The sequence below is a fragment of the Pseudomonas sp. GD04091 genome, assembly GCF_029836165.1.
Lineage (GTDB): Bacteria > Pseudomonadota > Gammaproteobacteria > Pseudomonadales > Pseudomonadaceae > Aquipseudomonas.
This window is the reverse complement of record NZ_JAOEBG010000003.1, coordinates 55,928-112,308: the sequence shown is the minus strand read 5'-3', so window position 1 is coordinate 112,308 and position 56,381 is coordinate 55,928. Positions and strand designations below refer to the sequence as shown.

The window sequence follows — 56,381 nt, the reverse complement described above, 5'->3', positions numbered from 1 at the left end:
GCGCCTGAACAAGGGCAAGCCGACCGCCCAGCACATCAAGCTGGATGTGAGCCACGAGGCGCTGCAGCAAGGCCGGCTGTGCGAGGACAAGATCTGGCGCCAGATCGTGACCATCCACGATGCCGAGGCGCGTGGATGCGACCTGTTCGACCTGGACGACCTGCGCATCGAGTACGACGCTGCGTCGTTCCAGAACCTGCTGATGTGTGAGTTCGTCGACGACGGGGCGAGCATTTTCCCGCTGGCGATGCTGCAGCCGTGCATGGTGGACAGCTGGACGGTGTGGGACGACTACAAGCCCTTCGCGGCCAGGCCGTTCGCCGACCGGCAGGTGTGGGTCGGTTATGACCCGGCTGAGACCACCGACAGCGCAGGTCTGGTCGTGGTGGCGCCACCGCTGGTACCGGGCGGCAAGTTCCGCATTCTCGAACGGCACCAGTTCCGCGGGATGGACTTCGACGCCCAGGCCGAGACCATCCGCAAGGTGACCCAGCGCTATTGGGTGACCTATATCGGCATCGATACCACTGGCATGGGGGCGGCCGTGGCGCAGCTGGTGCGCCAGTTTTTCCCCGGTCTGCGGACGTTCTCCTACAGCCCCGAGGTCAAGACGCGTCTGGTGATGAAGGCCGTGGACGTGATCAGCAAGGGCCGGCTGGAGTTCGACGCCGGTTGGACGGACGTTGCCCAGTCGCTCATGGCCATTCGCAAGACCATCACCGCAGGTGGGCGGCAATTCACCTACACCGCCGGCCGCAACGAGGCCACCGGCCATGCCGACCTGGCGTGGGCGCTCTTTCACGCACTGCAAAACGAGCCGCTGGAGGGCCAGACCATGGCCAACACCGGCTTCATGGAGATCTACTCATGAGCAAGCCGAGCAAGCGCCGCCAGCGCGACGGCGAACTGGCGCAGCCAACCCACGAGGGCGAGCTGCTGGGCAAAGGGGCCGGCGGGGAGTCGATGGCGTTCACATTCGGCGAGCCGGTACCGGTGCTGGATGGCCGCGAGATCCTGGACTACCTGGAGTGCTGGTCGAACGGGCGGTGGTATGAGCCGCCGGTCAATCTGGATGGGCTGGCCCGTTCGACAAAGGCCAGTGTCTACCTGCAGTCGGGGCTGACGTTCAAGCGCAACATGCTGGTGCGCAGCTTCATCCCCCATCGGTTGCTGAGCCGGCAGGCGTTCGAGCAGATCGTCATGGACTGGGGGTGGTGCGGGAACCTGTACCTGGAGAAGCGCGACAACATGCTGGGCCAGGCCATGGGCCTGCAGCCCTGCTTGGCCAAGTACATGCGGCGCGGGATCGACCAGGAGACCTACTACCAGGTGCGGGGCTGGAAGGACGAGCATGCCTTCAAGACCGGCAGCATCTGTCACCTGCGTGAGGCCGACATCAACCAGGAAATCTACGGGCTGCCCGAGTGGCTGCCTGCGCTGCAGAGTGCGCTGTTGAACGAAAGCGCCACGCTGTTCCGGCGCAAGTACTACCAGAACGGTAGCCACGCCGGCTTCATCCTGTACATGACCGATCCGGCCCACAGCGAGAAGTTCGTCGACGACCTGCGGGACGCGATGAAGAACAGCAAGGGGCCGGGCAATTTCCGCAACCTGTTCATGTACGCGCCGAATGGGAAGAAGGACGGTATCCAGTTGCTGCCGATCAGCGAGGTAGCGGCGAAGGATGACTTCGGGGCGATCAAGAATATCAGCCGGGATGACCTGCTCGCGGCCTTGCGCATTCCGCCGCAGCTGATGGGCATCGTGCCCCAGAACGCGGGCGGGTTCGGCTCGATCAAGGAGGCGGCGGAGATATGGACGATGAACGAACTGGAGCCGGTCCAGACACGTCTGGCCCAGGTCAATGACTGGTTAGGTGAGGAGGTGGTGCGTTTCGCACCCTTCGAGATACCCGCGCGGGGGTAGCTCAAAGGGTGCAGAGATTTTGCCAGATTACAGAAGCCAGCGAATATCGTTGGAGTAGCTGTGAAGGCACTCCAAACAGTGTTCTTGGCTTCTGCCAATTCCAAACGCAGCGCGAAGCACCTGATCAAATTTGGAATTGACTACCTGCGTTTTTGCAGCACTGACTTTTTGATTGATATCATCGAAACCGTAAGTGCTCACCAAACCGATCATGCAAGATTCTAGGCAGGTAACTTTCGCTCTTAGAAACTCGAAATGCTCGGGCTGATCGTAATTGCAAATGGCGCGTAAGGCACGTTTGTCGCCAGTGAGAATTCGGTAGTCAATTACCCTTGCATGATGATCTTTTGCATGCATGAACAACGCCTGCTCTCCCGGATCAATCTCTGGGATTTCGTTTAAGTGTTCAAGCAAATCAAAATCGATCGGAGCCTCAGGAAGCACCTGGCAAGAGTCAAGCAGTTCGTTGATGCGCTCAAATGCCTGAACGCTGCCCACGTATCGGGCAATTGCCTTCTCAGGATCATTCAGCCGAAGGCTATACCTTAGGGTGTTCAAGACAGAGCAGTCTTTTGCACTGGACTGCAGGATTTCCAGCGCTTCTCCGATAAGGTCGCATTGAGCAAGTTTTACAACAAGATCATTGTCCGACAGTAGAATCATTATAGACCAACTAAAGTCCCTAGCAATGAAAGGCTGTCTTCCTTGAGTTCGTCTTTTACGTTTTCTAGTAATAGCCGGTTAACTAGATCTTGATCTTTTCTGTCTCCGCTTAGCACTTTTAGTGTTGCAGTGCATAGTGGCCAGAAATTGCCGTTGTGCGCGCTATTCAACACCACGTGGGTAGGATCAATCGAGTGCTGTTGACCATACTCGATTGCCATTCTAGCAAGTACCGGCGCTTTATAGAAACCAGTGAGAGTAAGCCGAGGCTGCTTACCTGTGAGTAGCTCTAGTGCATAGTCGTCTGCAGCGCGCTCCGCATCGTCTTTGCCGTTGGCATCTTCCTGGATGCTGTTGTCAACGATGGCTCCATTGGGGTCCAGATGGCCTAGAGCGATATGACCCAGTTCGTGTGCCAGGTGGAACAGCAGGTAGCCGCATGCCTTACGCGAAGACAAGACGATTGTCGGGCGACCACGAGTGGCCATGGCGATACCGTCCATCTTGCGTTTCATCAAAGAAGACGCCAGATGAATAACTGGAATGCCTGCTTGCCAGCAATAATTGAGTAGACCCTCGAGATCTACCCAATGCTTGCCGCTCGCTAAGATCTGCTGACGCACTTCAGCAGCAGAACCCGGACGTACGAATTCACGGTCATAGGCTGCGAGAACGAGCTTGCTGGCACTACGGGCTAAGGCAACGGCAAGCTGCACGTCGTCCTCTGTCGTTCCTTTCACGAGTTTGAAGCGACGCATCTCAGGCAGATCGAACTCGACGCGAGGCGGATCCTCGACCAGAGGTCGTATCTTGAGGTTGAGCGCTTTGGCCACAATCAGCTTGGCTTGTTGAAGCCCCGCAGGGGTATCAGCGATAGCATCTTCCCACCAGGACGGTAGAACAGCTTGCACGTCCTTCTTTGGGAGACCATGTGCTCTGAGGGCACTGTAAAGATTCTGGATAGTATCAGTCATGTCCCCTCCTATATCTGCGGGTGATCCTTCGACCTCGCGATGATAGCAAAATCACACGTTATTGCACGTTTTTTGCCCCTCTGGCACCTACCCAGAACTCCCCCCCAGACCTGCCCTAGCCCCGGCGCGCGCAATCGTCCCCCCGCCACGCCTGCGGGCTAAACGTGTCGGAATTTCTGCGCCCCTTCACAGGCGTACAAGAGGCCTGGCCGTTGGGCTGCCGGGGGGAGTTGGTCGTCCGGGAGTTCTGCGAATCCCTGCGGCCAGGGGTAAATCGACGGCGCCGGACTGCTCATGCCCCGTACTTGGGCAGGAATAGGGGGTGGCCTCGAAAAAAGAGTAACAAGCGTAACGGTAGGCATGGACCGGTGCTGGAGGCCCCGTATTTGCTGGGCTTCGCCGGTTACAAAGAGAGGTAATGGGAAGGTAATGGGAAAAGTAATTTTTTGCTAAGCCATTGATTTTAAAGGCTTTCATGTCTGGCAAATATCACTCAAAGAAAGAGTAATCTGATTACTTATAGGTTACTAAAAAATTACTTTCTGGAATTGAGCTGAGGCCGCGAATCTCAAGGGCTGCGAGAGAGAAAACGGTCAGGATTACTGATGTTACTCTTTTTTCTAGGCCTGCCACTACATTGAAAGGTGAGGTCTAGACGCGGGTGCAGGCGCACGCGTTAACAAGGTGTTGCACGCGTTGATGCTACTGGGTGCTGAGGGGGATGAAGCGGGGAGGCTTGGTACGTGCGTTGGTACGTGGAGGCTAGATTTCACCTCACCAACAGCACGTAAGCCCTTGAAAAATATGGTGCCGGCACCAGGAATCGAACCCGGGACCTACTGATTACAAGTCAGTTGCTCTACCATCTGAGCTATACCGGCACAGGGGCGTCATTATAACGATGGATTTGCGGCTGTAAACCACTTCGTTGCATCCATCGCACATTCCCCTAAGTCACCGAGCACAAAGGAGAATTTTCCTACCAGCCACGGTGGATGGTGTTGACGCTCGGCTCGGGCTGGCCGGGGTTGAAGAACAGCTTGCCATTGTCGCAGCCGCGCTTGCGGCAGCTGCCGTCGGCGTTGTGCAGGGGCAGGCCGCGGTCGCCGCCCAGTTGCATGCCGGGCATGTTCCAGTCCAGCGGGGTGGGCTTGCTCGAAGGCAGGTTGCTGGCGCAGCCGGTCAGGGCCAGGGCGACGGTCAGCAGGGCGAAGGATTTCACGTGTTTCACGATGTTCGAGTCCGTTCCGGGATCAGTCTTTGTTCAGGATGCGCTGGATGGTGCCGCCGCAGGCCATGTAGCAGGAGTCGTAATCAGCGCCGCAACTGTAGCTGCTCCCCATGTGGAAGGGGTAGCTCGGGTAGTGGCAACTGTGACGTGCTTCCTTCTTGCTCTTGCCGTTCTGGCAGTACTGATAAACCCTCATCTCGGCCTGGTACAGCGCGCGTTCGCTGTTTTCCTGCAGGCGGGTCATCTGCTGGCAGTGGTTGCGTTCCATCGAGCAGCTGTTGATGCAATTGATGCCATGCGCGCTGGGCGGTGGCGAGTATCTATAGGTATAACTCGGGCCGCAGCCGCTCAGCGGCAGGCAGGCCAATACGAGGGCCGCGAGGCCCTTGCGGGAAAATGCCATGGGTGTTGCAGTCCTTGATCATTCGTCGCTGAACTCCAGCAGGTCGCCTGGCTGGCAGTTCAGGGCGCGACACAGCTTCTCCAGGGTCTCGATCTTGAAACCCTTGATCTTGCCGTTCTTCAGCAGCGACAGGTTCGCTTCCGTGATACCGATGATTTCCGCCAGGTCCTTGGAACGCATCTTGTTCCGGGCCATGACGACGTCGAGGCGGATGATTATCGGCATAGGAGGCGGTCAGACATAACAGTTGTGTTCATCGCTGATGGTCTTGGCGTCACGCATGAGCAGCGAGAAGGCACACAGCAGGATGCCTTTCATGATCTCGTAGACAGCCTGCGATGATACACCGATCGAGAAGCTGAAGCTCCTTTCGCCGGCCGGCAGGTCGATGGCCAGGGCCAGCCCCTGCAGGGTGTAGGTAACCGGCCACAGCAAGGGCGTGCCGATACACAACAGGCCGACCCACCACAGCAGCTTGATGTTGGCCGAGGTCCAGGTCTGGCCGCGGGAGAGCCGGTGGAAGAACAGGCCGGTCAGGCCCAGGGCAATCACGGAAATGAGCGTCGGGATCATGTCCACCGCCAGCACCAGGCCGATGGCCAGGGGCGACGCCAGGTAACCGGGCTCGAGCAGCAGGGGCATCTGGTCGCCGTAGGCCTGCAGGTAGCCGTTGTGCATCTCGGGGAAATCGAAGATGAAGAGCAAGGGTGTGATGACCAGCTCGACCGCCGCGGTGGTCCAGGCCAGCCAGGCGGCGAATGCGCCGATGGTGCGTAGGCGCGAACGCGCATAGGCCACGGATCTACTGTTCATGGGGTGCCTCCGTACAGTGATGAACGGAGCGGATTATTCTTGATAAATTATCGTAAAACAATAATTAATTTGTTTATTGTGGCAATGGCGACGGTTTGTCGCAGGCGCCTTGCCGGTAGGGAGGCGGTGCCATGCAACGCGGTGGCTGTTTCGCGGGCAAGCCCGCTCCCACAGGCCTGCGGAGGAATCATGAAAACAGCAGTGGGGAATATAATTTACGAAGCTTTCAGCAGGCTTTAAGGGACTTTTTCTGAAAGACGCGATTTAAATGCGAGAAATTATTAGTCTGTATCTATCGTTTTGACTTAATTGATCGCCTGAGTTAATCTTGTGTTCATTATGTTGAACAGTAAAGCTTTCAAGCTCCTCTCTTCCTCCCGCCTGGTTTCCCGTGAACGTCACTGGACCGGCGATCTCTAGCGCCACCCTCCCTTCACAGCCTTAAACGTCTCTGTCCGGCGCCGATGCCTGTGCGCTCGACTGCTGTCGCCCATGGGAGGGCACCATGCGTTCCTGGATCTATCTGATCGTCGCCATCACCTTCGAGGTGATCGGCACGGCGTCGATGAAACTCGCCGCCACTCATTTCCCCGTCATGGGGCATGCCGTCATGTACGTCATGATCTGTCTGTCGTATTTCTTCCTGGCCCTGGCGGTCAAGCGGGTGCCGGTGGGTGTGGCCTACGCGCTGTGGGAAGGTTTCGGTATCGTGCTGATCACCTTGATCAGCGTGCTCTGGCTCGGCGAGAGCCTGGGCTGGACCAAGGCCCTGGGCCTGGCGGTGATGATCGCCGGCATCCTGCTGGTCAAGGCCGGCACCCGGGCCAAGGCCGTCGAGCGTGAAGGGGAGGCGCTGCCATGCTGATTCCATTTGCCTGGCTGGGCCTAGCCATCGTGCTGGAAGTGCTGGCCAACCTGCTGCTCAAGTACTCCGACGGTTTCCGTCGCAAGGGCCTGGGCGTGGCCTCGATCCTCTGCGTGCTGGCGGCATTCACCGCGCTGGCCCAGGCGGTGAAGGACATCGACCTGTCGCTGGCCTACGCCATCTGGGGTGGCTTTGGCATCCTGGCCACCGTGGCCATGGGCTGGGCCTTGTTCGGCCAGCGCCTGGCCGGGCGTGGCTGGCTGGGGCTCGCATTGCTGCTGGTCGGCATGGGCCTGCTGAAACTGGCCTGAAAACACGGCCCTGCGAAATGTTTATGCACAACGGGCATGTGCTGCTTGCGCGAAAGGCATGCCGAGCGGCACTACCACCGGTCTTTGCGCAAAGGCCTGTTTTTGCTGGTTTTCGAGCAACGCGCGGAATAAGCAAAGCGCCGCAAATAGCGCCCGGTCCCAAGATTTCGTGATTTTCATCACAAGCTTGTTCACAGACTTATCCACAGGCTGTCAACCGTGCTGCGGCGTTCCGTCACGTTCGCCCAGCACCAGCAGATTGCGAGGCGTGAGGGGGTAGTCGCAGAACGTTCCGACACTGACCGCATACCCCTGTTCCTGAAGGAACAGGGCGCGGTCGAGCACCAGCCACATTTCCAGCGGGCGGCGGAACAGGTTGCGCACCAGTTCCAGGTTGCGCACCTGGGCCAGCCGTTGCCAGCCGGCGTTCTCCAGCCCGACCCAGTGGGGCTCGCCGTGGAGCTCGACGTCACGGAGCCTGGCGAGGTCGCGGCAGTACTGTTCGAACGGTTTCTCCAGCCAATCGATCGCCAGTGAAGGGGTGGGCAGATACTCGTCCCTCCCTCGCTGCTCGCGCTGCAGCAGGTCGAAGCCCAGGCGTCGGGCCATGGACGCGTCGCGCTGGCGACGTATCCGGGCGCTGGCGGTGACGGCTTCGTTCAACGGCAGGCCCAGGTCCGCTTGCGAGAGCTGTAGCGATGATTTCCGGGCGGCTGTGGATAACGGCTGATAGCCCTGGCCCTGGATGCGGTTGTAGCAGCACGGCGCGACCGCGATCTGCCGGCAGCCGCGTTCACTGGCCAGTTGCAGCAGGCGCACATGCAGATCGCCGCAGGCGTGCAGGGCGACGGCGCTCTTGTCGGCGCCCAGGTGCAAGGCGCTGTCTTGGGCCATGACATCCTGGCGCAGGTGGCGGGCTGGCAGGTGATGGTGGTCACTCAAGGCCTGGCCGGCGGCGACCAGTTCGGCGTCATATTCGAGGCAGGTCAGTTGTTGGCCGGGCTGCAACAGGCGCCGGCCCAGATGGCCTTTGCCGGAGCACCAGTCCAGCCAGTGGCGGGCCGGTTGGCTGAAGGCCAGGCGGCGGGTGAAGGCTTCGATCTGCTGCCATTTGCGGCCCGGCACGTTGACGTCCAGGCGATGCCCGGCCGGGTGCAGGCCGGCGTCGGGCAGTTCACCGATGGCGGAAAGCTGCTGGGCCTGGGCGGCCAGTTGCGGGAAAGGCGTCGGCGCCGGGAGCCGTTCAGGGTTGTGCTGGACGGCTTCGGCTTGCTCCAGGGTGCGTTGACGCAGCCAGGTGGCGAGCGCGGGGTATTGGGCTTCCCAATCCAGTCGCAGCTCGGTGAAGGGGCGCGGGCGCCATAGATGCTGGTGCTGGAGCAGGAAGTGGTCGAGGGCCTGGAAGCGTTCGAGCAGGTCTTGGGCGTGAAGGTGGCTGGGCGTTGGCATTCGAGCACCGTGGCGCTGTCGAGGGGGCCGCTTCGCGCTCCGTCGCGGCCCCGGGTTGTTACGGTCTTATCGCCCCTGGCAGGCATCCACGCGCAGCCAGCGCTCCAGCAGCTTGAAGCCCTGGACCAGGACAAACGAGATCACCAGGTAGAACACCCCGGCGGCGAAGAAGATCTCCACCGGCAGGTAGGTCCGCGCGATGATCGTCCGCGCCATGCCGGTCAGTTCCAGCAGCGTCACGGTACTGGCCAGGGCACTGGCCTTGAGCATCAGGATCACTTCGTTGCTGTAGGCCGGCAGGCCGATGCGCGCGGCGCGCGGCAGCATGATGTAGAAAAGCGTCTTGCCGCGTGACATGCCCAGCGCCCGGGCCGCTTCGATCTCGCCCTTGGGGATCGCCTGCAGCGCGCCACGCAGGATCTCGGCGATGTAGGCGGCGGTGTGCAGGGTCATGGTCAGTACCGTGCACCAGAACGGATCGCGCAGGTACGGCCACAGCGAACTGCTGCGCACCAGTTCGAACTGGGCCAGCCCGTAGTACACCAGGAACAGCTGCACCAGCAGCGGCGTGCCGCGGAAGAAGAAGATGTAGCCGTAGGGCAGGGCGCGCACGTACCAGTGCCGCGAGGAGCGGGCGATGCCCAGCGGGATGGCCAGGATCAGCCCGGCGATCACGGCGATGGCCACCAGCTCCAGGGTCAGGGTGGCACCCTGGGCCAGGCGTGGCAGCCACTTGATGATGACTTCCCAGTTCATTTATTCGGCCCTCATGAAGCCGCGAGCGGCGCGCTTTTCCAGGAAGTGCATGCCGGTCATGGCAATGATGGTCAGGCCCAGGTAGATGCAGGCGGCGACCGCGTAGAAGGTGAACGGCTCCTTGGTCACGGTCACGCCGATCTGCGCGTGGCGCATGATCTCTTCCAGGCCGATCACCGACACCAGCGCGGTGTCCTTCATCAGGATCATGAACAGGTTGCCCAGGCCCGGCAGGGCTACGCGCCACATCTGCGGCAGGATGATCCGCGACAGGATGCGGCCCTTGGACAGGCCCAGGGCCAGCCCCGCTTCACGGTGGCCCTTGGGGATGGCCAGGATCGCGCCGCGGAACACCTCCGTGGCGTAGGCGCCGAAGCACAGGCCCAGGGCGATGACGCCGGCGGCGAAGGCGCTCAGCTCCAGGCCTGGGATGTTCAAGGCGGCGCCAAGGCTGTTCATCAGCCCGACGGTGCCGAAATAGATGAGCAGCACCCAAAGCAGTTCAGGTACGCCGCGCACCAGCGTGGAATAGATGCCACCAAGCCATTGCAGCGGCTTGACCGACGAGGTCTTGGCCAGGGCGCCGAGCAGGCCCAGGACCAGCCCCAGCAGCAGGGCGCAGAGCGCCAGTTTTACGGTCATCAGGGTGCCGGCCATCATGGCCGGACCGAATCCGTGCAGGTCGATATTCATGGGTAAGTTTGTTCAAGGGACAGGCATCGCCATGGCGGCGATGCCTGTCGGGGCGAATCAATAGATGCTGAACGGGAAGTACTTGTCGTTGATCTTCTTGTAGGTACCGTCGGCGACGATTTCCTTCAGCGCGGCATTGAGCTTGTTACGCAGCTCGTTGTCGCCCTTGCGCACGGCAATCCCGACCTTGTCGCTCTCGTTGACCGGCTCGCCCTTGAACTCGTAGCCCTGGCCAGCCTTCGACTTGAGCCAGTCGTAGTTGGCGTACTTGTCGGCGAGGATGGCGTCGACGCGGCCGGAGGTCAGGTCCAGGTAGGCGTTTTCCTGGCCGTCATAGAGGTTGACCTTGAACTCGCCGTCCATGCCACCGTTATCGTCCAGCCAGGTCGCGGCCTGGGTGGCGCGCTGGGTGCCGATGGTCTTGCCCTTGAGCGAAGCGCGATCGGTCTTGAAGTCGACGTTCTTCGGCGCGATGAACTGCTGCTTGTTCGAGTAGTACGGGTCGGTGAAGTCCACCGCCTGCTTGCGCTCATCGGTGATCGACAGCGACGAGACGATGAAGTCGAACTTCTTGGCGTTCAGGGCTGGGATGATGCCGTCCCAGTCGGAGGTGACCACTTCGCACTCGACTTTCATCTTGGCGCACAGGGCATCGCCGATGTCCTTGTCGAAGCCGACCACTTGGCCGCTGGCATCTTTGTTGTTGAAGGGCGGGTAGGCCGCCTCGATGCCCATTTTCAGTTTCTCGGCTGCCATGGCATTGGCCGAGAACACCAGGGTGGCGGCAGCGGCCAGGAGGAATTTCTTGTAGGTCTGCATTCGTGTTGCTCCGTTAGCGGTGGCTGGACATGAATTGCTTGCAACGCGCCGAGGTCGGGTTCTCGAAGACCTGTTGCGGCGATCCCTGCTCTTCGACCAGGCCCTGGTGCAGGAACACCACTTCACTGGACACCTGGCGGGCAAAGTTCATCTCGTGCGTCACCAGCAGCATGGTACGGCCTTCTTCGGCCAGTGCGCGGATGACGTTAAGCACTTCCTGGACCATTTCCGGATCGAGCGCCGAAGTCGGCTCGTCGAACAGGATGACCTTGGGTTTCATGGCCAAGGTACGGGCGATGGCGGCGCGCTGTTGCTGGCCACCGGAAAGCTGGGCGGGGTAGCTGTGGCGCTTGTCGTAAATGCCGACCTTGTTCAGCAGCGCTTCGGCGTGCTCGATGGCCTCGGCCTTGCTCTGGCCGAGCACGCGGCGCGGCGCCTCGATGATGTTGTCGAGGATCGACATGTGCGGCCACAGGTTGAAGTTCTGGAAGACGAAGCCGATTTCGCTGCGCAGGCGGTTGATCTGGCGGTTGTCGGCGGCGATCAGGTCGCCGTTTTTCTGCGCCTTGAGCTTGAGCGCTTCGCCGGCGACGAGGATTTCGCCCTGGTGCGGGTTTTCCAGCAGGTTGATGCAGCGCAGCAGGGTGGATTTTCCGGAGCCGGATGAGCCGAGGATGGAGATCACGTCACCGTCGCGCGCGGTCAGCGAAATGCCCTTGAGAATTTCCTGCTCGCCATAGCGTTTGTGCAGGTTGCGGATTTCCAGCGCGGGCGTGGCCTGGGCCATGTGCGGTCCTCATGTATTCGGGTGCGTTCCCAGCTGTTGGCGGCCTTCCTGGCGAGCGCCACGCTAGCATAGCGGCACAACGGCGGCCAACCGGGTCGCGGGGGGCTCTGGTCGCTGGTGGGACAGTTTGTCGCATCGCTGCAGTGGACTGTCGCCAGGATGTCCGCAATGGCGTTTTGCCCAGCACCGGAGCCTTGATGAAAAAAGGCGCGATGGTGCCAGCTTTGGCCCGGTCTGGGAAGCCGTTTTTGGCCGGGTGGCGCTTTGGCGAGGCATGTACCGAGTTCGGGTTGCGCCTGATGGTTGCGCTTTTGTGTGCCCCCGGATCGTACGCAGGTGTTACCGAGAGGCACCTTTGGTGCGTTTGTAAGTGAGTATTTCAGTAATCCCGACTTGGCATGGGGATTTGGTGGCCTTTCGGTCAAAGCTTGGCAGAATGCCCTGCAGACCGCGTCATTATTGACGGGTGAAACATTTCAGACGAAAGCCATTCTCACCTGGCCCGCTTATTGCCCTTGCGAAACCACTGAATGCAGCGGCGCCTACCTACACCTCGGCACGCTGGCCAGTCATTCGTGTAGTCCACCTCCTTACAAAGGTAGTTTTATGAGCGGTAACAATTCCAATGACCTCGCTCAGGGGCTCAAGCAACGGCATGTGACCATGCTGTCCATTGCTGGCGTGATCGGCGCCGGCCTGTTCGTGGGCTCCGGCCACGCCATCGCGGCGGCCGGTCCGGCCGTGCTGCTGGCCTATGCCGCCGCCGGTACCCTGGTGGTGCTGGTCATGCGCATGCTCGGCGAGATGGCGGTGGCGTCGCCAGACACGGGTTCGTTCTCCACCTATGCCGACCGCGCCATCGGGCGCTGGGCCGGCTTCACCATCGGCTGGCTGTACTGGTGGTTCTGGGTCCTGGTGATTCCACTGGAGGCCAACGCCGCCGCGGCCATCCTGCATGCCTGGTTCCCGTCGGTGGACCTGTGGGCGTTCTCGCTGATCATCACCTTGGCACTGACCGTCACCAACCTGTTCAGCGTCAAGAACTACGGTGAGTTCGAATTCTGGTTCGCGCTGCTGAAAGTGCTGGCGATCATCGGCTTCATCGTCGTCGGCTGCGCCGCCATGTTCGGCATGGTCCCGAACAGCCAGGTCAGCGGTGTCAGTCACCTGTTCGATACCCAAGGCTTCATGCCCAACGGCCTGGGCGCCGTGCTGGCCGCCATGCTGACCACCATGTTCTCGTTCATGGGCACCGAGATCGTCACCATCGCCGCCGCCGAGTCGAAGGATCCGGGCAAGCAGATCAGCCGGGCCACCAACTCGGTGATCTGGCGGATCTGCCTGTTCTACCTGGTGTCGATCTTCCTGGTCGTGGCCATGGTGCCGTGGAACGATCCGACCCTGGCCGAGAAGGGCTCCTACCAGACCGTGCTCAGCCTGATCGGCGTGCCGAACGCCAAGCTGATCGTCGACATCGTCGTGCTGATCGCCGTGACCAGCTGCCTGAACTCGGCGCTGTACACCTCCTCGCGCATGCTGTTCTCGCTGAGCAAGCGCGGCGACGCCCCGGCCGTTGCCCAGCGCACCACCCGGGCCGGCACGCCGCACTGGGCGGTGCTGCTGTCCACCGCCGCAGCGTTCCTGTGCGTGTTCGCCAACTTCCTGGCCCCGGCCGAGGTGTTCGAGTTCCTGCTGGCCAGCTCCGGCGCCATCGCCCTGCTGGTGTACCTGGTGATTGCCGTGTCGCAGCTGCGCATGCGGGCCCAGCGTGAAGCCAAGGGCGAGAAGATCTCGTTCAAGATGTGGATGTTCCCGGGCCTGACCTGGGCGACCATCGCCTTCATCATCGCCGTGCTGGTGGTGATGGCCCTGCGCGAAGATCACCGTGCCGAGATCATCGCCACGGCGATCCTCAGCATTGGCGTGGTGGCGGCTGGCCTGCTGGTGCACCGCAAGCGTGGGGCTGCCGCGCGGGTGGCGCTGGATAGCTGATCCATTGGTGAAATGAAAAGGCCGCGCTCTGTGAAGGGCGCGGCCTTTTGTTTGCCGGTGCCTGCCCTTTCGCGGGCAAGCCCGCGCCTACAAGAGTCTCGCAAGTCTGCAAGGCAGTGGAGAATCTGTGGGAGCGGGTTTACCCGCGACGAGGCCGGCGCATGTCGAACGGCACTGTCAGCCGAACTGCTTCTGCTGTTGCTGCTGCTTGGCCACGACTTCCGATGCGGTGATATAGGCCTGCTGGAACTCGTCGCTCTCCAGCCAGGCCATGGTCGCGTCTTCGTCGGTGCCGTCGAGCCACGCGCGGTAGGCGGTGAACACCAAGACGATGTAGTCGGTGGCGTGTTCTTCCTTGTGGCCCTTGAGCACCAGAGCCAGCAGCGGGTCGACGAGGAATACCGAGATCATCGGCACCAGGCCGTCTTCCTGGGCTTGCTTCATCTTCTCGAACAGGCTGTCGTAGCTGCCCGATTCCATGGCCTTGTTGAACACCTGTTCGACGCTGGCGCTGTCGCCGGCACTGGCCTTGACCGCCTGGCCGCTGCGCACCATGCGGTTCTGCTTGGCCTTGGCGGCGGCGCGTTTGGCGCGTTTCTGTTGTTTGCTGTTGGTGGCCATGGAGGCAGGTCCTTGGGGTGTCTGGTAAAGGCGCGTATTGAAGCGCAGTTGCCAGGGAAACCCAAGGGGGTCTTCGAGATCGCCGGGGGCGCTTTGCGCCCTTTTCGCGACACAAGGCCGCTCCCACGGGAGTGATCAACCGGGCAATCCCAGGAACTGGCACAGCTCCCGCTTCTTGGCCAGCGCATCCTTGCGCCCCAGCTCGATCAGTTCGCTGCAATAGCTCGCCTCGAACAGCAGGTAGCTCAACACCCCTGCCCCGCTGGTCTTGGTCGCGCCAGGCCCGCGCAGAAACAACCTCAGCGCCGCCGGCAACTCGCGCCGATGACGGGCGGCGATCTCGTCCAGCGGCTGGCTGGGCGCGACCACCAGCACCTCGATCGGCGCCAGCCCCAGGCGCCGGGCATCCAGGTGCGCCGGCATCAGGTGGCTGAGGTGGTTGAGGCGCTGCAGCAGCTCGATGTCGTCCTCGAGACTGTCGATGAAGGTGCTGTTGAGCATGTGCCCGCCGATCTGCGCCAGGCTCGGCTGCTGGCCGCTGAACACGCGCTGGGTCGGCAGGGGCGGCGCCGGTCGCTGCGGGTTGCCACTGACCCCCACCACCAGCACGCGACTGGCGCCCAAGTGCAGCGCCGGGCTGATCGGTGCCGACTGGCGCACCGCGCCGTCGCCGAAGAACTCCTCGCCCAGCCGCACCGGCGCGAACAACAGCGGGATTGCCGAGCTGGCCAGCAGGTGATCGATGGTCAGTGGCGTGGGCATGCCGATGCGTCGATGGCGCAGCCAGGGCTCGATGGTGTCGCGGCCTTGATAGAAAGTCACCGCCTGGCCGGACTCGTAGCCGAAGGCGGTCACGGCGATGGCGCGCAACTGATTGGCGGCCAGCGAGTGGGCGATGCCGTCCAGGTCCAGGTGCTCGTGCAACAGGCGGCGCAACGGGCGGCTGTCGAGCAGCGCCACCGGCACCTGGCCACCGATCCCCAGCAGGCTGTGGCCGACGAAGCGACTGGCCTGGCGGATCACCCCGGGCCAGTCGCTGCGCAGCACCAGGTGGCTGCGAAAGTTCTGCCAGAAGGCGGTCAGGTGCTGCACCGCTTCGGCGAAGCGGGTGGCGCCGCTGGCGAGCTTGACCGCATTGATGGCACCGGCGGAGGTGCCGACGATCACCGGGAAGGGATTGGGCGCGCCGGGCGGCAGCAGTTCGGCGATGCCCGCGAGCACGCCGACCTGGTAGGCGGCGCGGGCGCCGCCGCCAGAGAGGATCAGGCCGGTGGTTGGGGTCATTGTTCCTCCCTGGATCTGTGTCTGCGGGACTGGCCTCTTACAGCATCAGGCTCGGGGCTTGCGCAGCCCCTGTGGAAGCGAATTTACCCGCGAAGAGGCCGAGCCTGCTCTGGCAACGGTCAGCGTTTCTTCTTGTCGTACAGTCGCGGTTCGCCCTCGGGCCGCGACTTGAAGCGCCGGTGCGCCCACAGGTACTGCTCGGGGCACTCGCGCAACACACCCTCGACCCACTGGTTGATGCGCAGGCAGTCGGCCTCTTCGCTCTCGCCGGGGAAGTCCTCGAGCGGCGGGTGCACCACCAGACGATAGCCGCTGCCATCCTCCAGGCGCTTCTGGGTGAACGGGATCACCCGCGCCTTGCCCAGGCGGGCGAACTTGGTGGTGGCGGTGACGGTGGCCGCGGGAATGCCGAACAGCGGCACGAAGATGCTCTGCTTGGTGCCGTAGTCCTGATCCGGCGCATACCAGATCGCCCGCCCCTTGCGCAGCAGCTTGAGCATGCCGCGCACGTCGTCGCGCTCCACCGCCAGCGAATCGAGGTTGTGGCGTTCGCGGCCACGGCGCTGGATGAAGTCGAACACCGGGTTGCCGTGCTCGCGGTACATGCCGTCGATGGTGTGGGCCTGGCCCAGCAGCGCGGCACCGATCTCCAGGGTGGTGAAGTGCACGGCCATGAGGATGGCGCCCTCGCCGTCACGCTGGGCAGCTTGCAAATGCTCGAGGCCCTCGATGTGTGCCAGGCGCGCCAGGCGCGCCTTTGGCCACCACCAGCTCATGGCCATCTCGAAGAAGGCGATGCCGGTGGAGGCGAAGTTTTCCTTGAGCAGGCGTTGCCGTTCGTCGCCGGACAGCTCCGGGAAACACAGCTCGAGGTTGCGCGCGGCGATACGCCGGCGCTCGCCGGCCACCCGGTACATCACCGCGCCCAGGGCGCGCCCCAGCCCGAGCAGGGCACGGTAAGGCAGCTGGACGACCAGCCACAGCAGGCCCAGGCCCAGCCACAGGCCCCAGAATCGCGGGTGAAGGAAAGAGGATCGAAAACGCGGGCGTTCCATTGAAGCTTCCGGCAAGACATGGGCCGGGCATTCTACATCGGTTGCGGGCAATCGGTCTTATCGCTATAAGTCAGGGCACTTTTCTCGCAACAAGCCGTCTATGCAGACCATGAGCCTCAACCAGACACCCGACAACGCCCCCGTGTTCCAGCTCAAGGGCAGCATGCTTGCCATCACCGTGCTGGAACTGGCGCGCAACGACCTCGAATCCCTTGACCGCCAGCTGGCGGCGAAGGTGGCGCAGGCGCCGAACTTCTTCAGCAACACCCCGCTGGTGCTGGCCCTCGACAAGCTGCCCGCCGACGAAGGCGCCATCGACCTGCCCGGGCTGATGCGCATCTGCCGGCACCATGGCCTGCGCACCCTGGCGATCCGCGCCAGCCGCATCGAGGACATCGCCGCGGCGATCGCCATCGACCTGCCAGTGCTGCCACCGTCCGGCGCCCGCGAACGCCCGCTCGAGCCCGAGCCGGAGGTGAGGAAACCCGAGCCTGCGCCAGCACCGCCACCTGCCGAACCAGAGGTGCGCCCGACGCGCATCATCACCTCGACAGTGCGCGGCGGTCAGCAAATCTACGCCCAGGGCAGTGACCTGGTGGTGACAGGCTCGGTCAGCCCGGGCGCGGAACTTCTCGCCGATGGCAACATCCATGTGTACGGCGCCATGCGCGGCCGTGCCCTGGCCGGTATCAAGGGTAATACCAAGGCGCGCATCTTCTGCCTGCAGATGACCGCGGAAATGGTCTCCATCGCCGGCCAGTACAAAGTGTGCGAAGACCTGCGCCGTGACCCGCTGTGGGGCTCGGGCGTACAGGTCAGCCTGTCCGGTGACGTGTTGAACATCACCCGTCTTTAACGGATACTTGCCGGCATTTTTAGCGCAACTTTTTCCAGTTGCCGTTTTTTGTATTTGCAGGGACGCCTGTCCCGATTATTTAGGGGTGAAACACCTTGGCCAAGATTCTCGTGGTTACTTCCGGCAAGGGGGGTGTGGGCAAGACCACCACCAGCGCCGCTATCGGTACCGGCCTCGCTCTGCGTGGGCACAAGACTGTCATCGTCGACTTCGACGTCGGCCTGCGTAACCTCGACCTGATCATGGGCTGCGAACGCCGCGTGGTCTACGACTTCGTCAACGTGGTCAACGGCGAAGCCAACCTGCAGCAGGCCCTGATCAAGGACAAGCGCCTGGAGAACCTGTTCGTGCTGGCCGCCAGCCAGACCCGCGACAAGGACGCGCTGACCAAGGAAGGCGTCGAAAAGGTACTGATGGAGCTCAAGGAGCAGTTCGACTTCGTGGTCTGCGACTCGCCTGCCGGTATCGAGAAAGGTGCTCACCTGGCGATGTACTTCGCCGACGAAGCCATTGTCGTGACCAACCCGGAAGTCTCTTCGGTACGCGACTCCGACCGCATGATCGGCCTGCTGTCCAGCAAGTCGCGTCGCGCGGAGCAAGGCGAAGACCCGATCAAGGAACACCTGCTGATCACCCGGTACCACCCGGAGCGCGTCGAAAAAGGCGAAATGCTTGGCGTCGAGGACGTCAAGGAAATCCTCTCGGTCGAACTGCTGGGTGTCATTCCCGAATCCCAAGCGGTGCTCAAGGCATCCAACCAGGGTATCCCGGTCATCCTCGACGACCAGAGCGATGCTGGCCAGGCCTACAGCGACACCGTCGACCGCCTGCTGGGCAAACCAAAACCACTACGGTTCATCGAAGTGCCGAAGCAAGGCTTCTTCGCGCGCCTGTTTGGAGGCAAATAAACCATGAACCTTTTTGACTTCTTTCGTGGCAGACAGAAACAGAGCAGCGCGTCGGTAGCGAAAGAGCGTCTACAGATCATCGTGGCGCACGAGCGTGGCCAGCGCAGTACCCCGGACTACCTGCCTGCCCTGCAGAAGGAGCTGGTCGAGGTGATTCGCAAGTACGTCAACATCGGCAACGACGACGTACAGATCGAGCTGGAAAATCAGGGCAGTTGCTCGATTCTGGAACTGAACATCACCTTGCCTGATCGCTGACCCAGCACCTTCGGGCCGATCCTGGGGCCGCCTTGCGGCCCCAGTGGTTTCCATACGCATAGAGAACCTGCAATGCCGCTGTCGAACATCCAGATCCTTCATGAAGACGCCGCCATCCTGGTGATCAACAAGCCGACCCTGCTGCTGTCGGTGCCAGGCCGCGCCGAGGACAACAAGGACTGCCTGATCACCCGCCTGCAGGAAAACGGCTACCCCGACGCCCTGATCGTCCACCGCCTGGACTGGGAAACCTCGGGGATCATCCTGCTCGCCCGCGACGCCGACAGCCATCGCGAACTGTCGCGCCAGTTCCACGACCGCGAGACGGAAAAGGCCTACACCGCGCTGTGCTGGGGCCAGCCCGCGCTGGGCAGCGGCAGCATCGACCTGCCGCTGCGCTACGACCCGCCGACCAAGCCACGTCATGTGGTCGATCACGAGCAAGGCAAGCACGCCCTGACCTTCTGGCGTATCGTCGAGCGTTGCGGCGATCACTGCCGGGTCGAGCTGACGCCGATCACGGGGCGCTCGCACCAGTTGCGCGTGCACATGCTGTCGATCGGTCATCCGCTGCTGGGCGACCGGCTGTACGCCAACCCCGAGGCGCTGGCGGCCCATGAACGGTTGTGCCTGCACGCGTCGATGCTGAGTTTCACCCATCCGGTGACGGGCGAACGCCTGAAGTTCGAGTGCCCGGCGCCGTTCTGATCTATCGGTGCTGGATCGTTCGCGGGTAAACCCGCTCCCACAAAGAGGGTGCCGAACCTGAAATCTGCGCGGCATCTGTGGGAGCGGGTTTACCCACGAAGAGGCCGACACAAATTTTCGAGCAATTACGCTAAACTCGCGCCACTGCTGTCTGGAGTGACTTATGCGCGATGCCCTGAACGCCGGCCTGATCGAATTCCTCAAGGCCTCCCCGACGCCCTTCCACGCCACCGCCAGCCTCGCGCAACGCCTCGAGGCCGCCGGTTACCAGCGCCTGGACGAACGCGACAGCTGGGCCACCGTGCCCGGTGGCCGCTACTACGTGACCCGCAACGACTCCTCGATCATCGCCATCAAGCTCGGCAAGCACTCGCCGCTGCTGGAGGGCATCCGCATGGTCGGCGCCCATACCGACAGCCCATGCCTGCGGGTCAAGCCGCAGCCCGAACTGCAACGCCAGGGCTTCCTGCAGCTGGGCGTGGAAGTGTACGGCGGCGCCCTGCTCGCCCCCTGGTTCGACCGTGACCTGTCGCTGGCCGGGCGGGTCACCTTCCGCCGTGACGGCAAGGTCGAGAGCCAACTGATCGACTTCAAGCTGCCGATCGCGGTGATCCCGAACCTGGCGATCCACCTCAATCGCACCGCCAACGAAGGCTGGGCGATCAACCCGCAGAACGAACTGCCGCCGATCCTCGCGCAGGTGGCCGGCGACGAGCGTGTCGACTTCCGCGCCCTGCTCACCGAACAGCTGGCCCGCGAGCACGAACTCAATGCCGACGTGGTGCTCGACTACGAGCTGAGCTTCTACGACACCCAGGACGCCGCGCTGATCGGCCTGAACGGTGATTTCATCGCCGGCGCCCGCCTGGACAACCTGCTGTCGTGCTACGCCGGCCTGCAGGCGCTGCTGGCCAGCGACAGTGAAGAAACCTGCGTGCTGGTGTGCAACGACCACGAGGAAGTCGGTTCCTGCTCGGCCTGCGGCGCCGACGGCCCGATGCTCGAACAGACCCTGCAACGCCTGCTGCCGGACGGCGACGACTACGTGCGCACCATCCAGCGCTCGCTGCTGGTCTCGGCCGACAACGCCCACGGCGTGCATCCCAACTATGCCGACAAGCATGACGGCAACCATGGGCCCAAGCTCAATGCCGGCCCGGTGATCAAGGTCAACAACAACCAGCGCTACGCCACCAACAGCGAAACCGCCGGTTTCTTCCGCCACCTGTGCATGGCCGAGGAAGTGCCGGTGCAGAGCTTCGTGGTGCGCAGCGACATGGGCTGTGGCTCGACCATCGGCCCGATCACCGCCAGCCACCTGGGCGTGCGCACAGTCGACATCGGCCTGCCGACCTTCGCCATGCACTCGATCCGCGAGCTGTGCGGCAGCCAGGACCTGGCGCACCTGGTGAAGGTGCTCACCGCGTTCTACCGCAGCCGCGAGCTGCCCTGAAATCAGGTCGCCGAATTCGCGGACAAACCCGCTCCCACAGGGAAACCACTGCGCTTGAGGCCAGTGACATCCCTGTGGGAGCGGGTTTACCCGCGAAGAGCCGGCACTGCAATCCAGCTGCCCAGGATCAATCCTCGCCGCCTGCAACCCGCTATGCTTAAGACATGCCCTCAAAGCAAAAGGATTGCTGTCCATGTCCCCGTTCCTGTCCCTGTTCGTGCCGGTCTTCCTGTTCCTGATGCTGCTGACCATCGGCTTCAGCATGCGTGAGCGCAATGTCGGCGTGCTGATGATGTGGATCGGCACCCTGGGCATTTTCGGCCTCACCTGCTGGAAGATCCTGGAGAAACTGCCGTCGTAAACCACTACACTCGGGCAATCGTTTGACCTGAGGTAGATTTTCCGGTGCCAGCCTTCCTGCGTTGCATCACGCTGCTGTTCCTCCTGTTCGTCACCCCGGTGCACGCCGCCGGCCTGCCAGGCCTGCTCGGTTCCAGCGCCCCTGCCCAACCCGAAGCCAGCGAGCCCCTGGGCAAGTCGCTGGACGAGGTGATCAAGAACCTTGAGAACGACCAGCAACGCGCCAAGCTACTGGCCGACCTGAAGAAGCTGCGCGACGCCAGCAAGCAATCGCAACCCACCGTCGAACAGGGCGTGCTCGGCCTGATCGGTGGCGCCCTGCACGACTTCGAAAAGCAGTTCAGCGGCGATGCCAGCCCGTTCCGGCGCTGGTCTCTGGAGATCGACCAGGCGCAGGGGGAACTCAACGCGCTGGTGGTGCCGGTGCACCAGTGGCCGGCGATCCTGTTCGGCTTTGCCGGTGTGATCGTGGTCTGGAGCCTGCTGGCCTATGCCTTCAACTGGGTCGGTCACCGGGTACGCGTGCGCTTCGGCCTGAGCGAGGAGCTACCCCAGCATCCGCGCACCTGGGACCTGGTGCGCTTCGCCCTGCGCAAGCTCGGGCCCTGGCTGGTGGCGCTGGTGTTCACCGTCTACCTGAGCTTCGCCCTGCCCTCCTCGCTGGGCAAGTCGATGGCCATGGTCCTGGCCTATGCGCTGGTGGTCGGCACCCTGTTCTCGGCGATCTGCGTGATCGCCTTCTCGCTGCTCGACGGCCCGCATCGCCACCGCGCCCTGCACATCCTGCGGCACCAGGCATTCCGCCCACTGTGGCTGATCGGCAGCTTCGCCGCCTTTGGCGAGGCGATGAGCGACCCACGCATGACCACTGCCCTGGGCGGCCACCTGGCCCACGCCCTGGCCACCCTGGCCAATGTCGTCGCCGCCCTGTGCACCGGGCTGTTCATCCTGCGCTTTCGCCGTCCCATCGCCCACCTCATCCGCAACCAGCCACTATCCCGGCGCCTGACCCGGCGCACCCTGAGCGACACCATCGAACTGCTCGGCAGCTTCTGGTACATCCCGGCGCTGATCCTGGTGGCGATCTCGCTGTTCGCCACTTTCGTCTCCGCCGGCGACACCAGCACCGCCCTGCGCCAATCGCTGATGTGCACGGTGCTGGTGGTGGTGTGCATGGTGCTCAATGGCCTGGTGCGCCGCCACGCCGCCAACCCCAAACGCGCCAACAAGCGCCAGGCGGTGTACACCGAGCGCCTGCGCAACTTCGGCTATGTGCTGGTGCACCTGCTCATCTGGCTGCTGTTCATCGAACTGGGCCTGCGCGTGTGGGGCCATTCGATGATCGGCTTCGCCGAGGGCGAGGGCCATGAAGTCAGCCTGCGCCTGCTGGGCCTGGCCGGCACGCTGATCGCCGCCTGGCTGGTGTGGATCCTCGCCGACACCGCGGTGCACCATGCCCTGGTGCGCTCACGCCGGGGCCTGGCCAATGCCCGGGCGCAGACCATGATGCCGTTGATCCGCAACGTGATGTTCGTGGTGATCTTCATCATCGCGGTGATCGTCGCCCTGGCCAACATGGGCATGAACGTCACCCCGCTGCTGGCCGGTGCCGGCGTCATCGGCCTGGCCATCGGCTTCGGCGCCCAGTCGCTGGTCGCCGACCTGATCACCGGCCTGTTCATCATCATCGAGGACTCGCTGGCCATCGACGACTACGTCGATGTCGGCGGCCACCTGGGCACGGTCGAGGGCCTGACCATCCGTACCGTGCGGCTGAGGGACATAGACGGCATCGTGCATACCATCCCGTTCAGCGAGATCAAGAGCATCAAGAACTACTCGCGGGAGTTCGGCTACGCGATCTTCCGGGTGGCCATTCCCCATAGCATGAACATCGACCAGGCCATCACGCTGATCCGCGAGGTCGGGCAGAAGCTGCGCAACGATCCGCTGATGCGGCGCAACATCTGGTCGCCGCTGGAGTTGCAGGGCGTGGAGAGTTTCGAGTCGGGCTCGGCGATCCTGCGGGCACGGTTCAAGACCGCGCCGATCAAGCAGTGGGAGGTGTCGCGGGCGTTCAACCTGGCGTTGAAACGGCAACTCGACGAGGCGGGGCTGGATCTGGCGACGCCAAGGTTGTCGGTACAGGTGGTGACGGCTGGCGGTGGCGGTTTGGCTGAGGCCGCAGGCGCTAGCAGTTAGGGCCGCTTCGCGCCCCTTTCGCCGGCAAGCCGGCTCCCACAGAAACCGTGCAGGCCTGCCCTTCGTGGGAGCCGGCTTGCCGGCGAAAGGGCTGCGCAGCAGCCCCTAACCCGCCTCGGCGCGAATGCGGATCGCATCGTGCCGCCAGTACTCCAGGTCACAATCGATCAGATGCCCATGCTGGTCACTGTTGACCCGGGTGATATGCAGCCCCGGACTGCCCGCCGAGACCTTCAGCGCCCCCGCCGCCGCCACCGGCAACGCGGTCGGCAGGATCTCGAAACACACCTGGCCATAGTGAATGGCGTATTCCCGCACATAGATTTCGGTCAGCGACTGGGCCAGGTCCAGGTCCAGAATCCCCGGGAAGTAGCGCGGGTTGAGGTAGTGCTCGGCGTACAGCACCGCCCGCCCATCGATGCGCCGCAACCGGCAGATCCGCACCACGCTGGACAACGCCGGCAGACACAGGCGCGCGCAGATCGCCGCCGAGGCCGGCTGCAGCCGCGCCGATAACAGCTCGGTACTCGGCACCCGCCCCTGGTCACGAACCATCGCGTGGAAATGGCTGCGCTCGATCAGATCGTAGGTCAGCCGTTCAGGTGCGACGAACCAGCCTCGCCGCTCTTCGCGGTAGATCAGCCCCAGGGCTTCCAGTTGCACCAGCGCCTCGCGCAGGGTGATACGGGTGGTGTCGAACACCTCGCTGAGCCTGCGCTCGGCCGGCAGCTTGCCGCCCGGTGCCAGCAGGCCGTGTTCGATCTGCTCCTGCAGGGCGTGGCAGATCGCTGTTACCGCGCGCGGTGGCATCGCTTGCATCAAAGGTTACCTATCTGGACTAGTCCAGCCCCAGAACAGGGCATGGAGAGATGAGCACAAGCCTAGGCACGGCTGATGAACATCCTGTGACAAACACCCGCAGAGGGGCTTGCCAGATCCGGGCCAGGCCTCACGATTCGGGGCTTTCGATCTGGTCTACGCTGTATTCCCAGGGCCTTCGGCCTGCCACCAATGCCCTCCCCTTACATCAAACTGTCACGCAACAGGCCTACCTTGGCGCAAGGTTTGCTGACCTAGACCAAGGGTTCGCAGGCACGGCTTCTGTTCATAACAACGAATGCAAGGCACCACCAAAAGGAGCTTCGGATGAAAAAGTTGTTCATGGCGTCACTGCTCGGTTCGGCCATCGCTTTTTGCACCTCGGCCATGGCCCAGGACCTCAAGGCCCTTGAAGACGCCGCCCGCAAGGAGGGCGCGGTCAACAGCGTGGGCATGCCCGATGCCTGGGCCAACTGGAAAGGCACCTGGGAAGACCTGGCGAAGAAGTACGGCCTCAAGCACAGCGACACCGACATGAGCTCGGCCCAGGAGATCGCCAAGTTCGACGCCGAGAAGGACAACGCCAGCGCCGACATCGGCGACGTCGGCGCCGCCTTCGGCCCGATCGCGGTGGCCAAGGGCGTGACGCAACCTTACAAGCCAAGCACCTGGGAGCAGATCCCGGACTGGGCCAAGGACAAGGACGGTCACTGGGCGCTGGCCTACACCGGAACCATCGCCTTCATCATCAACAAGGATCTGGTCAAGGAAGGCGAGCGCCCAACTACCTGGCACGACCTGGAAAAGGGCAAGTACAAGGTCGCCATCGGTGACGTCGGCACCGCCGCCCAGGCCGCCAACGGCGTGCTCGCCGCCGCCATCGCCTACAAGGGCGACGAAAGCAACATCGAGCCGGGCCTGCAGCTGTTCACCAAACTGGCCCAGCAGAAGCGCCTGTCGCTGGCCAACCCGACCATCCAGACCCTGGAGAAGGGCGAGGTGGAAGTCGGCGTGGTATGGGACTTCAACGGCCTGAGCTACCGCGACCAGATCGACCCGAAACGCTTCGAGGTACTGATCCCCTCGGACGGCTCGATCACCTCGGGCTACACCACCATCATCAACAAGTACGCCAAGCACCCGAACGCGGCCAAGCTGACCCGTGAATACATCTTCAGCGACGCCGGCCAGACCAACCTGGCCATCGGCCATGCCCGGCCGATCCGTGCCGAGCACCTGAAGCTGCCGGCCGACGTGCAGGCCAAGCTGCTGCCCAACGAGCAGTACAGGGCCGCCCAGCCGATCAAGAACGCCCAAGCCTGGGAAGCGACCTCCAAGGCCCTGCCGCAGAAGTGGCAGGAGCAGGTGATCATCGAGATGGAATAAGGCTGGCCAACCTGGGGCCGCTGTGCGGCCCATCGCGACGCAAGGCCGCTCCCACAGGGCCGGCGTCGTCCCAGAGGCTTTCGCTGTTCCTGTGGGAGCGGCCTTGTGTCGCGAAAGGAGGGCGCAGCCCTCCCCGGTTCCTTTGCGGAGTATTGAATGAACCACAACGTCATCCTGGTCCTGCTCGACGGCCTCAATTACCAGGTGGCCCACCACGCCATGGGCCACCTGCACGCCTACGTCGAGGCCGACCGCGCCGCGCTGTATCGGGTGGAATGCGAGCTGCCGTCGCTATCGCGACCGCTGTACGAATGCATCCTCACCGGCGTGCCGCCGATCGACAGCGGCATCGTGCACAACAACGTCAACCGCCTGTCCAACCAGCGCAGCGTGTTCCACTATGCCCGCGAAGCCGGCCTGGGCACGGCCGCCGCGGCCTATCACTGGATGAGCGAGCTGTACAACCGCTCGCCGTTCGACCCGCTGCGCGACCGCCACACCCACGCGCCGAAGCTGCCGATCCAGCACGGCCTGTTCTACTACGCCGATCACTACCCCGACTCGCACCTGCTCGCCGACGCCGAGTACCTGCGCCGGCGCCATGCGCCGAACTTCCTGCTGGTGCACCCGATGAACATCGACGACGCCGGCCACCGCCATGGCCTGGACAGCAGCCAGTACCGCAACGCCGCGCGCAGCGCCGACATCCTGCTGGCCGACTACCTGCCGCGCTGGCTGGAGGAGGGCTACCAGGTGCTGGTCACCGCCGACCACGGCATGAACAACGACCGTTCGCACAACGGTCTGCTGGCCGAGGAACGCGAGGTGCCGCTGTTCGTGTTCGGTGACGCGTTCAGCCTAGACCCGGCGGCCAAGCCGCTGCAGACCGAGCTGTGCGGCACGATCTGCGAACTGCTCGGCGCGGCCCACGACAAGACGGTCTGCCGGGAGCTGCTCAAGTGAATGCAAGCCATCGCGGCCGCTACCTGGCCCTGCTCTGCCTGCTGCCGTTCGCCGTGTTCTTCATCATCTTCCAGGTCGCGCCGCTGGCCTGGGTCGCCATCAACAGCCTGCAGAGCGAGAGCGGCTGGGGGCTGGCCAACTTCAGCAAGATCTTCGCCTCGAAGTTCTACCTGCAGGCGCTGCAGCGCAGCCTGGAGATCAGCTTCTGGTCGAGCCTGTTCGGCATCGTCATCGCCACCCTGGGCGCCTATTCGCTGCGCCGGGTCGATTCGAAGCTGCGCGACTTCGTCAGCGCCTTCGCCAACATGACCAGCAACTTCGCCGGTGTGCCGCTGGCGTTCGCCTTCATCATCCTGCTCGGTTTCAATGGCGCACTCACCTTGCTGCTCAAGCAGATGGGCCTGCTCGGCGATTTCAGCATCTACTCCAAGACCGGCCTGATCCTGGTCTACACCTACTTCCAGATCCCCCTGGGGGTGCTGTTGCTCTACCCGGCCTTCGACGCCCTGCGCGAGGACTGGCGCGAGTCCGCGGCCTTGCTCGGCGCCAGCCACTGGCAGTTCTGGCGGCATATCGGCCTGCCGGTGCTCACCCCGGCGCTGCTCGGCACCTTCGTCATCCTCCTGGCCAACGCCCTGGGTGCCTACGCCACCGTCTACGCCCTGACCACCGGCAACTTCAACGTGCTGCCGATCCGCATCGCCGGCCTGGTGGCCGGCGACATCAGCCTCGACCCGAACCTGGCCAGTGCCCTGGCGATGGTACTGGTGGGGCTGATGACCGTGGTCACGGTGGTTCATCAATGGCTGCTCAAGAGGAGCTACCATGCGCGCTGAAAAGACCACCGGCGGGCTCTACCACCGACTGGTGGTCTACCTGCTGTTCCTCATCCTGCTGCTGCCCCTGGGCGGCACCCTGCTCTACTCGCTGGCCACCAGCTGGTCGGCGACCCTGCTGCCCAGCGGCCTGACCTTCAAGTGGTACCTGGCGCTGTGGAGCGAACCGCGCTTTCTCGCCGCCTTCGCCCAGTCGCTGCTGGTGTGCGTCGGCGCGCTGCTGCTGTCGGTGGTGCTGATCCTGCCGCTGCTGTTCGTCGTGCACTACCACTTCCCCAAGCTCGACGCGCTGATGAACATCCTGATCCTGCTGCCGTTCGCGGTACCGCCGGTGGTGTCCGCGGTGGGCCTGCTGCAGCTCTACGGCAGCGGGCCGATGGCCATGGTCGGCACGCCGTGGATCCTGATCGGCTGCTACTTCACCATCGCCCTGCCGTTCATGTACCGGGCGATCACCAACAACCTGCAGGCCATCAACCTGCGCGACCTGATGGACGCCGCCCAGCTGCTCGGCGCGAGCCCCTGGCAGGCGGCCTTGCTGGTGGTGCTGCCGAACCTGCGCAAGGGCCTGATGGTGGCGCTGCTGCTGTCCTTCTCGTTCCTGTTCGGCGAGTTCGTGTTCGCCAACCTGCTGGTGGGCACCCGCTACGAGACCCTGCAGGTATACCTGAACAACATGCGCAACAGCAGCGGCCACTTCAACAGCGCGCTGGTCATCTCCTACTTCGCCTTCGTGCTGGTGCTGACCTGGGTCGCCAACCGTCTGAACAAGGACAAGACCTGACATGAGCTTCGTCAGCGTACAGAAACTGCAAAAGCGCTATGGCGCCAGCCCGGTGTTCGAGAATATCGACTGCCAGATCGAGCGCGGCGAGTTCGTCACCCTGCTCGGTCCCTCCGGCTGCGGCAAGTCCACCCTGCTGCGTTGCATCGCCGGGCTGACCCCGGTGGACAGCGGCCAGATCCTCCTCGACGGGCAGGACATCGTGCCGCTGAGCCCACAGAAGCGCGGGATCGGCATGGTGTTCCAGAGCTATGCGCTATTCCCCAACATGACCGTGGAACAGAACGTCGCCTTCGGCCTGCGCATGCAGAAGGTCAAGGCCGACGAAAGCCAGGCGCGGGTGCGCGAGGTGCTGGAGCTGGTGGAACTGGGCAGCTTCGCCGGGCGCTACCCGCACCAGCTGTCCGGCGGCCAGTGCCAGCGCGTGGCCCTGGCCCGTTCGCTGGTCACCCGCCCACGCCTGCTGCTGCTCGACGAGCCACTGTCGGCGCTGGATGCGCGCATCCGCAAGCACCTGCGCGAACAGATCCGCGCGATCCAGCGCGAGCTGGGGCTGACCACCATCTTCGTCACCCACGACCAGGAAGAGGCGCTGACCATGTCGGACCGCATCGTCCTGATGAACCAGGGGCGCATCGTCCAGAGCGGCGACGCCGAAACCCTCTATACCGCGCCGGTCGACCTGTTCGCCGCCGGCTTCATCGGCAACTACAACCTGCTCGACGCCGACAGCGCCAGCCGCCTGCTGCAACGCCCGGTCAGCGGTCGCCTGGCGATCCGTCCGGAGTCGATCACCCTGGGCCTGGACGGCGACCTGCAGGGCGAAGTGCGCAGCCACAGCCTGCTGGGCAACGTCATCCGCTACCGCGTGCAGGTGCGCGGCGTGGAACTGGTGGTGGACGTGCTCAATCGCTGCGCCGCCGACCTGCACGCGGACGGAAAGCAGGTATCCTTGTCGATCGACCCCACGGCGCTACGGGAAGTGGCCTAAGGAGATTCAACGCATGGCACTGGCAATTTTCGATCTGGACGAGACCCTGATCCACGGCGACTGCTCGTCGCTGTGGGGCGAGCAGATGGCCCGGCTGGGCTGGGTCGATGGCAAGGCATACCTCAGGCGCGACCATGAACTGATGGAGGCCTACGGCAAAGGTCACCTGCGAATGGAGGAGTACATGGCCTTCAGCCTGGAGCCGATTGCCGGGCGCACCCTGGAAGAAATCGCGCACCTGGTCGAGCCATGGGTGGAGGATGTGATCGAACCGATCATCTTCGGTGATGCCTGCCACTGCATCGCCGAGCACCGCAAGCGCGGGGATCGGATCCTGATCATCTCCGCCTCGGGCAGCCATCTGGTGGGACCGATCGCCGCGCGACTGGGCGTGGAGGAATACCTGGCCATCGAGCTGGAAGAGGTCAACGGGGTCTACACCGGCAAGACCCACGGCGTGCTGACCTACCGCGAAGGCAAGATCACCCGTTTGCTGGAGTGGCTGGATCAGGAGCAGGAGAACCTGGAGGGGGCGAGTTTCTATTCCGATTCGCGCAACGACTTGCCGTTGTTGCTGAAGGTGGATCACCCGCATGTGGTGAACCCGGACCCGGTGCTGCGCGAGCATGCCCAGACCAATGGCTGGCCGATCCTGAGCTGGAGTTGAAGGCCAATCACCGGGCAAGCCCGCTGCCACGCCATGAACTGCCCCCGATCAAGTGGGCACAACGTGGGAGCGGGTTTGCCCGGCGATGCGTTATCAAGCCAGGCTCGGGTCGATGATCATCACCAGCTTGCCCGACACCTGGTTGCTCTCCAGCTCGGCATAGGCCGCCTGGGCGAACTCGATCGGATAGGTATCGACCAACTGCGGCGACAACCGCCCCTCGCTGAACAACGGCCAGACCTGTTGCTGCAGCTCGCGCAACAACTCGGCCTTGAACCCGTCATCGCGATTGCGCAAGGTCGACCCGGTGATCTGCAGGCGCTTGCCCAGCACCAGCGCCAGGTCGAGCTCGACCTTGCGCCCGCCCATCAGGCCGATGATCACCCAGCGCCCGTCGCGGGCCAGCAGCTTGAGGTTCAGTTGCCCGTAGCTGGCGCCCACCGGGTCGAGGATCACATCGAACGGCCCCAGTTGCTCCAGCTCATCGAGGTTGGCGTTGCGCACCACGCCGCCTGCCGCGCCCAGGCCCTGGCAGTAGGCCAGGCGCTCGGCGGAGCCAACGCTGACCGACACCGGGCTGCCGAAGGCCTTGCACAGCTGGATGGCCGCCGAACCCACGCCACTGGCGCCGGCGTGCACCAGCACTTTCTCGCCGGCCTTCAGGCCGCCCAGCTGGAAGATGTTCAACCAGGCCGTGGCATAGACTTCAGGCAATGCCGCCGCCTCGTGCAGGCTCAGGCCCTCGGGCACCGGCAGCACATGGCGGGCATCGACCACCGCTTCCTCGGCCATCGCGCCGCTGGCCAACAGCGCGCACACGCGGTCGCCCACGCGCCAGTCGGCACCGGCGCCGACTTCCTCGATTACCCCGGCGCATTCCAGGCCCATGTAGGGACTGGCGCCAGGCGGTGGCGGGTACAGACCCTTCATCTGCAACAGGTCGGCCCGGTTCAGCCCGGCGGCGGCCACGCGAATGCGCACTTGCCCCGCATCACAGGCCGGGCGCTCGGCCTCGACCCAGGCCACATGTCCGTCAACGCCTTGCAATGCCTTCACAGTGCCTCCATAGTTGAATCATATGACCGAGCCTGGGCGAGCTTTCCCAGGCTTTTTGCAGTATGCGTCCGGCTCCATGGAACCGGCGAACGGATAAGACGGCCTACTATGCGTGATCAATTGCCCCCACGTCGAATCAGCATGAAGCATTTCCTCCCCAGCACCGCCCTCGCCCTGATGATCGGCCTGGGCAGCCTCACGCTCGGTGGCAATGCGGCCGCCGCGAACAAGTGGGACAGCCTGCAGCCGGACCGCGACGAGGTGGTCGCCAGCCTCAACATCGTCGAGCTGCTCAAGCGTCACCACTACAGCAAGCCGCCGCTGGACGACGCCCGTTCGGTCATCATCTACGACAGCTACATCAAGCTGCTCGACCCGTCGCGCAGCTACTTCACCGCCGCCGACATCGCTGAATTCGACAAATGGAAGACGCAGTTCGACGACTTCCTCAAGAGCGGCAACCTCGACCCCGGCTTCACCATCTACAAGCGCTACCTGGACCGCGTGAAGCAGCGCCTGGACTACGCCCTCGGCGAGCTGAACAAAGGCGTCGACAAGATCGACTTCACCGTCAAGGAAGACCTGCTGGTCGACCGCAAGGACGCGCCCTGGATGAAGAACCAGGCCGAGCTGGACGAGCTGTGGCGCAAACGCGTGAAAGACGAGGTGCTGCGCCAGAAGATCGCCGGCAAGGACCTCAAGCAGATCCAGGAAACCCTGGTCAAGCGCTACAAGAACCAGCTGGCGCGTCTGGACCAGACCCGCGCCGAGGATATCTTCCAGGCCTACATCAACACCTTCGCTCAGTCCTACGACCCGCACACCAACTACCTGTCGCCGGACAACGCCGAGAACTTCGACATCAACATGAGCCTGTCGCTCGAAGGCATCGGCGCGGTGCTGCAGAGCGACAACGACCAGGTCAAGATCGTCCGCCTGGTGCCGGCCGGCCCGGCCGCCAAGACCAAGCAGGTGGCGCCGGCCGACAAGATCATCGGCGTCGCCCAGGGCAACAAGGAGATGGTCGACGTGGTCGGCTGGCGCCTGGACGAAGTGGTCAAGCTGATCCGCGGCCCGAAAGGCTCGGTGGTGCGCCTGGAGGTCATCCCGGCGAGCAACGCGCCGAACGACCAGACCAGCAAGATCGTCTCGATCACCCGCGAAGCCGTGAAGCTCGAAGAGCAGGCGGCGAAGAAGTCGGTGCTCAAGCTCAAGCAGGACGGGCGTGACTACAAGCTGGGCATCATCGAGATCCCGGCGTTCTACCTGGACTTCAAGGCCTACCGCGCCGGCGATCCGGACTACAAGAGCACCACCCGCGACGTGAAGAAGCTGCTCACCGAGCTGCAGAAAGACAAAGTCGACGGCGTGGTCATCGACCTGCGCAACAACGGTGGCGGCTCGCTGCAGGAAGCCACCGAGCTGACCAGCCTGTTCATCGAGAAAGGCCCGACCGTGCTGGTGCGCAACAGCGACGGCCGCGTCGACGTGCTCGAGGACGAGAACCCGGGCGCCTTCTACAAAGGCCCTCTGGCCTTGCTGGTCAACCGCCTGTCCGCCTCGGCTTCGGAAATCTTCGCCGGCGCCATGCAGGACTATCACCGTGCGCTGATCATCGGTGGCCAGACCTTCGGCAAGGGCACCGTGCAGACCATCCAGCCGCTCAACCACGGCGAACTCAAGCTCACCCTGGCCAAGTTCTACCGGGTTTCCGGGCAGAGCACCCAGCATCAGGGTGTGCTGCCGGATATCGCCTATCCGTCGATCATCGACACCAAGGAGATCGGCGAAAGCGCCCTGCCCGAGGCCATGCCCTGGGACACCATCCGCCCGGTGGTCAAGCCGGCGGTCGATCCGTTCAAGCCGTTCCTCTCCCAGCTCAAGGCGCAGCACGAATCGCGTAGCGACAAGGACGCCGAGTTCGTCTACATCCGCGATCGCCTGGCGCTGACCCAGAAGCTGATGAACGAGAAGACCGTCAGCCTCAACGAGCAGGAACGCCGCGCCCGCCACGACCAGATCGAAGGCAAGCAGCTGGCCCTGGAGAACATTCGCCGCAAGGCCAAGGGCGAAGAACCGCTCAAGGAGCTGAAGAAGGAAGACGAGGACGCGCTCCCCGCCGAGCCGGACGACACCAAGCCGGAGGACGACGCCTACCTGTCCGAGACCGGTCGCATCCTGCTCGACTACCTGAGCCTGAGCACGTCGGTGGCCAAGCACTGAGGTAATGGCAGAATAATATGAGCCGTCATCAAACAGTCACCGGACTGTCGTGAAATGGAAGGGTCGGACATGCCAGTGTCCGGCCCTTTTTCATTCAGGAAGCAGTCCATGACCGTCACCGAACAGCTCAGCGCCTTGAGCGCCATCCTGGCTCAACGCAGCGTCCACAGCCTGTTCCAACCCATCGTCTGCCTCTCCAAACGGCGCATTCTCGGCTATGAAGCCTTGAGCCGCGGCCCTTCCAACAGCCCGTTGCATGCGCCCTTGAACCTGTTCGCCAGCGCCCGTCAGGCTGGTCGTCTCAGCGAGCTGGAAGCGCTCTGCCGGGAAACCGCCTGCCGACGCTTCGACGAGCAGCAGCTCGACGGCAAGCTGTTTCTCAACGTCTCGCCCGAATCCCTGCTCGAACCCGACTACCCTTCCGGGCGCACGCTGAAGATGCTCGAACAGCTCGGCCTGCCGCCCGAGCGCGTGGTCATCGAACTGACCGAGCAGACGCCCACCGATGATTTTCAGCTGTTGTCCAACGCCCTGCACCACTACCGTGACATGGGCTTTTCCATCGCCCTGGACGACCTCGGGGCGGGCTATTCGAGCCTGCGGCTATGGTCGGAGCTGCGCCCGGACTATGTGAAGATCGATCGGCACTTCATCGATGGCATCCACCTGGACCCGCTCAAGCGTGAGTTCGTCGGCTCGATCCTGCAGATCGCCCGCGCTTCCCGCGCCCAGGTGATCGCCGAAGGCATAGAACTGGCCGAGGAGCTGGCGGTGCTGAGCGACATGGGCGTGGACCTGGTGCAGGGTTACCTACTGGGGCGGCCCCAGGAGTTTCCGGCACGTGATCCCCAGGACCTGCTGCCCCGGGAGAGCGGTGCCGCCTTCGCCCTGAGCGAAGCCAGCAACGACTTGAGCGCCCTGCTCCTCCAGCAACCCGGCGTGCCCCTCGATATGCCTGTCCTGCAAGTGCTCGAGGCGTTTCGCCGCCAGGCCACCCTGGACACCCTCGTCGTGCTGGATGAACACGACAAGCCCTGCGGTATCGTCCGCCGGCACTACCTTGCCGATAGAGTGACCACCGACCTGCCCGCGCACGGGCCCATCAGTCGCCTGATGACCCAGGATTTCCTGGCCGTCGAGCGCGGCCAGTCACTGCAACAGGTCAGCCGCCTGCTCACTCGCCGCGCCCATCAGCGTATCGATGAAGACTTCATCATCACCCAGGGCGGACGCTACCAGGGACTGGGGCGAGTCATCGACGTGCTCAGGCTGATCACCGAATGGAAGACCCTGCCAATCTCCTCACCCTGCTGTGGTCGCACACGCGACGCCGTCCCTGCAAGGCCTGAAATGACCTGTCAGGCCTCTTCCGGATAGCGGTACTCGAAGACCCGTACCACTTCCGAGGCATGCCACGACGCCGCTTCCATACCGTCCACAGGACCGGAAAAACGCCCGAGGCGCTCGACGCATTCGAAAAAGCCGGTCCGCGGCAGACGGCTGGCGCCCTGGCTGATCACCAGCGAGCTGCGCAATGGCTGCTCGGCGCGGGCATCGAGCACCGCCAGGTATTCCAGCGCCGCGGTCAGGGTCTGCATCGCGGGGCTGGGAAGCTGAAGCCGCTCGAGCAAGGCGCGGTAGGTAAGCAGGTGGCGCTGGCGACGAGCCAGGTCGAGCTCGGTCAGCAGGCCCTCCCAATGCTGACGGCTGATCCTGACCTGGCTCATGACGGCTCGCTCCAGCCAGCCACGCCCAGGTGCCATGCCAGGCTGCGCAGGATCGCCGCGTCCGGACAGCGCTCGCCCGACTCGATCATCGCCAGGTAGGCCGGGCTGATGCCGACGCTGCGCGCCAGCTGCTCAGGCGCCAGGCCCTTGGCCTGACGCAACGACGCCAGCTGGTCCAGGGAGGACAGGCTGGCGTGCGCTTGACTGCTTTCGACATTGGCGGTGGCGGCTGGTGCAGCGGCGGGTGCCTGGCCCGCGGCCAGCAGCAACGCCTGATACTGCTCCCAGGGCACGACTGCGTACTCGGGCTGACCGTCCCGGCTGATGACCTGAATACCCATTGCAACCCCCTCGACATTGGATCACGGCATGTAATCCGTAGGCATAACGCTTATGCCAATTATATTACCAACCTCGAGGGTCTGTGCGGGTACACCGTGAATCAGCTGCCGGGGCGTTCGAGGCGCAAAGCCTCGGGGTTGTCAGGCAAGCGCTCGACCACCCGCAGGCGCTCCGGCGCCTGGCTGGCGCGCCAGGCCTTGAAGCGGGCCAACTCGTCGGCGACAGTCTTGAGCACCCAGCCTAGAACCGCGATATCGTCGAGCAGGCCCACGCCCAGCAGCCAGTCAGGGATGGCATCCAGGGGGCTGACGAAATACAGCAGCCCGGCCACGATGGTGATCAGCGCCTTGGGGCTGACCGCGCGGTACTCGCCGCGCCACCAGGCCAGGCACAGGGCCTGCATCAAGCGCAGGTCCTCACGCAACTGGCCCAGTTTTGGCCCCTTGCGAGCCACCGCGAACAGCAGTGCCGGCAGTCGGCCACGGCTGAGCAGGCGCTCGGCCAGGGGCAGGAAACGGGCGAAATTCCAAGGTGCGCTCATGAGACCTCCAGAGGAGCAGGAAGGTTATCCACAATAATTGTGGATAACCTTGTGAACAGGGCCGCCTTGGCACCGTCTGGTGCCCGTCAGGCAAGGGCGGACTACGGATCGGGCGTTTTTTACACAACCGTTTCAATCGCGCAAACGTTTTGCGACACCTGCCGGTCGATTGTCGACAGGGCATTGCTTGCGACAGTGAATGAGGTTGGCAGTTCGCGTCAAGCAATCCCCAGAAACGACAACGCCCCGTCGAAACGGGGCGTCGCTGGCGGGAGCCTGGCGTCAGTTCGCCGGTGCGTCAGCCTTGGCCGGGTCCTTGATGCCCAGCAGTTCCAGGTCGAACACCAGCACCGAATTGGCCGGGATCAGCGGGCTCGGGCTCTGGGCGCCGTAGGCAAGTTCAGCTGGGATGTACAGCTTGTACTTCTCGCCGACGTGCATCAGCTGCAGGCCTTCGACCCAACCTGGGATCACGCCGCTCACTGGCAGGTCGATCGGGCTGCCGCGCTCGACGGAGCTGTCGAAGACCTTGCCGTCGGTCAGCTTGCCTTCGTAGTGAACGGTCACCACATCGGTCGGTTTGGGTTGCGGGCCGTCGGCCTTCTTCACCACTTCGTACTGCAGGCCGGAGGCGGTGGTGATCACGCCAGGTTTCTTGCCGTTCTCCTCGAGGAACTTCTTGCCAGCAGAGGCAGCCTCTTCACTGGCCTTGGCCAGGCGCTCTTCGGCACGCTTCTGCAGGGCGGTGAAGGCTTCGACCAGCTCTTCGTCCTTGATGCGCTGCTCTTTCTTGCCGACAGCGTCCTCGATGCCCTGGGCGACCGCTTTCGAGTCGAGGTCGTCCATGCCTTCCTGGGCCAGGCTCTTGCCCATGTTCAGGCCGATACCGTAGGAGGCTTTCTGTGCTGGCGTTTTCAGCTCGACGCTGCTGGTCTGGGCGTCGCAACCTGCGAGGACCAGGCCAACCAGGGCAACCGCAGCCGCCAAACGATGTTGTTTCATGCTAGTTCCTTGTTCATGCGCCATGAGGGCAAATCAGGGTAAAGCCGCGAGCTTAGCAGGCGGTCGTTACCAATGGCTACCGGCATAAGAGCGGGTCGCGCGCCGGAAGTTCCTGGGTGAAAGGATGTTCATGCCCGGGCTCGCAGCCATTGGCCAGTATTGTCGGTTGCTTGCGAGCCGTACGCGCCGCCAGCTCAAGGATACTCGCCCAGCCGATAGGCCTGCGCCACTTCCCGCAGCACCTCGCACAACCACTGCGCCGGCAGGCTCTGCGCCAACGCCGCGTTGCGGCAGATGCCCACCGAACCACCTGGCTCGCGCACACCCAGGTCGAGTTCGGCCAACTCTGCGCGCTGCAGGTCGATCAACACTGCGTCACGCGGCGCCACCCATACCGCGTCGCCACCGAGCACGTAACGTCGGCTCAAGGCCAGCGACAACGTCTCCAGCCGCTGCGTCGGCAGCGGGATCGCGCATTGTACGAACAGGCTGTCGGCATGCTTGCGAATGGTCGTTCCCAGTGGCGGCAGTACCAGCGGGTAGTCGCCGACCTGGCCATGTTCGACCGGCCGGCGCGCCAGCAGCGGGTGCCCGGGGCGCACCACCAGGGTCATCGACTCGCTGTACAGATGTTCGAACGACAGGCCCTGGATCTGCGGGCTGTCGGTCATGCGCCCGACCACCAGTTCCAGCTCGCCCAGGTGCAGCTGCCCGAGCAATTGCGCACTGACGCCGGTCACCACGCTGATCACCAGCGCCTCGTGCCGCTGGTGCAGACGGCACAGCGCTTCAGGCATCAGCAGCCCTTCGACCGTCGACAGCACGCCGATACGCACCTGCGAGGGCGCCCGGGCTTCGCCGCGGACGCTACCGACGCCATCGCGCAGGGCCTGCACGCTGGGCCCTGCATAACGCATGAAGCGGGTGCCGGCCGGCGTCAGGGCGACGCCCTGATGGCTGCGCTCGAACAAGCGGGCTTCCAGCAGGTCCTCCAATTCCTTGAGCGTCTTGGAGATCGCCGGCTGGCTGATCGCGAGCACGTCGGCGGCCCTGGCCAGGCTGCCCTGCCGGGCAATCTCCAGGAAGCACAACAGGTGGCGGAACTTGATGCGGGTATCGAGGTTCATGCCCGGCAGTGTATCCGGGCGAACCCAGGCTGCAACAGGCAGGCCTCTATTGGCTGGCCGCCAGTTGAACCGCGCCATCCGTCAGGCGCACCGGCCACACCCGCAGGTGCTGTGACGGATCCTCCAGGCAGACGCCGCTGTGCAGGCAGAAATGCTGCTTGTACAGCGGCGCCGCCACCACCAGCGCGCCCTGCACATCGCCCACCAGCCCTCGGCCGATGATGTTGGCGCCGGAACGCGGATCACGGTTGCCGACGGCATACACCTGCCGGCCCTGACCCGGCAGGTAGAACAGCGCCACCTGCTCACCGTCGTGCCACACCACCACGCCGGAGTCGGCGACCAGGTCACAGGCCTGGCACACCGCCCGCCAGGTGGGTTCACTCGTTACCGCTGGGTTGGACAGGTTCATTACACCACCTCCTCGTGAGTGGGGATCAGTTGCAGCGGCGCGGCCGGGCGACGCTGGCCGCGCTCGCGGACGAAGTGCACGTCCGGGTCGCCGCGCTGATCGTTGACGAACGTGCGGAAGCGCTTGAGCTTTTCCGGGTCCTTCAGGGCGTTGGCCCATTCGCATTCATAACGCTCCACCACATGCTGCATCTGCGCTTCCAGTTCGCTGGCCAGCCCGAGGCTGTCATCGAGGATCACCTGCTTGAGGTAGTCCAGCCCACCCTCCAGGCCTTCGCGCCACACCGAGGTGCGCTGCAGCTTGTCGGCGGTGCGGATGTAGAACATCAGCACCCGATCGATCAGCCGCACCAGGGTCTGGTCATCCAGGTCGGTGGCGAACAGCTCGGCGTGGCGCGGGCGCATGCCGCCATTGCCGCACACGTACAGGTTCCAGCCCTTGTCGGTGGCGATCACGCCGATGTCCTTGCTCTGTGCCTCGGCGCATTCGCGGGTGCAACCGGACACCGCGAACTTGAGCTTGTGCGGCGCGCGCAGTCCCTTGTAGCGCTCCTCCAGGCGCAGGGCCATGGCCACGCTGTCCTGCACGCCGTAGCGGCACCAGGTGCTGCCCACGCAGGATTTCACCGTGCGTGTCGACTTGCCGTAGGCATGCCCGGTCTCGAAGCCCGCCTCGATCAGCTCGCCCCAGATCAGCGGCAGCTCGTGCAGTTGGGCACCGAACAGGTCGATGCGCTGGCCGCCGGTGATCTTGGTATACAGGTCGTACTTCTTCGCCACCTGGCCGATCACGATCAGCTTGTCCGGCGTGATCTCGCCTCCGGGGATGCGTGGCACCACCGAATAGGTGCCGTTCTTCTGCATGTTGGCCATGAAGGTGTCGTTGGTGTCCTGCAGCGGCACCAGGGCCGGGTCCATGATCGGCTGGTTCCAGCAGGAGGCGAGGATCGAGCCCACCGTCGGCTTGCAGATGTCGCAGCCGACATGGCCCTGGCCATGGCGCTCGAGCAGTTCGCCGAAGGTGCGGATGCCTTCGACCCGCACCAGCGCGTACAGCTCCTGGCGGGTGTAGGCGAAGTGTTCGCACAGGCTCTTGTCGACGGTCACGCCACGGGCGCCGAGTTCGTGCTCGACGACCTGCTTGAGCAGCGCCGCGCAGCCGCCACAGCCGCTGGCGGCCTTGGTGCAGGCCTTCACCGCCGCCAGGTCGCCACAACCGCTGTCGATGGCCGCGCATACCGCGCCCTTGCTGACGTTGTGGCACGAGCAGAGGGTCGCGCCGGCGGGCAATGCATCAGCCCCCAGGGCCGGCACGCCCGCGCCTTGCGGCAGGATCAGCGCGGCGGGGTCGGCCGGCAGCTTGATACCGTTCTGCGCGTACTGCAGCAGGGTGTCGTAGTAGCTGTTGTCGCCCACCAGCACGGCACCGAGCACCCGCTTGCCGCTGGCATCCACCACCAGCCGGCGGTAGGCGGCGTTGGCCTCGTCGATGAAGCGGTAGCTGCGCGCGCCTGGGGTGACGCCATGGGCATCGCCGATGGAGCCGACATCCACACCCAGCAGCTTGAGTTTGGTCGACATGTCCGCGCCCGCGAACTCGCCCGTGGACTCACCCATCAACCGCGCCGCCAGGTTTCGTGCCATGGCATAGCCCGGCGCGACCAGGCCGAACACGCTGCCGTTCCACGAGGCGCACTCGCCGATGGCGAAGATCCGCGGGTCGCTGGTCGTGCAGTGGCCATCGATCAGCACGCCACCACGGACGGCGATCTCCAGGTCGCAGGCGCGACCCAAGGCATCCTGGGGCCGGATACCGGCGGAAAACACGATCAGATCGGTCTCCAGATGCTCGCCACCGTCGAAGTTCATGCGGTAGCGATACCGTTCGCCTTGGCTGATCGACTGGGTGGCGCGGGACAGGTGCACCCCCACGCCCAGCGCCTCGATCTGCGCCTTGAGCGCCGCGCCGCCCTCGCCGTCCAGTTGCACCGGCATCAGCCGGGGCGCGAACTCCACCACATGGGCCTCCAGGCCCAGGGACTTGAGCGCGTTGGCCGCTTCCAGCCCCAGCAGGCCGCCGCCCACCACCACGCCACGACGGGCGGCGCTGGCGGCGGCGCGAATTGCGTCGAGGTCGTCGAGGGTGCGATACACCAAGCGCGCGCTGCCAGCGGAACCCTCGATGGCCGGCACGAACGGGTAGGAGCCGGTGGCCAGGATCAACTGGTCGTAGCCGTAGCGGCCCTCGGCGGTGACCACCTCGCGGCGCTCGCGGTCGATCTGCAGCACCGCCTCGCCCAAGTGCAGGTGCACGCCGTGCCGGTCGTAGTAGTCGGGCTCGCACAGGGCCAAGGTCTCGGCGCAACTGCCGGTGAAATACTCCGACAGGTGAACCCGGTCATAGGCGCGCTGGCGCTCCTCGCCGAACACATGCAGCTCGAAGCGCGCCAGGGCGCCCCGTTCGATCAGTTGCTCGACGCAGTGGTGGCCGACCATGCCATTGCCGACGATGACCAGTCGCGCGCGTTGTGTCTCGTTCGCTGTTGCCTGCATAGCCGATCCTCGCTCACGGAAAACGAAAAAAGGCGCCTGGAGCATGTGCTCCAGGCGCCTTTGCCTGTACTCATCGGGGTGAGGCCCCTGATCGATCGCCGTTGATCGGTGGGGCTGTTGTGCTGGTATCGAAGCAGGGAGCGTGCCAAAAGCGCCATGCAGTCCTGCCTGTGCGGAGCTCTTCGCGGGCAAGCCCGCTCCCACAGGCCTGGCAGATGCCACGGGAGCGGGCTTGCCCGCGAAGAGGCCGGCACAGGCGAAACAACCTTCTACCAGGAACGCACAACCTAGGTGCGCCTCTCACCAAACCAGGGCATTCAGTACACATCGCGCCGATAGCGTTTGTCCCGGCCCAGCGCCTCGACATAGGCCCCCGCCGCCTCATCACTCATGCCACCGTGCTCGGCCACCAGCCGGCGCAGCGCCGCCTCCACGTCCCTGGCCATGCGCTGGGCGTCGCCGCAGACATAGACATACGCCCCCGCCTCCAGCCAGCGCCACAGTTCGGCGCCCTGCTCCAGCATGCGTTGCTGCACGTAGACCTTCTCGGCCTGGTCGCGGGAAAACGCGGTGCTCAGGCGCAGATGCCCGTCGGCCTCCCAGGCCAGCAGCTGCTCGCGGTAATAGAAGTCGCAGGCCGCATGCTGCTCGCCGAAGAACAGCCAGTTGCGCCCACCGGCCCCGCGCTGCTCGCGCTCTTCGAGGAAGGCCCGGAACGGGGCGATACCGGTGCCGGGGCCGATCATGACGATCGGCACCTGGTCATCCTCCGGCAGGCGAAAGTGCTTCGAGGGCTGTGGGACTATCATCACCTCCAGGGTATCCGCGCGGTCGGCGAGGAAACTCGAGCAGACGCCCTTGCGCTCGCCGTAGCGCACCGTGGAAACAGTGAGGTGCACCTGATCGGGATGCACCTTGGGGCTGGAGCTGATCGAATACAGACGCGGCTGCAACGGCTTGAGCAGCGCCAGCCAGCGGGCCAGCGGCAACTGCTGGGGAAACTCGCGCAGCACGTCGGCCAGCTGCCGCCCCCAAGACCAGGCCTTGAGCTCGGCCTTGCGCGCGGGCAGCAGCAGTTCACGCAAGGCACCCGCCTGCTGGCTGAACGCTTCGAGCTGTTGCGGGGAGATCCGTGCGATCTCCAGATGCCGCTCCAGTGCATGGGACAACGGCATTGGCGCATGCCCTTCGAGGTCGACCACGGCCTGGCCATCCAGCTGCATCAGCGCCAGCAGTTCCTCTACCAGCGCCGGGCAATTGCGCGGCCACACCCGCAGCGCATCGCCGGGCTGATAGTCCAGGCCACTGCCTTTGAGGTCGAACACCAGCTGACGGGTTTCCTTCGTCGAACCGTGACCGTTGAGCAGACGGTTTTCCACAAGTCGCGCCGGCCAGGGTCGATGGCTCGTGACGGGTGAAGCAGGCGCGGTGCCGCCCAGCGCCACCAGCAAGGCATCCATCCAGGCGACGAACGCCGCGTCGAAGTCCGGCTCGCAGTCGATCCGCTCCAGCAACCGTCGCGCGCCCAATTGCGCCAGGCGCTGATCGAGCTTGCGACCGAAGCCGCAGAACTGGTCATAGCTGGAGTCGCCCAGGGCCAGCACCGCGTACGGCCACGCGACATCACCCGCCTCACCCTGCAGGGCCTGCCAGAACGCCGCGCCACAGTCCGGGGCATCGCCGTCGCCGAAGGTGCTGGCGATCAGCAGCACGCTGGCGGCGCCCTGCAGCTGAGCCGGGCTCACCGCCGCCATGCAGCTGAGCTCGACCGCCAGCCCAGCCTCGCGCAGGCGCTGCGCGCACCGCTCGGCCAGGGCCTCGCCATTGCCAGTCTGCGAGGCCCACAGCACACGGTGGCGCGGCACCTGGGCAAGCGTTTCGGCGGTCGGCCGGGCATACAAGCCGGCCAGCAGGCCGTCGACGAACAGGCGCCGCTCCGGTGCCAGCGGCGCGCCAGGCGGCAGGCTCGGCACCCCGTCGACCCGCGCCTGGCCAAGGCCGAGCAGATAGCCCTGCAGGTAGTGGCGCTCCTGCTCGGTCAGCACCGGCGTCGGCCGGGAATCCAGGCCAAGCAGGCGGGACAGCGTGGCGGCTGGCTCCTGCGCTGCGCCATGGTGCAGTTCGAGGGCGTCGATACGTGCGCCGGCGACCCGTTCGAGGGCCACGGCGCAGTGTTTGAAGGCGGGCTGCAGCGAGGTCGGGTCGACCGCGTCGCAGGTCACGGCGTTGATCGCCAGTTGCTCGCCGTACAGGTCGTTCCAGTGAAACGGCGCGAAGCAGCCGCCTGGCAGCACCCGATCACTGAGCCGCGCGGGCAGCACCGCCTGGCCCCGGCGCGAGCGGATGGCCACCTGGTCCTGGTCGTGAATGCCCAGGCGCCGGGCATCGGCCGGGTTGATCTCGACGAAGGGACCGGGCTCGAGCTTGTTCAGGCTGGCCACCTTGCCGGTTTTGGTCAGGGTGTGCCACTGATGCTGCACACGCCCGGTGTTGAGGACGAACGGGAACGCCTCGTCGGGCAGTTCGGCCGGCGGCAGCCAGGGCCGGGCAAGGAAGCGGGCCTTGCCGCTGGTGGTGGGGAAGACCGGTGTCGACGGCTCGCCGGCATCGATATAGCGCAGCGGGCTGCGGTCATCTTCGCGCCCGGGCGCGCACGGCCATTGCCGTGGGCCCTGGCGCAGATCGGCATAGCCGATGCCTCGCAGGTCATAGCCGGTGGCCGGGTTGTGAAAGCGCCGGATCTCGTCGAACACGGCCTCGGCGTCGGGATAGTCGAAGGCCTCGGCATAACCCATGGCGCACGCGATGCGGGCGATGATGCGCCAGTCTTCCTGGCTCTCGCCAGGCGGCTCGACCGCCCGTGGCATCAGGGTGAGGTTGCGCTCGCTGTTGATCATCACCCCCTCGCCTTCGGCCCACAGCGCCGCAGGCAGGAGAATGTCGGCGTAGCGGTTGGTTTCGCTGTCCAGGAAGGCATCCTGGCTGATCACCAGTTGCGCCTGGCGTAGCCCGTCGATCACCTGCTGACGGTTGGCGACACTGGCCACCGGGTTGCTGCAGATGATCCAGCAGGCCTTCACCTCGCCGTTTTTCAGCTGCTCGAACAACGCCACGGTGCCCTCGCCGCCATCGCTGCGCAGGGTGCCCGGCGGCAGCTGCCACTGCTGTTCGACGAAGGCGCGGTCGGCGTCCACCAGGGCCGATCGCTGCCCCGGCAGGCCTGGGCCCATGTAGCCCATCTCGCGCCCGCCCATGGCGTTGGGCTGGCCGGTCAGCGAGAACGGCCCGCTGCCGGGGCGGCAGATGGCGCCGGTGGCCAGGTGCAGGTTGCACAGGGCGTTGCTGTGCCAGGTGCCATGGATGCTCTGGTTCAGGCCCATGGTCCAGCAGCTCATCCACTCGCCGGCGCTGCCGATCAGGCGCGCTGCCTCGCGGATGTCGGCCTCGGCCAGGCCGGTGATGGCCGCGACCCGTTCGGGGGTGTAGTCCTCGAGAAAGGCCGGCAGCGCCTCCCACCCCTCGGTGTGACGGGCGATGAAGTCGGCATCGGTCTGGCCGTCGGCGTGCAGCAGGTGGAGCAAGCCGTTGAGCAGCGCCAGGTCGGTGCCCGGGTGCAACTGCAGGAACAGGTCGGCCTTGTCGGCGGTGGCGCTGCGCCGAGGGTCGACGACGATCAGTTTCGCCCCGGCCTTGAGCCGGTCGAGCAGGCGCAGGAACAGGATCGGGTGGCAGTCGGCCATGTTCGCGCCGATCACCAGGAACACCTCGGCCCGCTCGAAATCCTGGTAGCTGCCCGGCGGCCCATCGGCGCCCAGCGACTGCTTGTAGCCACTGCTGGCGCTGGCCATGCACAAACGCGAGTTGGACTCGACATGGCGTGTGCGAATGAAGCCCTTGGCCAGCTTGTTGGCCAGGTACTGGGCCTCCAGCGACATCTGCCCGGACACGTACAGCGCCACGGCATCGGCGCCATGGCTGTCGATGATCGCGCGCAGGCGCCCGGCCGTCTCGGCGATGGCCGCGTCCAGGCTGGCGCGCACCGGCTCCTGGCGGCGCTGGCGGCGCACGAAGGCCTGGACCATGCGGCCGCTGGCCAGCGGCAGGTGGGCGGTCTGGCCCTTGGTGCACAGACGCCCGAAATTGCTCGGGTGCTGCTTGTCGCCGCTGACCTTGACCACCTTGCCGTCGCTCACGCTCATGACGATGCCGCACCCGACCCCACAATACGGGCAGACACTGCGCACCTCGCTGCTGCTCATCGGCTCACTCCTGTTGCTGGAACGACGAAGGCGCCGGCTGCCCCGGCCTGCAAGCGGCAAGCGGGACAACACGGCGCCTTCGTCGTGATGGGGATGGCCATCGACGTTGATGACCTGGATGGATCGGGACCAGCAAATCCCGGGCCACCTCATCGCGGACAAGCTCGCGCCCCTATTCCGTGGGGTGCGCTCGTGCCGCGCGATGAACCCTGCACCGAGACAGGGAACAACGCACCAACCGGTGGCACTTCACAGCGCAAGAACATATGATTCGCATACGTTTCATATATGGATGAATTCCCCATGGGCATCGTCAAGATCTCCGACGACCTCCACGAAGACCTGCGCGTGGCCAGCGCCGCGCTGTCGCGCTCGATCAACGCCCAGGCCGAACACTGGATCCGCCTCGGCATGCTCGCCGAGTTGCACCCGCAAGCCACCTACCAGGACCTGCTGCGTCAGTTGCTGCGCCAGGAACAGGCCAACCTCAAGGAGTTGCTGCAATGAGCAAGGTCATTCTCAAGGACGCCGCGCAACTGGAACTGATGCGCCGCGCCGGCCAATTGCTGGCGCGGGTGTTCGCCGAGCTCGATGGCTTCATCCGCCCCGGGGTGACGACCATGCAGATCAACGACCGTGCCGAGGCGTTCATCGTCGATACCCTCAAGGCCCGGCCGGCGAGCAAGGGGCAGTATGGTTTTCCCTATGCGCTCAACACCTCGGTGGACCATGTGGTCTGCCACGGCATGCCCAAGGTCGATGAGGTGCTGCGCGAGGGCTCGATCGTCAACGTCGACATCACCCTGGAACAGGGTGGCTACATCGCCGACTCGTCGAAGATGTACTGCCTCGGGCAGATCAGCGATGACGCCCGGCGACTGGTCGATACCACCTATGCCGCCTTGTGGAAGGGCATCGAACAGGTCCATCCCGGAGCCACCCTCGGCGATATCGGCCATGCCATCCAGCGCCATGCCGAGGCCGCCGGCTACAGCGTGGTGCGTGAGTACTGCGGGCATGGCATCGGCATGCAGATGCACGAGGCGCCGGAAATCCTGCACTACGGGCAGCGGGGCATGGGCATGAAACTGCAGCCAGGAATGGTGTTCACCATCGAGCCGATGATCAATCAGGGAGGACGGGGGACACGCAGCCTGCGTGATGGCTGGACGGTGATCACCCGTGATCACGCGTTGTCGGCGCAGTGGGAGCATACGGTGGCGGTGACCGAGGACGGTTATGAAGTGCTGACGTTGCGAGAAGAAGAGCGGGCTGGTTTGTAGCTGGGCTTGGGCTTCATGAGTGTTGGTTTTGATAGTTGTATACGCATTCATTGGCGATGGCGACGCACAGTCACCTTTTCGCCTTTACGGCGACCTACTTTTTTCTTGGAAAAAGTAGGCAAAACCGCCCGCTCCATTCATCCGGCCCCTGCGCTACGCTCCGGGGTTCCCTCGCTCCGGCCTTGCTCCCGGGAGGGCCGCGCTGAACGGCCCATCCTGGGCCGCAGCGCTTGACGGGCATCCATGCCCGTCACCTCCCTTCGCAAGTCCTGCGCTCGGCCTACTGAAGTCGCAATTTGTGGTGCCTGGACGATCGCGCGCTTAGAAGCAAGAGCAAGAGCGGAAGTTTGAAGTTAGTTGTTTAGCTGGCCTTTTCTCGGGTAAATCCCCCCACAGGAGGGCGGGGAGTGAAAGATATGCATAACCCTGTGGGAGCGGGTTTACCCGCGAATGCGGCCCTGAGGTCACAGCGTCGCCACCAGCGCCAGCCCGCATGCCGAAGCGCGGCAGGTAAAGTTGCGTCGACAACGCAGTTGAATGCACATACAACGTCAAAGCCACCCGCCCCGTTGCTATACAATTCGCGCAAGCCCCGGCCCTCAGGACACTTCATGGACGAACCCGCACAAAACTGGCTGCATGCCCTCTCCGCCCCCATGGCCGCGTTGAACGGCGCCAGCTACACCGCCGCCGACTACTTCGAGGGCGAAGACCAGACCGACCTGGAACGCTGGTGGGGCATCAGCACCCGCACCCAGTTGCTGGACATGCTCCACATGGCCGACAACGGTCACGCCACGGAAATGAGCGAAGCCTACTGGCAGTACCAGCGCTGCCTGCCCAGCCAGTGGCAGGCCCTGCTCGACACCCTGCCCGCGCGCGAACGCGTCCGCCACGAGTTCGCCGCCCGCACCTTCGCCGACTGCGGCCCGGGCGGAACCCGGGCCTGGGACCTGGGTCGCATGGGCTTCCTGCTGCGCGCCGGGGTCAAGAAGGGCCTGGTCGAGCGCGACGAAAGCCTCTACCTGCACTACCGCCTGGCCCTGCGCGCGCGCCACTACTACAACCGCTGGGACAGCTACCTGGCCGGCTACCTGTTCGGCAAGGCCCTGTGGAACGCCAGCGACAGCAGCGACGAAGCCCTCGCCGCCAACCTCGAACGCCAGGGCAGCGAGCACTGGAACCGCTGCATCGTGCTCAACCTGCGCCTGGGCGCCCACGACCTGCTCGCCGGGTTGTCCTGGGACATGCCCCTGCCCGAGCCACAACGCCCCACCACGCTGGAAGAGGATTGCTGGTCATGAGTTGCTGGATTCGTCTGGGGATCGAGCCAACCCAGGACCTCGACGCCATCCGCCTGGCCTACCGCGGCCAGTTGCCGGCGCACCACCCGGAAAACGACCCGGAAGGTTTCCAGGCGCTGCGCGCGGCCTATGAAGAAGCCCTGCGCCTGGCCCGCGAGGACGCGGTGCAGGCCGAACCGTCCGCCGCCGACGACACCCCGCACCCGGCCCTGAAAAGCTTCCATGCCCTGCTCGAGGACCCCGCGCTGCGCTTCGACCCGCAGGCCTGGCAGCGCTACATCGACGAGCTGGACGAGCTGCCGCTGGATGATCTCGACGACCTGGGCTGGCAACTGCTGCACACCCTGCGCGACTGCGGGCCGCTGTCTCATCACTGCGCCGGCTTGCTGGCCAGGCGCCTGGGTTGGGCCGAGCAACTGCTGCGCCTGGAGAACGCCCATGAGGTGGAAGCCTTCCTGCGGCGCCTGGAAGAACCCGACCCATTCGACACCGCCCTGATGCGCGACTGGCCCGCCACCGCGCAGATGGAAAGCCTGTGGTACTGGCGCAGCCTCGAGTACTGCTACCAGCAACGTCCGCTGTTCGAGTACGAGCAGTTCGCCAGCGTGCACACCTGCCTGGCCATCCCGGACGACGAGGCGCTGATGCAGCGCCTGCTGGTGCAGTTCAGCCAGGCCGGCATCCCCAGCCAGACCTTCCACGCCCAGCTCCAGGCGCGTCAGCGACAGGCGCCCGACGACGCCGACACGCTCTACCTGCTGGCGTGCCAGGCCGACGCCCTGGGCGCCGAGCAACAAGCCCTGGACTGCTGGCTGCGGCTGTATCGCGAACACCAGCACCCGTTGGCCGAGCGCTGGCTGATCGACCTCTGCGCCCGTCACCAGGCCCAGCGTCTGCCCCTGCTGATCCAGGCGTTCGACCGCCTGCACGCGCCGTCCTCCTGGCCTGCCGACCTGGCTGATCCCGCCCAGGCCTGGGGCAGCCCGGGGCAAACGCCACAGACACTGGCTCGCTGGTCGGAAGCGGCGCGCCTGGAGCTGGAGGGTATCGCCGGCACCTTCGTCGACTGGCGCCTGGACGGTGACGATGAACTGCCGTTGCTCGCCTGGCTGCTGCAAGATCAGCAGGACCGCGACCTGCACCACCTGTATTGGCAAGCCTGGGCCCTGCAGCGCGGCGAGGCCGGGCTGCTACGCCTGATCCTCGCCCGACAGCCCGGCGAGGATGCGCTCGACGCCCTGATCCTCGAAGGCTTCCAGCGCCAGGCCGCACAGCAGTTGCAGTGGCTCGAACAGGCTCCCGTCGCCCAGGCACTGGCGCAGTTCTGCGCCAGCGATGATCCCGCCGCGATGCTGCCCGAAGCGCTGAACGAAGACGACATCCGTCCGGTCTGCCGTGAATGGCTGCGGCGCATGCGCGTCTATTCGGCCCAGGCCCTGCACGAACTCAACTGCCAGTTCGACATGCGCCGCCTGTTCACCGTGCCGTTCGCCCTGCACCTGCAGGACAGGCTGGCCGAGGACGAGATCCTGCTACCGCCGATGCCGCAGGGCGACGCGCTGTGGACCTGGCATCGCCAGCAACTGTTCATGCTCGCCCTGGTCGATCAGCCCTCGCGCTGGTTGGCGTTGATCGACCCGGCATTGCCCGGGCAATTGCACTACCCGCCCGAACACCCGTTCGCCAAACTGCATGCGCTGCTGTTGCAGACCCAGGCCTCGCCCGACGGCAACGGCGGGCTGCTCGGCGGCCTGGATACCCGCGACCCGCTGCAGGCGCTGGTATCAGGGCGCCTGCTGACCCTGCAGCAAGCCGTCAACAGCGCTCGCCTGCCCGACGCCGCGCAGCTGGTGGCCTGCCTGGACAACGACGATGGCAGCCTGCTCAGCGACTATCCACTGGGCTACCTGCTGTTCTGCGCCGTGCTGTATCACGATCGCTCGCTGAACGACGAACAACGCACGCGCCTGCGCAATCGCCTGGAGGCGCTGGACATGCACGGCGCGTGGTTCGAGCCGCTGCGGCGGGGGCTGGTGGCGGGCAAGGTCGGGCACCCACCGGCCGATGCGGTCCGCGCCCAGGGCATCGACAGTCGCCCGTTCAATGACGTGATCGATGCCCTGGACAGCCTGCTCAACGCCTGCACGCCGCCCAAGACCCGCACGCTGCGTGCGCTGCAGAAAATCAAGGACGATCCGCAGCAGGACCCAGGCCTGCGCTGCGCGATCATGGCGGTGCTGTCGTGGACCGAGCGCATGCTGCGCAACGACCTCAAGGAGAAACCCGCACCGATGTGGGCATTCTGGCGGCTCAACAGTCGCCTGAACCGCACCGGCTTCGCCCTGCACCTGCTGGCCATCGCCTTGTGCGGCAGCCTGGTGCTCAAGGTCCCGGCGTTGATGGCAGTGATGGGCGTGCTGTCGATCAGTGGTTTCCTGCGCCGTCTGCGTGACCTGGGCCATGGCGTGCCGGCACTGCTGCTGGTCCTGGTGATCAGCCGCGTGCTGCCGGTGATGCCCCTGATCCTGCTGGGCCTGCCCGGGGACAAGCTGCCGAACCGCTATGGCCCCGCTCCGGGCAAGGCCGAACCGCTGGAAGGCGGTCTGCAGGCCACCTTGCGGCGGCTCAACGGTCAGTAGCGCAGGTCGTCCAGCGCCTGGCTCAGCGCCTGGCGCTGGCGACTGATCTCGCTGGCCTGCTGCCCGGCCAGGACCGCGTTGAAGGCGTCCAGCCAACTGCCGATCAGCTCGCGCTCATCGCCCAAGCTCTGCATCCAGGCCCGCTCCAGGCGGGCCAGCAGCGTGCGATTGGGCAAGGTGTCGCGCGGATGGATCTTCAACCGCGCCAGGCGCTCCTGGCTGGCCTGGCGCGCCTCGGCATCCAGCCCCGTCGGGCTGCGGTCGATGCTGTGGCTGTGCTTCTGCCCGCTCTCGAGGAAGGTCACGTCCACTTCCAGCAGGCCGTTGATGTCGTAGCTGAAGCGCACGTCCAGCGACTGGATCTCGCCTGTCTGCTGAAGTGGAATCTCGAAGCTGTCCACCAGGATGTTGTCGCGCACCCAGGGCCGCTCGCCCTGGTACACGGCGATGCGCACGCATTTCTGTTCGGGGTGGCTGCTGTAGAAGCGCTGCACTTTGGAGGTAGGGATCACCGTGTTGCGCTCGATGATCGGTGAGAAGGCACCGCTGACCTCTTCGCCACGGGAGGACGCCACGCCCAGGGTATAGGGGCAGACGTCGGTGAGGATCAGTTCGTCGATCGCCGCGTCGCGCGCCTTGCAGGCGGCCTGGCTGGCGGCGCCGAGGGCGACGATGGTGTCCGGGTCGAGGTGACGGTACGGCAGGCGCCCGAACAGCTTGGCCACCAGTTGCTGGACCTGGGGCATGCGCGTGGCGCCACCGACCAGCACCAGGCTGTCCAGCTCACGTGGGCTCAACCGCGCATCGCGCAGGGCCTGCTCGATCGGTGTGCGCACCCGTGCCAGCAACGGTGCCCAGATCGACTGCAGCTTCTGCTCGTCCAGCAACCATTCCCGGGGCTGGCCGTCATTGCTCCAGCTCAGCGTGCGAGCGCCCTCGCCCACCGTGCGCTTGAGCTCTTCGATGGCATCGTGAAGGCTGGCCAGGGCCTGCGGCTGCAAATCCTCGGCCTTGAGGCCCCAGTCGCGCAGGCAGGCTTGCAGCAATGCCTCGGTGAAGTCCGCGCCACCCAGGTAGTTGTCGCCCGTGGAGGCATGCACCTCGATCAATGGCAGGGCGTACTCCAGCACGGTGACGTCGAACGTGCCGCCGCCCAGGTCGAACACCAGGGTGCGCTCGAACTTCTGTTCATGCAGGCCGTAGGCCATGGCGGCGGCGGTCGGCTCGTTGATCAGCCGCTGCACCTTCAGCCCCGCCAGTTCGGCGGCGAATACCGTGCGTTTGCGCTGCTCGTCGCTGAAATAGGCGGGCACCGAGATCACCGCCTCGCTGACCGGACAACCCAGGTAGGCTTCGGCGTCCTGCTTGAGCGAGCCGAGCACCAGCGCCGACAACTCTTCCGGTGTGAAGCGATGCTCACCCAGTTCGAAGCGTTTGTCGCTGCCCATGAAGCGCTTGAACGCCGCCGCGGTCCGTTGCGGGTGGGTGGTCAACCGTGCCCGGGCCGCCTGGCCGACGAGGATGCTGCCATCCTCGTCGACGCTGACCACCGAAGGCGTCAGCACCTCGCCCATGGCGTTGGCGATCAGCCGCGCTTCGCCTACCTGCCAGACAGCGATGAGGCTGTTGGTGGTGCCAAGGTCGATGCCCAGCAGCGGGGCGGTGTATATCGGAGAAGGAGAGAGGCTGGCATCCTGCATGGTCGGTCTCGTGCTTGCGATAAGAACCGGCGCGGGGCCTGCTGGCCACGTGCGGCGGACAGGGGCATTCTGGCGCAATGCCAGAAACAAAAAAAGCGACCATAAGGTCGCTTTGTTTGTGGCTTCCGGGTGTTCAGTGGGCCCTGGAAGCTGGAATATGGCGCGGCGGACGGGACTCGAACCCGCGACCCCCGGCGTGACAGGCCGGTATTCTAACCGACTGAACTACCGCCGCGCTATACATCGAGTGGTGGGTGATGACGGGATCGAACCGCCGACCCTCTGCTTGTAAGGCAGATGCTCTCCCGGCTGAGCTAATCACCCTTCGTCTCGGTGTGGCGCGCATTCTACGGAGGACGTTCCACCCTGGCAAGCACTTTTTTCAAATTTTTTTTCTGATCTTTCAAAGACCTAGCAACCGCTCGCTCTTTCCTTCCATAAGGCGCTACTGGCCCTCTGACAGGGTTGGCCTGGAAGCACCGCTCGGAGAATAATGCCCGCCTTATGCATTAAGGAGAGATTCCCCCTCATGTGGTTCAAGAACCTGCTGACCTATCGCCTGACCCAGGATGTCCCGTTCGAGCCTGAAGCACTGGAAGCCGCCCTGGCCAGCAAGCCGGCCCGCCCCTGCGCCAGCCAGGAACTGACCACCTATGGTTTCGTCGCCCCGTTCGGCAAAGGCGCCGACGCCCCCCTGGTGCATGTCAGCGGTGACTTCCTGCTGATCGCCGCACGCAAGGAAGAACGCATCCTGCCCAGCAGCGTGGTCAACGACGCGGTCAAAGAAAAGGTCGAGGAAATCGAGACCGAGCAGATGCGCAAGGTCTACAAGAAGGAACGCGACCAGATAAAGGACGAGATCATCCAGGCCTTCCTGCCGCGCGCCTTCATCCGCCGCTCGATGATCTTCGCCGCCATCGCCCCGCGCCTGGGCCTGATCCTGGTCAACTCGGCCAGCGCCAAGCGTGCCGAGGACCTGCTGTCGACCCTGCGTGAAGTCATGGGCTCGCTGCCGGTGCGCCCGGTCACCGTGAAGATCGCCCCGGTGGCGACCATGACCGACTGGGTCAAGTCGCAACAGGCCGCCGAAGGCTTCTATGTACTGGACGAATGCGAACTGCGCGACACCGGCGAAGACGGCGGCATCGTGCGCTGCAAGCGCCAGGATCTGACCGGCGAGGAAATCCAGCTGCACCTGAGCACCGGCAAGGTGGTCACCCAGCTGGCCCTGGCCTGGCAGGACAAGCTGTCGTTCGTGCTGGACGACAAGACCGTGATCAAGCGCCTGAAGTTCGAGGAACTGCTGCAGGAACAGGCCGAGCAGGATGGCGGCGACGAGGCCCAGCAGCAGTTCGACGCCAGCTTCACGCTGATGATGATGACCTTCACCGAGTTCCTGCCGGCGCTGTTCGAGGCGCTGGGTGGCGAGGAGATTCCTCAGGGAGTCTGAGTCGCATGACCTGCCGGTGCCGACTTCGTCATTGATGGGTCGGCACTGGCCTCTTCGCGGGCAAGCCCGCTCCCACCGGGATCGCATTGCCCCTGTGGGAGCGGGCTTGCCCGCGAAGAGGCCAGTGAAAAAACAAATCTACAAGAACAAGGACCTGCCCATGCGCGCCCTCGCCGCCCTCAGCCGCTTCGTCGGCAACACCTTCGCCCTCTGGGTACTGCTGTTCGCCGTGCTGGCCTTCCTCATGCCGCAATGGTTCGTCGCCCTCAAGGTCGCCATCGTGCCGCTGCTGGGCCTGGTGATGTTCGGCATGGGCCTGACGCTCAAACTCGACGACTTCGCCGCCCTCGCCCGCCAGCCCTGGCGCGTGGCGCTGGGTGTGGTGGCGCACTTCGTGATCATGCCGGGCGTGGCCTGGCTGCTGTGCCAGGTGTTCCAGCTGCCGCCCGAGATTGCCGTGGGTGTGATCCTGGTTGGCTGCTGCCCGAGCGGCACGGCCTCCAACGTGATGGTCTGGCTGTCCAAGGGCGACCTGGCGCTGGCGGTGGCCATCGCCGCGGTCACCACCTTGCTGGCGCCGTTGCTCACCCCGGCGCTGATCTGGTTCCTGGCCTCGGCCTGGTTGCCGGTTTCGTTCATGGACATGTTCTGGTCGATCCTGCAGTTGGTCATGCTGCCCATCGTGCTCGGCGTGCTGGCCCAGCGCCTGCTCGGCGCCCGCGTGCAGCTGGCGGTACAGGTACTGCCGCTGGTGTCGGTGGTGAGCATCGTGATGATCGTCTGCGCGGTGGTGGCGGCCAGCCAGGCGAAGATCGCCGAGTCGGGGCTGCTGATCATGGCGGTGGTGGTGCTGCACAACAGCTTCGGCTTCCTGCTCGGCTACCTGACCGGCAAGCTGTGCAAGTTGCCGCTGGCCCAGCGCAAGTCGCTGGCGCTGGAGGTGGGCATGCAGAACTCCGGGTTGGGCGCGGCGCTGGCGGCGGCGCATTTCTCGCCATTGGCGGCGGTGCCCAGCGCGTTGTTCAGCGTGTGGCACAACATCTCCGGGGCCTTGCTGTCGACCTGGTTCCGGCGGATGGAAGCCTCGGACGCGGATCAGGCTGCGGTACCGGTCAGGCATTGATACGGGCCCGTGAAGAGGCCGGCAGCGCAGCCATCCATCCTCCAGGCTTGCCTCTCCCCCAACAAATGTGCAATATAGTGCGCACTGTGAGGACGGCCTCACGACGCACCGCGTGACCAATCAGGGGACGGCCCCATCATTGATAACGATGGAGACTCACCATGTCCTGGATCATCCTGCTGTTCGCCGGCCTGTTCGAAGTCGGCTGGGCTGTCGGCCTCAAGTACACCGACGGCTTCACCCGCCCCATGCCGACGATCCTCACCGTCGGCGCGATGGTCATCAGCCTTGGCCTGCTCGGCCTGGCCATGAAGGAATTGCCGCTGGGCACCGCCTATGCCATCTGGACCGGCGTCGGCGCTGTCGGCACGGTGATCGCCGGGATCATCCTGTTCGGTGAATCCATGGCGCTGATCCGCCTGGCCAGCGTCGCCCTGATCATCACCGGCCTGGTCGGCCTGAAGGTCAGCGCCAGCTGACCTTCCCCTCTTCCCACCTCAACGCAAGTCGCCGCGCAGCAGGCTCACCTGTTCGCGCAGCGCTTCGGGCTGCGCCGCTTCCACCGGGATGGCGGCGCCGGCCACCAGGGTCACCCGCGACCACAGGCGCCTGAAGAAGCCTTTATTCGGATCGCGACTGAAGAAACTGCCCCACAGCCCCTGCAACGCCAACGGGATCACCGGCACCGGCGTCTCCTGCAGAATCCGGTTCACGCCGCCCTTGAACACATCGATTTCACCGTCAGCGCTCAACTTGCCCTCAGGGAAGATGCACACCAGCTCGCCATCGGCCAGGTACTGGGCGATGCGGACAAAGGCACGCTCGTAGCTGGCCTCGTCCTCGTTGCGCCCGGCAATCGGGATGGCGCCGGCGGTGCGGAACACGAAATTGAGCACCGGCAGGTTGTAGATCTTGTAGTACATGACGAAGCGGATCGGACGGCGGATAGCGCCACCGATCAGCAGCGCATCGACGAACGACACGTGGTTGCACACCAGCAAGGCCGCACCTTCATCAGGGATACGCTGCAGTTCGCGGTGCTCGACCCGGTACATCGAGTGGCTGAGCAGCCAGATCAGGAAGCGCATGGTGAATTCCGGCACGATGCGGAAGATGTAGGCGTTGACCGCGATGTTGAGCAGCGAGACCACCAGGAACAGCTGCGGGATGCTCAGCTTGGCCAGGCTCAGCAGCACGATGGTGACAATGGCCGAAACCACCATGAACAAGGCATTGAGGATGTTGTTGGCGGCAATCACCCGCGCCCGCTCGCCCTCCGGCGTGCGTGCCTGGATCAGCGCATACAGCGGCACGATGTAGAAACCACCGAACACGCCAAGCCCGACGATCGAGACCATGATCCACCAGGCCTGGCTCATGCCCAGCAAGGCCAGCCAGTCATGCGGCGCCTGGCCCGCCGGCACATCGCCCGAGTGCCACCACCAGAGCAGGCCGAACAGGGTCAGGCCGAACGAGCCGAACGGCACCAGGCCGATCTCCACCTTGCGTCCGCTCAGGCGTTCGCACAACAGCGAGCCGACCGCGATGCCCACCGAGAACAGGGTCAGCACCAGGGTCACCACGGTCTCGTCGCCATGCAGCCAGTCCTTGGCATACGCCGGGATCTGGGTCAGGTAGATGGCGCCGACGAACCAGAACCACGAGTTGCCGACGATCGAACGGGACACCGCTGGCGTTTGCCCCAGGCCCAGGCGCAGGGTGGCCCAGGACTGCTTGAAGATGTTCCAGTCCAGTTTCATTTCCGGCGCGGCGGCGGCGGCCCGGGGGATCCAGCGGCTGGCCAGGTA

The 56,381-nt window shown here is 64.5% G+C and carries 53 protein-coding genes, 3 tRNA genes and 1 pseudogene (2 of these 57 running past the window's edge); 27 read left to right on the top strand and 30 right to left on the bottom strand.

Annotated elements, in window-relative coordinates; translation table 11 throughout:
* Both N7422_RS05490 and N7422_RS05485 read left to right on the top strand, forming a co-directional pair.
* Positions 1–871, top strand: the end of a protein-coding gene (locus tag N7422_RS05490; RefSeq protein ID WP_279805549.1) for a terminase ATPase subunit family protein. Its footprint begins 887 nt before the window's first position; 871 of the gene's 1,758 nt are visible here — the last part of the coding sequence; the start codon falls outside the window, past its left edge; the stop codon is at positions 869–871.
* On the top strand, positions 868–1,926 hold the full coding sequence (locus tag N7422_RS05485; protein ID WP_279805548.1) for a phage portal protein: 1,059 nt from the start codon (positions 868–870) through the stop codon (positions 1,924–1,926). Before N7422_RS05490 ends, N7422_RS05485 begins: the two co-directional genes overlap by 4 nt.
* A gap of 27 nt (positions 1,927–1,953) precedes the next feature.
* On the opposite strand, the gene N7422_RS05480 is transcribed toward N7422_RS05485, so the two are convergent.
* The 7 genes from N7422_RS05480 to N7422_RS05450 form a co-directional block, all read right to left on the bottom strand.
* Positions 1,954–2,589 carry a hypothetical protein gene (locus N7422_RS05480; protein ID WP_279805547.1) on the bottom strand — a complete coding sequence of 212 codons (636 nt, stop codon included), beginning with the start codon at positions 2,587–2,589 and terminating at the stop codon, positions 1,954–1,956.
* Positions 2,589–3,563: an ImmA/IrrE family metallo-endopeptidase gene (locus N7422_RS05475; RefSeq protein ID WP_279805546.1), complete on the bottom strand. Its 975-nt coding sequence runs from the start codon at positions 3,561–3,563 to the stop codon at positions 2,589–2,591. The genes N7422_RS05480 and N7422_RS05475 overlap by 1 nt, the downstream gene beginning before the upstream one ends.
* Positions 3,564–4,368: 805 nt before the next feature.
* Positions 4,369–4,444: transfer RNA gene (locus N7422_RS05470), tRNA-Thr, on the bottom strand.
* 98 nt (positions 4,445–4,542) lie between these two features.
* Positions 4,543–4,794, bottom strand: coding sequence for a hypothetical protein (locus N7422_RS05465; RefSeq protein ID WP_279805545.1), 252 nt, complete (start codon positions 4,792–4,794; stop codon positions 4,543–4,545).
* 22 nt (positions 4,795–4,816) lie between these two features.
* Positions 4,817–5,197: a hypothetical protein gene (locus N7422_RS05460; protein WP_279805544.1), complete on the bottom strand. Its 381-nt coding sequence runs from the start codon at positions 5,195–5,197 to the stop codon at positions 4,817–4,819.
* A gap of 18 nt (positions 5,198–5,215) precedes the next feature.
* Positions 5,216–5,422 (bottom strand): helix-turn-helix transcriptional regulator, encoded by a 207-nt coding sequence (locus tag N7422_RS05455; RefSeq protein ID WP_023629980.1) that lies wholly within the window; start codon positions 5,420–5,422, stop codon positions 5,216–5,218.
* Between the two features lie 9 nt (positions 5,423–5,431).
* On the bottom strand, positions 5,432–6,010 hold the full coding sequence (locus tag N7422_RS05450; protein WP_279805543.1) for a hypothetical protein: 579 nt from the start codon (positions 6,008–6,010) through the stop codon (positions 5,432–5,434).
* A gap of 505 nt (positions 6,011–6,515) precedes the next feature.
* Here N7422_RS05450 and N7422_RS05445 point away from each other — a divergent pair.
* Both N7422_RS05445 and mdtI read left to right on the top strand, forming a co-directional pair.
* Positions 6,516–6,875, top strand: a complete 360-nt coding sequence (locus N7422_RS05445; protein ID WP_279805542.1) for an SMR family transporter — start codon at positions 6,516–6,518, stop codon at positions 6,873–6,875.
* Positions 6,869–7,186, top strand: a complete 318-nt coding sequence (gene mdtI, locus N7422_RS05440; RefSeq protein ID WP_279805541.1) for a multidrug/spermidine efflux SMR transporter subunit MdtI — start codon at positions 6,869–6,871, stop codon at positions 7,184–7,186. Before N7422_RS05445 ends, mdtI begins: the two co-directional genes overlap by 7 nt.
* A 21-nt stretch (positions 7,187–7,207) precedes the next feature.
* Here mdtI and N7422_RS05435 read toward each other — a convergent pair whose 3' ends face one another.
* From N7422_RS05435 to N7422_RS05410, 6 genes are all read right to left on the bottom strand, one after another.
* Complete coding sequence (locus tag N7422_RS05435; RefSeq protein WP_279805540.1) at positions 7,208–7,381, bottom strand: hypothetical protein; 174 nt, start codon at positions 7,379–7,381, stop codon at positions 7,208–7,210.
* Positions 7,382–7,399: 18 nt separating this feature from the next.
* Positions 7,400–8,635 (bottom strand): methyltransferase, encoded by a 1,236-nt coding sequence (locus N7422_RS05430; protein ID WP_279805539.1) that lies wholly within the window; start codon positions 8,633–8,635, stop codon positions 7,400–7,402.
* A gap of 66 nt (positions 8,636–8,701) precedes the next feature.
* On the bottom strand, positions 8,702–9,391 hold the full coding sequence (locus N7422_RS05425) for an ABC transporter permease (protein ID WP_279805538.1): 690 nt from the start codon (positions 9,389–9,391) through the stop codon (positions 8,702–8,704).
* Complete coding sequence (locus N7422_RS05420) at positions 9,392–10,084, bottom strand: ABC transporter permease (RefSeq protein WP_279805537.1); 693 nt, start codon at positions 10,082–10,084, stop codon at positions 9,392–9,394.
* A 57-nt stretch (positions 10,085–10,141) separates the two neighbouring features.
* Positions 10,142–10,903, bottom strand: a complete 762-nt coding sequence (locus N7422_RS05415; protein WP_279805536.1) for an ABC transporter substrate-binding protein — start codon at positions 10,901–10,903, stop codon at positions 10,142–10,144.
* A gap of 13 nt (positions 10,904–10,916) precedes the next feature.
* Complete coding sequence (locus N7422_RS05410) at positions 10,917–11,690, bottom strand: ABC transporter ATP-binding protein (RefSeq protein WP_279805535.1); 774 nt, start codon at positions 11,688–11,690, stop codon at positions 10,917–10,919.
* Positions 11,691–12,296: 606 nt separating this feature from the next.
* On the opposite strand from N7422_RS05410, the gene gabP reads away from it, so the two are divergent.
* Positions 12,297–13,682: a GABA permease gene (gabP, locus tag N7422_RS05405; RefSeq protein WP_279805534.1), complete on the top strand. Its 1,386-nt coding sequence runs from the start codon at positions 12,297–12,299 to the stop codon at positions 13,680–13,682.
* A 177-nt stretch (positions 13,683–13,859) separates the two neighbouring features.
* On the opposite strand, the gene N7422_RS05400 is transcribed toward gabP, so the two are convergent.
* The 3 genes from N7422_RS05400 to N7422_RS05390 all read right to left on the bottom strand — a co-directional run bounded on the left by N7422_RS05400 (position 13,860) and on the right by N7422_RS05390 (position 16,642).
* Entirely contained in the window at positions 13,860–14,303 is a 444-nt protein-coding gene (locus tag N7422_RS05400; RefSeq protein ID WP_279805533.1) for a hypothetical protein, read from the bottom strand.
* 135 nt (positions 14,304–14,438) lie between these two features.
* Positions 14,439–15,587 carry a patatin-like phospholipase family protein gene (locus N7422_RS05395; RefSeq protein WP_279805532.1) on the bottom strand — a complete coding sequence of 383 codons (1,149 nt, stop codon included), beginning with the start codon at positions 15,585–15,587 and terminating at the stop codon, positions 14,439–14,441.
* Positions 15,588–15,706: 119 nt separating this feature from the next.
* Positions 15,707–16,642: a lipid A biosynthesis lauroyl acyltransferase gene (locus N7422_RS05390; protein WP_279805531.1), complete on the bottom strand. Its 936-nt coding sequence runs from the start codon at positions 16,640–16,642 to the stop codon at positions 15,707–15,709.
* 100 nt (positions 16,643–16,742) lie between these two features.
* On the opposite strand from N7422_RS05390, the gene minC reads away from it, so the two are divergent.
* The 7 genes from minC to N7422_RS05355 all read left to right on the top strand — a co-directional run bounded on the left by minC (position 16,743) and on the right by N7422_RS05355 (position 23,387).
* Positions 16,743–17,498, top strand: a complete 756-nt coding sequence (gene minC / locus N7422_RS05385) for a septum site-determining protein MinC (protein WP_279805530.1) — start codon at positions 16,743–16,745, stop codon at positions 17,496–17,498.
* Positions 17,499–17,593: 95 nt separating this feature from the next.
* Entirely contained in the window at positions 17,594–18,406 is an 813-nt protein-coding gene (gene minD, locus N7422_RS05380; protein WP_110736460.1) for a septum site-determining protein MinD, read from the top strand.
* Between the two features lie 3 nt (positions 18,407–18,409).
* Positions 18,410–18,664: a cell division topological specificity factor MinE gene (minE, locus tag N7422_RS05375; RefSeq protein ID WP_023631120.1), complete on the top strand. Its 255-nt coding sequence runs from the start codon at positions 18,410–18,412 to the stop codon at positions 18,662–18,664.
* Positions 18,665–18,736: 72 nt separating this feature from the next.
* Positions 18,737–19,372: an RluA family pseudouridine synthase gene (locus N7422_RS05370; protein WP_279805529.1), complete on the top strand. Its 636-nt coding sequence runs from the start codon at positions 18,737–18,739 to the stop codon at positions 19,370–19,372.
* A 163-nt stretch (positions 19,373–19,535) separates the two neighbouring features.
* Positions 19,536–20,825, top strand: coding sequence for a M18 family aminopeptidase (locus tag N7422_RS05365; protein WP_279805528.1), 1,290 nt, complete (start codon positions 19,536–19,538; stop codon positions 20,823–20,825).
* A gap of 193 nt (positions 20,826–21,018) precedes the next feature.
* Positions 21,019–21,186, top strand: a complete 168-nt coding sequence (locus N7422_RS05360) for a hypothetical protein (RefSeq protein ID WP_279805527.1) — start codon at positions 21,019–21,021, stop codon at positions 21,184–21,186.
* A 44-nt stretch (positions 21,187–21,230) separates the two neighbouring features.
* A complete protein-coding gene (locus tag N7422_RS05355) occupies positions 21,231–23,387 on the top strand; it encodes a mechanosensitive ion channel family protein (RefSeq protein WP_279805526.1) in 2,157 nt (718 codons plus the stop codon).
* 105 nt (positions 23,388–23,492) lie between these two features.
* On the opposite strand, the gene N7422_RS05350 is transcribed toward N7422_RS05355, so the two are convergent.
* On the bottom strand, positions 23,493–24,206 hold the full coding sequence (locus tag N7422_RS05350) for a UTRA domain-containing protein (RefSeq protein ID WP_279805525.1): 714 nt from the start codon (positions 24,204–24,206) through the stop codon (positions 23,493–23,495).
* 327 nt (positions 24,207–24,533) lie between these two features.
* Here N7422_RS05350 and N7422_RS05345 point away from each other — a divergent pair, with 327 nt between their 5' ends.
* The 6 genes from N7422_RS05345 to N7422_RS05320 all read left to right on the top strand — a co-directional run bounded on the left by N7422_RS05345 (position 24,534) and on the right by N7422_RS05320 (position 29,833).
* Entirely contained in the window at positions 24,534–25,592 is a 1,059-nt protein-coding gene (locus N7422_RS05345) for an ABC transporter substrate-binding protein (RefSeq protein ID WP_279805524.1), read from the top strand.
* 156 nt (positions 25,593–25,748) lie between these two features.
* Complete coding sequence (locus tag N7422_RS05340) at positions 25,749–26,555, top strand: alkaline phosphatase family protein (protein ID WP_279805523.1); 807 nt, start codon at positions 25,749–25,751, stop codon at positions 26,553–26,555.
* Positions 26,552–27,391, top strand: a complete 840-nt coding sequence (locus N7422_RS05335) for an ABC transporter permease subunit (protein ID WP_248919100.1) — start codon at positions 26,552–26,554, stop codon at positions 27,389–27,391. The genes N7422_RS05340 and N7422_RS05335 overlap by 4 nt, the downstream gene beginning before the upstream one ends.
* On the top strand, positions 27,381–28,175 hold the full coding sequence (locus tag N7422_RS05330; RefSeq protein ID WP_279805522.1) for an ABC transporter permease: 795 nt from the start codon (positions 27,381–27,383) through the stop codon (positions 28,173–28,175). The genes N7422_RS05335 and N7422_RS05330 overlap by 11 nt, the downstream gene beginning before the upstream one ends.
* A gap of 1 nt (position 28,176) precedes the next feature.
* Entirely contained in the window at positions 28,177–29,166 is a 990-nt protein-coding gene (locus N7422_RS05325) for an ABC transporter ATP-binding protein (RefSeq protein WP_279805521.1), read from the top strand.
* Between the two features lie 13 nt (positions 29,167–29,179).
* Positions 29,180–29,833, top strand: coding sequence for an HAD-IB family hydrolase (locus tag N7422_RS05320; RefSeq protein ID WP_279805520.1), 654 nt, complete (start codon positions 29,180–29,182; stop codon positions 29,831–29,833).
* 93 nt (positions 29,834–29,926) lie between these two features.
* Here the strand turns inward: N7422_RS05320 and N7422_RS05315 are convergent, their stop codons facing one another.
* Positions 29,927–30,889 (bottom strand): NAD(P)H-quinone oxidoreductase, encoded by a 963-nt coding sequence (locus N7422_RS05315; RefSeq protein WP_279805519.1) that lies wholly within the window; start codon positions 30,887–30,889, stop codon positions 29,927–29,929.
* A 141-nt stretch (positions 30,890–31,030) separates the two neighbouring features.
* On the opposite strand from N7422_RS05315, the gene N7422_RS05310 reads away from it, so the two are divergent.
* Together N7422_RS05310 and N7422_RS05305 are read left to right on the top strand one after the other, a co-directional pair.
* Positions 31,031–33,112 carry a carboxy terminal-processing peptidase gene (locus tag N7422_RS05310; protein WP_279805518.1) on the top strand — a complete coding sequence of 694 codons (2,082 nt, stop codon included), beginning with the start codon at positions 31,031–31,033 and terminating at the stop codon, positions 33,110–33,112.
* A gap of 108 nt (positions 33,113–33,220) precedes the next feature.
* Positions 33,221–34,399: pseudogene (locus N7422_RS05305) on the top strand (EAL domain-containing protein); the annotation flags it as partial.
* A gap of 71 nt (positions 34,400–34,470) precedes the next feature.
* Here the strand turns inward: N7422_RS05305 and N7422_RS05300 are convergent.
* The 8 genes from N7422_RS05300 to N7422_RS05265 form a co-directional block, all read right to left on the bottom strand.
* Positions 34,471–34,839 (bottom strand): hypothetical protein, encoded by a 369-nt coding sequence (locus N7422_RS05300; protein WP_279805517.1) that lies wholly within the window; start codon positions 34,837–34,839, stop codon positions 34,471–34,473.
* On the bottom strand, positions 34,836–35,180 hold the full coding sequence (locus tag N7422_RS05295; RefSeq protein WP_279805516.1) for a helix-turn-helix transcriptional regulator: 345 nt from the start codon (positions 35,178–35,180) through the stop codon (positions 34,836–34,838). The genes N7422_RS05300 and N7422_RS05295 overlap by 4 nt, the downstream gene beginning before the upstream one ends.
* A 101-nt stretch (positions 35,181–35,281) precedes the next feature.
* Entirely contained in the window at positions 35,282–35,722 is a 441-nt protein-coding gene (locus tag N7422_RS05290) for a YkvA family protein (RefSeq protein WP_279805515.1), read from the bottom strand.
* Positions 35,723–36,004: 282 nt separating this feature from the next.
* Positions 36,005–36,724, bottom strand: a complete 720-nt coding sequence (locus N7422_RS05285; RefSeq protein WP_279805514.1) for an FKBP-type peptidyl-prolyl cis-trans isomerase — start codon at positions 36,722–36,724, stop codon at positions 36,005–36,007.
* Positions 36,725–36,918: 194 nt separating this feature from the next.
* The gene (pcaQ, locus tag N7422_RS05280) at positions 36,919–37,851 is read right to left on the bottom strand and encodes a pca operon transcription factor PcaQ (RefSeq protein WP_279805513.1); all 933 of its coding nucleotides are present in this window, start codon (positions 37,849–37,851) and stop codon (positions 36,919–36,921) included.
* A 46-nt stretch (positions 37,852–37,897) separates the two neighbouring features.
* A complete protein-coding gene (nirD, locus tag N7422_RS05275) occupies positions 37,898–38,263 on the bottom strand; it encodes a nitrite reductase small subunit NirD (RefSeq protein WP_279805512.1) in 366 nt (121 codons plus the stop codon).
* Positions 38,263–40,815, bottom strand: coding sequence for a nitrite reductase large subunit NirB (nirB, locus tag N7422_RS05270; protein WP_279805511.1), 2,553 nt, complete (start codon positions 40,813–40,815; stop codon positions 38,263–38,265). Before nirB ends, nirD begins: the two co-directional genes overlap by 1 nt.
* A gap of 317 nt (positions 40,816–41,132) precedes the next feature.
* The gene (locus N7422_RS05265; RefSeq protein WP_279805510.1) at positions 41,133–45,074 is read right to left on the bottom strand and encodes a bifunctional nitrate reductase/sulfite reductase flavoprotein subunit alpha; all 3,942 of its coding nucleotides are present in this window, start codon (positions 45,072–45,074) and stop codon (positions 41,133–41,135) included.
* A gap of 303 nt (positions 45,075–45,377) precedes the next feature.
* Here N7422_RS05265 and N7422_RS05260 point away from each other — a divergent pair, with 303 nt between their 5' ends.
* From N7422_RS05260 to N7422_RS05245, 4 genes are all read left to right on the top strand, one after another.
* Positions 45,378–45,581: a ParD-like family protein gene (locus tag N7422_RS05260; RefSeq protein ID WP_011532704.1), complete on the top strand. Its 204-nt coding sequence runs from the start codon at positions 45,378–45,380 to the stop codon at positions 45,579–45,581.
* The gene (gene map / locus N7422_RS05255) at positions 45,578–46,357 is read left to right on the top strand and encodes a type I methionyl aminopeptidase (protein WP_279805509.1); all 780 of its coding nucleotides are present in this window, start codon (positions 45,578–45,580) and stop codon (positions 46,355–46,357) included. The genes N7422_RS05260 and map overlap by 4 nt, the downstream gene beginning before the upstream one ends.
* 611 nt (positions 46,358–46,968) lie before the next feature.
* Entirely contained in the window at positions 46,969–47,661 is a 693-nt protein-coding gene (locus tag N7422_RS05250) for a DUF1266 domain-containing protein (protein WP_279805508.1), read from the top strand.
* Positions 47,658–50,300 carry a molecular chaperone DnaJ gene (locus N7422_RS05245; protein ID WP_279805507.1) on the top strand — a complete coding sequence of 881 codons (2,643 nt, stop codon included), beginning with the start codon at positions 47,658–47,660 and terminating at the stop codon, positions 50,298–50,300. Before N7422_RS05250 ends, N7422_RS05245 begins: the two co-directional genes overlap by 4 nt.
* Here N7422_RS05245 and N7422_RS05240 read toward each other — a convergent pair.
* From N7422_RS05240 to N7422_RS05230, 3 genes are all read right to left on the bottom strand, one after another.
* Positions 50,294–52,000 (bottom strand): molecular chaperone HscC, encoded by a 1,707-nt coding sequence (locus tag N7422_RS05240; RefSeq protein WP_279805506.1) that lies wholly within the window; start codon positions 51,998–52,000, stop codon positions 50,294–50,296. The genes N7422_RS05245 and N7422_RS05240 overlap by 7 nt on opposite strands.
* 158 nt (positions 52,001–52,158) lie before the next feature.
* Positions 52,159–52,235 (bottom strand) — tRNA-Asp (locus tag N7422_RS05235).
* Positions 52,236–52,248: 13 nt separating this feature from the next.
* Positions 52,249–52,324 (bottom strand) — tRNA-Val (locus N7422_RS05230).
* A gap of 205 nt (positions 52,325–52,529) precedes the next feature.
* Here N7422_RS05230 and rdgC point away from each other — a divergent pair.
* The 3 genes from rdgC to sugE all read left to right on the top strand — a co-directional run bounded on the left by rdgC (position 52,530) and on the right by sugE (position 55,052).
* The gene (rdgC, locus tag N7422_RS05225; protein ID WP_279805505.1) at positions 52,530–53,450 is read left to right on the top strand and encodes a recombination-associated protein RdgC; all 921 of its coding nucleotides are present in this window, start codon (positions 52,530–52,532) and stop codon (positions 53,448–53,450) included.
* A gap of 160 nt (positions 53,451–53,610) precedes the next feature.
* Positions 53,611–54,573: a bile acid:sodium symporter family protein gene (locus N7422_RS05220; RefSeq protein ID WP_279805761.1), complete on the top strand. Its 963-nt coding sequence runs from the start codon at positions 53,611–53,613 to the stop codon at positions 54,571–54,573.
* Positions 54,574–54,734: 161 nt separating this feature from the next.
* A complete protein-coding gene (sugE, locus tag N7422_RS05215; protein ID WP_203647663.1) occupies positions 54,735–55,052 on the top strand; it encodes a quaternary ammonium compound efflux SMR transporter SugE in 318 nt (105 codons plus the stop codon).
* Between the two features lie 18 nt (positions 55,053–55,070).
* Here sugE and N7422_RS05210 read toward each other — a convergent pair whose 3' ends face one another.
* A protein-coding gene (locus tag N7422_RS05210; RefSeq protein ID WP_279805504.1) for an MFS transporter crosses the window boundary here: on the bottom strand, positions 55,071–56,381 show its 3' portion. Its footprint extends 564 nt past the window's final position; 1,311 of the gene's 1,875 nt are visible here — the last part of the coding sequence; its start codon lies beyond the right edge, outside the window; its stop codon occupies positions 55,071–55,073.

Bases quoted from the DNA above. Each gene is read 5' to 3' on its own strand.
- N7422_RS05430 (WP_279805539.1), bottom strand. From the start codon at position 8,635: ATGCCAACGCCCAGCCACCTTCACGCCCAAGACCTGCTCGAACGCTTC.
- pcaQ (WP_279805513.1), bottom strand. From the start codon at position 37,851: ATGAACCTCGATACCCGCATCAAGTTCCGCCACCTGTTGTGCTTCCTG.
- N7422_RS05480 (WP_279805547.1), bottom strand. From the start codon at position 2,589: ATGATTCTACTGTCGGACAATGATCTTGTTGTAAAACTTGCTCAATGC.
- N7422_RS05410 (WP_279805535.1), bottom strand. From the start codon at position 11,690: ATGGCCCAGGCCACGCCCGCGCTGGAAATCCGCAACCTGCACAAACGC.
- N7422_RS05310 (WP_279805518.1), top strand. From the start codon at position 31,031: ATGAAGCATTTCCTCCCCAGCACCGCCCTCGCCCTGATGATCGGCCTG.
- N7422_RS05365 (WP_279805528.1), top strand. From the start codon at position 19,536: ATGCGCGATGCCCTGAACGCCGGCCTGATCGAATTCCTCAAGGCCTCC.
- N7422_RS05320 (WP_279805520.1), top strand. From the start codon at position 29,180: ATGGCACTGGCAATTTTCGATCTGGACGAGACCCTGATCCACGGCGAC.
- N7422_RS05340 (WP_279805523.1), top strand. From the start codon at position 25,749: ATGAACCACAACGTCATCCTGGTCCTGCTCGACGGCCTCAATTACCAG.
- N7422_RS05350 (WP_279805525.1), bottom strand. From the start codon at position 24,206: ATGCAAGCGATGCCACCGCGCGCGGTAACAGCGATCTGCCACGCCCTG.
- minC (WP_279805530.1), top strand. From the start codon at position 16,743: ATGCAGACCATGAGCCTCAACCAGACACCCGACAACGCCCCCGTGTTC.
- nirB (WP_279805511.1), bottom strand. From the start codon at position 40,815: ATGCAGGCAACAGCGAACGAGACACAACGCGCGCGACTGGTCATCGTC.
- N7422_RS05245 (WP_279805507.1), top strand. From the start codon at position 47,658: ATGAGTTGCTGGATTCGTCTGGGGATCGAGCCAACCCAGGACCTCGAC.
- N7422_RS05460 (WP_279805544.1), bottom strand. From the start codon at position 5,197: ATGGCATTTTCCCGCAAGGGCCTCGCGGCCCTCGTATTGGCCTGCCTG.
- N7422_RS05360 (WP_279805527.1), top strand. From the start codon at position 21,019: ATGTCCCCGTTCCTGTCCCTGTTCGTGCCGGTCTTCCTGTTCCTGATG.
- sugE (WP_203647663.1), top strand. From the start codon at position 54,735: ATGTCCTGGATCATCCTGCTGTTCGCCGGCCTGTTCGAAGTCGGCTGG.
- N7422_RS05290 (WP_279805515.1), bottom strand. From the start codon at position 35,722: ATGAGCGCACCTTGGAATTTCGCCCGTTTCCTGCCCCTGGCCGAGCGC.
- N7422_RS05330 (WP_279805522.1), top strand. From the start codon at position 27,381: ATGCGCGCTGAAAAGACCACCGGCGGGCTCTACCACCGACTGGTGGTC.
- gabP (WP_279805534.1), top strand. From the start codon at position 12,297: ATGAGCGGTAACAATTCCAATGACCTCGCTCAGGGGCTCAAGCAACGG.
- N7422_RS05285 (WP_279805514.1), bottom strand. From the start codon at position 36,724: ATGAAACAACATCGTTTGGCGGCTGCGGTTGCCCTGGTTGGCCTGGTC.
- N7422_RS05265 (WP_279805510.1), bottom strand. From the start codon at position 45,074: ATGAGCAGCAGCGAGGTGCGCAGTGTCTGCCCGTATTGTGGGGTCGGG.
- N7422_RS05250 (WP_279805508.1), top strand. From the start codon at position 46,969: ATGGACGAACCCGCACAAAACTGGCTGCATGCCCTCTCCGCCCCCATG.
- N7422_RS05450 (WP_279805543.1), bottom strand. From the start codon at position 6,010: ATGAACAGTAGATCCGTGGCCTATGCGCGTTCGCGCCTACGCACCATC.
- mdtI (WP_279805541.1), top strand. From the start codon at position 6,869: ATGCTGATTCCATTTGCCTGGCTGGGCCTAGCCATCGTGCTGGAAGTG.
- N7422_RS05325 (WP_279805521.1), top strand. From the start codon at position 28,177: ATGAGCTTCGTCAGCGTACAGAAACTGCAAAAGCGCTATGGCGCCAGC.
- N7422_RS05415 (WP_279805536.1), bottom strand. From the start codon at position 10,903: ATGCAGACCTACAAGAAATTCCTCCTGGCCGCTGCCGCCACCCTGGTG.
- N7422_RS05390 (WP_279805531.1), bottom strand. From the start codon at position 16,642: ATGGAACGCCCGCGTTTTCGATCCTCTTTCCTTCACCCGCGATTCTGG.
- N7422_RS05485 (WP_279805548.1), top strand. From the start codon at position 868: ATGAGCAAGCCGAGCAAGCGCCGCCAGCGCGACGGCGAACTGGCGCAG.
- N7422_RS05300 (WP_279805517.1), bottom strand. From the start codon at position 34,839: ATGAGCCAGGTCAGGATCAGCCGTCAGCATTGGGAGGGCCTGCTGACC.
- N7422_RS05345 (WP_279805524.1), top strand. From the start codon at position 24,534: ATGAAAAAGTTGTTCATGGCGTCACTGCTCGGTTCGGCCATCGCTTTT.
- N7422_RS05455 (WP_023629980.1), bottom strand. From the start codon at position 5,422: ATGCCGATAATCATCCGCCTCGACGTCGTCATGGCCCGGAACAAGATG.
- minE (WP_023631120.1), top strand. From the start codon at position 18,410: ATGAACCTTTTTGACTTCTTTCGTGGCAGACAGAAACAGAGCAGCGCG.
- N7422_RS05295 (WP_279805516.1), bottom strand. From the start codon at position 35,180: ATGGGTATTCAGGTCATCAGCCGGGACGGTCAGCCCGAGTACGCAGTC.
- N7422_RS05445 (WP_279805542.1), top strand. From the start codon at position 6,516: ATGCGTTCCTGGATCTATCTGATCGTCGCCATCACCTTCGAGGTGATC.
- N7422_RS05425 (WP_279805538.1), bottom strand. From the start codon at position 9,391: ATGAACTGGGAAGTCATCATCAAGTGGCTGCCACGCCTGGCCCAGGGT.
- N7422_RS05420 (WP_279805537.1), bottom strand. From the start codon at position 10,084: ATGAATATCGACCTGCACGGATTCGGTCCGGCCATGATGGCCGGCACC.
- N7422_RS05220 (WP_279805761.1), top strand. From the start codon at position 53,611: ATGCGCGCCCTCGCCGCCCTCAGCCGCTTCGTCGGCAACACCTTCGCC.
- N7422_RS05475 (WP_279805546.1), bottom strand. From the start codon at position 3,563: ATGACTGATACTATCCAGAATCTTTACAGTGCCCTCAGAGCACATGGT.
- N7422_RS05400 (WP_279805533.1), bottom strand. From the start codon at position 14,303: ATGGCCACCAACAGCAAACAACAGAAACGCGCCAAACGCGCCGCCGCC.
- N7422_RS05260 (WP_011532704.1), top strand. From the start codon at position 45,378: ATGGGCATCGTCAAGATCTCCGACGACCTCCACGAAGACCTGCGCGTG.
- N7422_RS05240 (WP_279805506.1), bottom strand. From the start codon at position 52,000: ATGCAGGATGCCAGCCTCTCTCCTTCTCCGATATACACCGCCCCGCTG.
- nirD (WP_279805512.1), bottom strand. From the start codon at position 38,263: ATGAACCTGTCCAACCCAGCGGTAACGAGTGAACCCACCTGGCGGGCG.
- map (WP_279805509.1), top strand. From the start codon at position 45,578: ATGAGCAAGGTCATTCTCAAGGACGCCGCGCAACTGGAACTGATGCGC.
- N7422_RS05395 (WP_279805532.1), bottom strand. From the start codon at position 15,587: ATGACCCCAACCACCGGCCTGATCCTCTCTGGCGGCGGCGCCCGCGCC.
- N7422_RS05370 (WP_279805529.1), top strand. From the start codon at position 18,737: ATGCCGCTGTCGAACATCCAGATCCTTCATGAAGACGCCGCCATCCTG.
- rdgC (WP_279805505.1), top strand. From the start codon at position 52,530: ATGTGGTTCAAGAACCTGCTGACCTATCGCCTGACCCAGGATGTCCCG.